Raw genomic sequence first — 42,062 nt, 5'->3', positions numbered from 1 at the left:
GACCTGGCTGCTGCTGAGTCCACTCCTGTGGCTCTGCAGGCTCCCGCCATCGGTTGATCTGGAATCAACAAACGATTCAGATCAACTGAATCGGAAAGCCCCCTCCTCGGAGGGGGCTTTTTGTTGGCTCTGGAGGATGGGCGGCGAATTAGGTCCCTTCGGGATACCAGCCGATCTCCTTCTCCAGCCGTTGCATCCATTGGTGGCAGCGGTACGTGAGGTGTGCCCCCTGGGGGAGGCGCTGTTGGTGGTGAGCGCAAGCTGGCTGAGTTACTCCTTCCTCAGCGAGGGTGTGCTGAAAGTGCTGGCAGGTCAGGCACACCACAGCGAACGGCTCGGTCGTAGCTGCCCTGAGCCCATCGGCGGCCAGGTGCTTGGCGGCGGAGCGTTGACGATGCTCATCTCTTGATTACTGGTAGTTATGTACTGCCTTGTTTCTTTTTGCGCTGTCAACGTGTCGTTGGTGAGAATGGGGAGATGAGTGAGCCTCGCCCCACCCTCCAGTTCGATCTGGACCTTGAAGCTGTTCGCCTGCTCCACCGCTCGGTGAACTTTCACCTTGAGAAATGGCCAGGGGGCCCTGATCCCAGGGAGCAGGAGGCATTGCAGTCGATGAAGACCTTGCTCACGGCGGCATTGCTCGAGTTCAGCCTTGGTCAGGATGGTGAGCGCTGAAAACCGTCGCCTTCACTCCTCTTTACGGAAGAAGCGACATCAATCGATTGGCGACCTACAACGCAGTTAGTCGGTTGAGAAGGCTATGGAGCAGCAAAAGGATGGAACCTGGGATTCGGTTGAGGCATGCCTGGAGTGCATCACCACTTGTTCTATCGATGATGGCGAGTGCGTCACCACCTGCGTTCAGACGCATCTTGGTAATGAGGAAGAGCTGTGGTCCAGCAGTCTTTGCCTCTGAATTGTTCTCTTGAGCCGTTGTCCTCGTGGGTTGGTTGATCGCCATTGCCATCGTCGTGGCGCTGTCCTGGCTGGGATGGCGTTGGAATCAGCTCGAGTGTGCTGAAGGTCGTTCCTTTAGCGGACGTTTGGTGAAGCGCATGCACCGTCATTCACGGCGACGTAAGCACCATCACTGAGCATCGTGGTCTCTGCAGATGTGTCCATCTTTCCAGCTCCATATCCACGGAATTGTTGCTTGTGCCTTTAGGAGATGCTCTAGTTCTTCAAGCCTTACGGGGATGAATTCCGTTCTGTAATCAAATCCCTGATCACGCATGGACTGGTTCAGAACCTGGCTTCCTTCTTCGCTGGACACGGAGCGGTGATAGGTGCCGATAGGGATTTGGAGAGCGCCCATCGCTCGGATTAAATGAATGATGTGATGTGGGTGATCCCAAGCCGGATTGAGCAACTTGAAGGTTCGAGAAACTTCAAGTACAAGGTTGTTGTCTACCTGATGACGGTGCACGTAGGTAGTACTGCTCTGAACCGTCTTGGTTCGTGGGTGACGTAGCGGCGCCATGGTGTGGGACCACGTCGGTGCCATTGCTTCCAAGAACTCCAGCATCAAAGAATGTCACCGAGGGGGTTTCTCGGAAGACACAAAATGGTATGAAGTGAAGTCTCATCGTGCTTCCTCTTATTGTTCTACTTCTTTCTGCTTTAAATCCGCCCTGCGAGAAAGGCTGATGATCAGCACCAGATCAAATCAATCGTCATGGATGACTCCAAATTGCGTTTCACCGGGCAGTCTTCGCAACACGCCTGAACAACTGAATTTGGTCCTCCGATAAGCCTTGGGGCAGGGTGATCCACACCCGAAGTGTTTCGATCTTGCGGGCCCCTGTTTGGGTCATGATCTTCTCGACAGATGCTTCTGCGCCGGTGACAGACCAGTTCCGGCGTTTGGCCGTGATTCCCATCACGGTCAAGATGCAAGTGCCCAGGGCGGTGGCCAACAAATCTGTTGGTGAAAAGGTTTCCCCCCGACCGTCATGATCGGGCGGAGCATCGGTGCTCAACGACACACCTGAGGGCCCATGTTCGGCTTAACAGTGCAGATCGCCGGTGTAGCGGCAGGACATGCGCGTCATCAGAGCCCTGCCATCAATCAGGCCACGGGCATGCGACAACCCAGCTGAATCGTGCCTTCATCGATCAAACGGCCGAGCCGTTGCGCAACAGCTTCCTCAGTTCGTGAAAATTGATCTTGCCGGGCGGTTACCCACGCCATCTCTCCGTTGGTGATCACGCCGGTGGACATGGCTTCGAGAAAGAGCTCGCCAAGCTTCATGACACGGATGCGGTTGGAATCACGTTGATGGGACTCCACAGGGGGTGCATGACCTGCTCACCTTTCTTCATGGCGACCGATGTAAGGATGGTTTGGATCGCACGGTGGATCTGTTCGTTGAGGCGTGAGCCGGCGGGATTGAGGCGGATCAAACTTGTGAATCCTTCGCTGAGTTCTGGCCTGTCAGGGGGGCTGCTCAGCCTGCAGTGCATTGCATGAATCATGGCCTCTGGAACGGAACGTTGGCGGGATCGGTTCCAGGCCAGGCACTGATCCAAAGGTGTCTGCAGCCACCAGCCGGTCCATTGAATGTGTCGCGCCCCCAGGGTTCGGCGCATCAACCGTTGGCGCCAGTTGAGTTGCGCATAGGTCGCATCCACAATCACGTTGATGCCATCAGCGACGGCGCTGTCGATGGCTCCATGGAGATGGGGCTCCAATTCAGACCAAGCCCCCTAGACCTTCGGGTCTCCCCATAGCTGTTCCCTCAGAGAATCATTGGCGATCACCCGTGCAGGGAGAAGTGGAGCGAGGTTCGCGGCAAGTGTGGACTTTCCGCTGCCCGGTGGGCCGATCAAGAGATGGCCCTGTGGCCGTGGTTCAGGCAACGAACCGTTTGTAGAGCCACCGCACCAGTCCACCAATCACGGGCACCGGAGCGAACGTGGGGCCGACAAAATCAAAATAATCACGGTGGTCCCCGATCTTTCCATCTGGATTGAAGCTGAGCCGGGTTGCGCCGGGGTAGATGAATTCAATTCCTTTGATTTTGAGGCCCATGCGCCATTCAACAAAGGCTGTCTCACCATTCACCACCACCGATTCTGTTTCCAGGAAAACGTCATCACAGCGCTGCATCAGACCATCCTGGGCAAGGATGTAAGCGTCAATTCCCTGCCGCTCCTGGGTTGGATCGGTGAAATGCACGTCGTTGGCGTAGACCGCCTTCCATTGAGCAGCTGTGGGGCCTGGCTTGCCGTAAGGCTTGGTGAACAGGGCACGGATCTGCTCTGCATCCAGCGGGGGGTGAAGCATGGGTGTTGTCATGAGAAGTCGGCGCCCACCTGAGCGGTGATGGTGTTGTTCAACTCGGGTGTGTTCATGCTTTGGTAAATCGATTGCACTCGCAATGTTGTGAACAACTTGCTGTTCTTTGCGGGGTGGTAGCGCACCTCAGCGGTGAGGGTGTTGGCCGGTTGAACCTCATTCGAGACCGTAGTGAACTGGTTTTAAAGCCCGAACTGGAGCTAATGCCATGGTTTCCAGCTGAGATCCGCCGTCAGCGTTGCGCCGCCATGGCTGTTGCTGCAAAACGTGTCGCTGGAATAGGTGATGCCTCCCCCGCTCCATAGCAACGACGGACCAATGGAGATGGTGAGTTCAGTTGTTTCTGACTTCAACAGCGGGAATGCCACACCGATGTTCCCCAGAATGGTATTCACCCCGGAATCATTGGTGCCGTCGTATTGGTAACTGCTCAGAGCAAACAGATCGGGGTTGGAGCCGATCGGCTTGTCGTAGCGGAGTTCCGCAGATCCTTTCTCCGTATCGATGGAGGGTGGTTCTTCTGAATCTTTCGACTTGCTTGAGTGAAAACTGTCGCTCAACGACAGCTTCTGTTGTTCGTCCTTGTAGCGCGTTTTTCCCGTGAAGCTGACCGACAGGGAGTTGTCGCCATCCTTTTCATTGCCGATCACACCGGCGGAGACCGAGCTGGCCCAAAGGGGCTTGGTCGTGGCTGGATTGAGTTGCTCTGCGGTGATTTCCACCCGTCCCAGCTGGGGATGGTCCAGAACTGTGGTCCCGTTGTTTGGATTTCGCTCAATCAATTCCCCGTGCAGGCTGTCGCCGTTGGGCAGGGTCAAGGTGATGATCTCGGCCCAGCTCACGCTGGGGACCGGGCAAGGGCTCAGAATTCCAGCCGTGGCTAGGGAACGGTGCATTGCGTCAGTTGAAAAAACCCATTGATTGAAAAGGGCTGAGTTGCGTTGCTGCAACAGGTTTGGCACCATTGCATGTGTCCCTAAATGTGTCCCTATCCGAGTCCCTATGGGCAGACGAGTAGTAGGACCAAGGCAGGTGCATGGGCCAGAGGGCCTGTGGTTTGCGGTGTACCGGTCCAACAATGGCAAGACCTACAGGGAATCGCTTCAGACCAGAGACCACGCCAAGGCGTTGAGGTTGTGGCCTGCTGCCTACCAACGGCTCAAAGACAAAGCCAATGGAATCAAGGGAGCATTCATCCCAACCACCCAGATCGGCTACGAACTCGACCCAGCCACCGGCAAGGAGCGGGAGGTCACAGGCGAGGACCTCTTCGGACCTGGTGAGCTTGAGGAGGTGATGACCTGGCAACAGGCAGCGGCCATCCACAACGAACGGATAGGTGACAAGAGGGGCAGGCCAATGACGGCGAAGACCAAGGCATCCAGCCAAGCCCTAGCCATCAAGCCCATCTCTCATGTAGCGCCGGCACTGGTCACCGTTGCAGACGTGCAGAGATATGTCCGCACGCTGAAGGATCAGGGCCTAGCCGCCAGCACGATCTCCCAAAGACACGGCATGTGCCGGGCTATTGCCCAGAGCCTGATGAAGCAGGGCTACCTGACCGCCAACGTGTGGGACAGGGTCGAGGTCTCAGCAGCACCAGGTGAACCACACCCGACACCAACACCTGAGGAGTGCAGGCTCATCTGGGACACCGGTAACTGGTGGCTCCGGGTGTTGCTCTACACGGGCTTGAGGGAGAACGAGCTCTGCCAACGAAAGCAAGCTCACCTCGATGGGAGGTGGCTGCGCATCGACCGATCACATGGGTGTCAGGTCAAGAACCCCGACAGCATCCGCGAGGTGTTGCTCCCTGAGTGGGCGGGAACAGACCTACCCAAACAACCAGGCAGGACAACCCTCTACAAGTTGGTGAAGAGGATCACGCCACGCATCACCCTCCACTCACTCCGAAGCGGGACCCGAACAGCATTAGCCCAGGCGGGTGTGACCACTGAGGTCAGTGAGCGGATCCTTGGACACCGGGTAGGTAAGGCAGTTGGTGCCTCTTACGTCCGGAACTACGCCGAGTACACACGAGAGATCATCGGCCCAGCGATGGAGAAAGGCTGGGAGGTGTTGGATACCTGGACTGGGAGAGAGAACTGACTGCACCAACGACAGCTGGTGTGTGCCGACAGATAGATCTATTGGAAATACAGGCGTTACGGCCTACTGAGCGCTGTCCACCCGATAGGGATCCTCGTGGTTGTTGATGACCTTGATGGAGCAGGTCAGACCACCATCTGAGTTCCCGTTCTCATCGACGCTTCCATCACAGTCGACCATCTCAAGACGTGTGCCAGGTCCTATCTCCACTGCACCCTTCTTCCTGAAGAACACCTCACCATCACGAGCCAGGGCAGGGGCAGCTACGGATGCAACGAGGACAAGGGCAGAGAGCAGAGCCTTCAAAGTCAATCGAGGGTGTCTGCACTGGTTCTAGTGAGGTGACCTAGTCACGTCATCGCCTCATAGGGATCCACCTGTGAGCAGTAGGCCCAGTGCTTACAGCTTTTCAAGGGAGGAGACCCAGGAGCTAAGAGCCCTTGCCTGAGGTGACACGACCCAAGGACTTGGCATTGGCCGAGGGTGACGTATCCGAAGTGATGGCAGGTCGAACAGCTCTTGTGTCCTCTGAAGGACTCCAGGTCTCTGTCATCTACGAAGCCCCACTCCTCCAAGGCCGACACCTCTCGTCAGTACAGCTGTACTAGCAGGGGTGAGGAGAGCTTTGCAAGGACGGGACGTTCAGGAATCCAGCAGCTCCATCAGCAGCTTGAGCTTCTGAAGCTTCTCCTTCTTCACACCACCCAAGGCGTCGATGTCATCGGCAGCCAGCTTGAGGAGCTTGTCTTCTGGGTTGGCCTTCAGTGCTGCCTGCACTGCCTCGCTCTCACTGGAGGTGACCCGGCCCTCATCAGAGGTAGGTGCCGGCTCAGGTAGTTCGACTCCCTCTTCACGCAGCTGCTTCTTCTGGTTCTTGATGGCGTCTTCAACAGCCACACGGAACCACTGGCTGATGGTTCGCCGGTCATGACTGGCAAGTGCAGCGGCCTCTTCGTAGAGGGCCATGGGGATGTTCACTGCCACCCGCTTGGTTCTCACTGGGTTGACGGGCACAGCGGGGGGCATCGCAAGACACCCTCAAGATACTGATCCGAGCAAGGGTGTTGACAGGGGTTGCACTCTGGGTACACAATGAAGACATCAAGGGAGCGAACCCACCCATGACCCGCACACCTTCCCAGTCCCGCTCACTCCTGCTGAACATCGCTGATCAGCTGGACTACGAGCTGACCTTCCAAGAGATGGTCCGCTTCATGAGCCAAGACCAAGTCGAAGACTTCATGACTCACCTCTGCGAAGTGGCCGACATCACAGACCTGATGCCCGCTTCTTGATTGCCCGTAAGGGTTGCACCTTACACCTCTCATCAACTCCACCGACTGCACTTACTAGCCATGCCTACCAGCCTCGATCGCGTCCAAGTCCTCCTCCAGCCCGACGTCTACGCCGACGTCATGACCCTGGCCAAGCACAACCGCCGGTCTGCCTCTGCCATGTGTGCCGAGCTTGTCGAAGCAGCACTCAAGCGAGACAAGTACCAGGACCAACTCGACGATGCACAGATCAAGGTGCCGGCACAGCCCGACCCTCGTCACGCCATCCGTCAGACACAGCTTCGGAGCTACGTCGAGGTGACAGATGGACCACCCACCAAGTGGTGGCAAGTCCAAAAGGTGGGGGCCTGATCAATGAACGAATCAGACGTCGCCTTCATTCACGAAGCCATCGGAGGTGCTGACCGCTTCCAAGAGCTGGCCGCCTTTGCTCAGGAGTTTGCACCCAGCGAAGTGATCGACGCCTTCAACCAGGCAGTCATCGATGGGGACAAGACGAAGGTCCTCGCCTACCTCACCGCATTCAGCGTCAACCAAATCAAGGTCAACCAGCTGTGAACATCCAGAACAAAGCCACCCCACAGATCCACCTCTTCGTTCAAGAAGGTTGCAGGCCCTGCCAATACGTGAAGGGTCAGCTCTCCAAGGTTGAAGGCTGGTCAGACGTCATCACCATCACCGACTCCAAGTGCTGTGGTGAGTGGACGGACTTCGCCAAAGACAGCGGCGTAGTTGCAACCCCAACACTCGTGGCCTTCGAAGACGGCGAGGTAGTTGCACGCCAAGCGGGCAGCCAGTCATTCACCTCTGACTTCTTCGAGGGACTGATCAAGAAGTTCTCAACCAACTGATGGTCAATGTCACCTCTCATCGCCCTCCTATCCACGGGAGCCATCACCTTGGCTCCACCTATCCATCCGAGATGCGCAGCTGTTGGTGATCGCCTCCTCTTTGCAGTTGCAAGCAAACAGATCACGAACCAACAAGCGGCCTCAACCTTTCACGCCTGTCAGGTCCACTACCCACCTCTCTCACCTATCTAGTTATGGCTGAACTCTTTCTCGTCACCCTCTCCGAAGCTCCCGGCAACGACATCAACGGGCAGAAGTGGATGCTCGGTCGCATGTGCAATCGAGTGGAGTACATGGGCAAAGCAACCCTGACCACGATGAACTCCACATGGAGTGACCTTTCAACTCTGGTCAATACGTTGTGTCGCCTCTATGCAGCCACCGGTCAGAACTTCTGGGTGGTCAACGACTTCCTGCAAGAGAAGCTCACAGAGGTGGAGAGCCAATACCCACCCGAGCAGATCAAGGGAGCTCAACTGCAATGGGAGTCAAGGCGTGACCAGTTCCGCAAGGAGTTCTGGCGGCTGCAGTGTGATCGTGAAGATGAGCTGATGCAGCGCAAGCTTCGATACTTCTGGATGCCAACAAGATGACGCCACTGAGGATCTGGCCAGGCATGTCCTTCGGAGACTTCCTATGCCAGGAGGTCACCGACGAAGAGTGGGATCTCATTGACCCACCACCAGTGGCAGAACCTCAGAACTTCATCGGTCCTCGGGTCTATCCGCCCAAGTACCTCCGATGTGAGGGATGTGGTGACTGGGTACGGATAGCGGACAAGTACCGACGAGCCAAGAAGGCGTGGTGTGGGTGCTGTAGCTCCTCTCGCTAGGAGCACTTCCAACGACGACGGGCTGCCTTTCCTCGCTCGCCAGTCCAGGCATCAAGGGAGCACAGCGTGACTTACCGCGCTAGGTATTCCTGCTCATCTTTGTGCAAAGGGGTTGCACTCTTACCCATAGGGGGTCATATTGGGTATATCCAAAGTCACACTACAGACGGGATACAAACAAGACCCAAAGGCCCGGGGGGAATAACCCCTGAGTAGAGCCGGAGGTAGAACCCGGGGGAACGGAAGAACTACCCGGGGGATGCTCGGCAGAGGCAGGACAAAGAGTCCGGGAGCGAGGGTTGGAAATAACCAGGGGTAGGGCCCAGGGAGCCCTCCGCGCAGCCTGCGCCTCGTCCAGGCCGTGATCGCGTGAGGGATAACCACTTCGACGGGAGTGGCCGATAAGGGCATTGGAGACCCGATCCCCCTGGTTATGTGAATAGGGGCGAGGACGCCGCTCATCAGGAGAAACCACCGACACAGATCGCGAAGGTCACTGACAGAAGGCATCAGCCCCGTCGAAGTCCCATCGATAAAGGGACAACCAAGACCCAGCCAGCTGGGCAGAGAGGTTCGAGACCTCTCCTTGGTATTCGCCTCAATGGTGCCGGCACTTCGCCGGATAAACACGAACACGCCGCCAGCGAGGTCAAATCAAACGACTATGGGGGTTGCACTTGGTAACTCTCATCAAACCCTAAGGAGGGCACCCACCACCTATGAGCAAGATCAAACTCAAATCAGGCGCAAAGCACGTACGAGCAACCGCCAATAGGCGGGGACATCCGTCCGTCAAGGGAGCAACCAAGAGGATCAGACATCGGGAGAAGCTGAAAGAAGAAAGACTGCACAGGCTGAGCACAGGACTGACAACACCCACCTCAAAGGTCGGCAACCTGTCTTCCCCTGGCGTCTACTTCTTCCGTTGGAACAACGACCCTGATCACATCAAGGTGGGCTTCTCGAAGAACATCCGCAAACGGCTGAACAGCTACCTGACAGGCTCACCCCATCCGCTCATCCTTGAGGCCGCTGCCTTCACCGACTCGGAGGAGGAAGCTGCAGCTTTTGAGGGCTACCTGCACAAGGTGCTTCGCAAGAACAGGGTGAAGGGTGAGTGGTTCAAAAAGAGCAACGAGCTGCTCAAGCTCATCTCTGAGTTCAGATACCAAGGAGGCCTCTTCAAGGCTCAGTGACCCCTAAAAGCTTGTCTATAGGGGTTGCACTCCGCAACAGGATGAATCCCCTTCAAGTCCACCTATCGCCCCACACAGGGCCACACAGACCCCAATGAAGACACCAGCCATCTGGTGGATGCTCCCTAAGTGGCTGACATCCGCCATCCAACCCAAGGGCAAAACGTCCTTCACCTTCACCGCCTTCAAGCACGACGGCCAGTGGTTCTTTCACGCTCCGCTCCTACTGACCTGGTGGGAAGGACTAGCCCCAGTTGCACAGCTCGAAGAGTTGGCCAAGGGCAAGGACAAGGTGAAGCTCACCGTCTGCACTTACCCGGTCAAGGGAGCACTGAAGCTCACCTACCAGGAAGACGACCCGCTGGATCAGTCGGCATCCATCTACTTCGACCCACAGCTACGCACCGTCTGGCTGTGCGGTTGGTTGCCCTGGTACTTCGGCACCAAGCCCGCATACCTCTACGTCACCACCACAAACAAATGAACATCACACATGAACGACACGATCAACCTCCTGATCAGACGACAGCGGCTCATCCGTGAAACGCCTGTATTCCCACTCGACATGAATCGGGTGAGTGCAGTCGAGACGGAACTGAGAGAGATCGAAGACCTCCTTCTCCTACGTGGGGTCCTCAACCGAGAGGACACCTACTTAGCCATCGACCTTTAAGACCTCAAACATCAACCATGAAACTCAACCTCAACACAGCCTTCCTAGGTGTCATTGCTGCGGCTCTGACACTCCCTCAGATCCCGGCGGCTTACAAAGCCATTCACAACAACGTCATCTACCGAGTGCAGCTCGCTCAATACGAACGAGCACAAGAGCAGTACAAGGAAGACGTGAACGCCTACTGCAAGGAGCACAGCTCCGTGTGGGTTTCACGCAACAAGACAGACAACCAACGAGCCAAGGACTTCTGGGCCAGAAACCCAGGACCACAGCGGGCTGACTATCCGATGACTCGGTTAGGCACCGTCCAATTCCAACGGGCTCTGGAGGACTGGAGGTGGCAGAAGCCATTAGGACCCAGCTCCATCAGACGTTCCGTGCAGGGATGCATCGGAGCATTGACTAAGTCATCCACCCCAGAGATCCGGAACGCCTACGCGCTGCACAAGCAGACGCCTGAGTTCAAAGGCAAACGGCCCTCCCAAATCTGATCACCTACCCACCATCAACACCATGACCAACATCAACACACTGAACAAAGACGAGGTGATCTCTCACACCGCAGAGATCCTCGACACGCAGAACGACCAGATCGCAGAGCTCCAGCTCCAGCGGATCTATCTGGCCTGCACTTGCTTAGTGCTCCTCTCTGCCCTCTTCCTTTGAGTGTAGGGGTTGCACCTAGTAACTCTTCGATGCCACACTGACACCAACGCACAACTAACCATCAACATGAAAAACAACGGACACGGCCGAGCAGCAGTCCTCTCTGACGCTGACTTCGCCCGGCTCCTGGCAGCCGCACCCAGCCAGACCTATCGGACCCTCTGGACCCTTCAGCGGGCCACAGCCGCACGTATCTCCGAAGCCCTGTCGCTTCGCTGGTGCGACGTGGGAGGTGGCTTCATCACCTTCCGCAAGGCAACAACCAAGACCAACCAGACCCGCCAGGTGCCCTGCTCTCCGGTTCTCCTGGAGGCACTCGAGGCACTCCGCCCGGAAGGTGCCGGCGATGAGGACTTCCTGTTCCACGCCAAGGACTCAGAGACCCAGCCCCTCAGCCGCAACGCTGCAGACGTGGCTCTTCGCAAGGCCTGCACAAAGGTCGGCCTGGAGGGTGTGAGCACCCACAGCTTCCGCAGGACCGCAGCCACGAACCTCGCTGGTCACTACCCCCTGCACCAGGTGATGGCCTTCACAGGTCACAGCACCTTGTCCGCCTTGCAGAGCTACCTGCAAGCCGACGAATCAAAGCTCACCGAAATGACTGCCTTCGTATGAACTGCATGAATCTCTCAACTACGTCCAACGCTCACGAAATCATGAGGATGCGGGTGGCGATCATCTGCCTCTTCGTCGTTGTGATGTCCCGGTACAAGGCCAACCGGGGAGGTGTGGCATGAGTAAGCGCCAACCCAAGGCCGTCTACGAAGAAGCCCGCCGGCTACACCGCCAGGGCATGTCGATCAATGCAATCGCCTTCCAGGTTCCGCTGACCATTCCTCAGATACGAAGGGCTGTGGATCCGGAGTGGGCCAAGCAACAGGCGGCCTACTACGCAAAGCGCCAGGCAATACGCCGGAACGCCTCTAAATGATGCAGTTCTGTCTGCACTAACGAGTGCAAACCCACTGCAATAACTAAAAAATCACATTAAACATGCAACACCTACCCAACAACTACCGACCACCATCAAGGGAGCAGATGCTCCGCCAGTTCGAACACGAACAGATCGCCAATCAGCGCGGCGTAGATGAGGCCCTGGCGGCCCTGCAGAAGCGTGCTGATCGTGGTGACTACAGCCGCAGCCCAGCCGGCCAGAAGATCCTCAAGGGTGTCCTTGCTGTCCTTGCAGACGCCATCGATGTCGAGATCAAGAGCAACCTCCGCCGACGTGGTGTGGGTGCCGACGATATGAGTCGGCTCTACAAGCTGCTGACCGCCTGCCCCGTGCAGGAGATGCCCCTCCTCGACGCCTCTGGTGCTGCCCGTGGGGGTTGCAAATCGGAACACTCTGTTGACGTCTGGGACACTGTGAAGCTCGGCTTCATCGCCCTGGTCACGGTCATGGACTTATGTCGACTGGAACTAAACCCAGAGCCCGATAACCACAGCCACATCTACAGCGGTAAGCGGTACCTCCCGACCAACTACGAGCTGGAGAAAGAGCTGGGCAATCGGCTTCAGGATCAGCTGCATCACGACTACGTCCGCAAGGCCACCCGAGGTACCGGGATCCACTGGCTCATGGACGCGATCGTCGAGAGCAGCCGCACTGGTGTGGCAACTGTGAAACAGCAACGCACCACCAGCCGTCGCGAGATCAATCAGAAGATCGAGGAGTTCGAGAAGGCGGGTCTGAGCCCAGTCGCTCGGGTCCTGGGTTGGAAGCCCTTCACCTACCAGCAGCGAACCACCTTCGCGGCCAAGCTCATCAGCCTGGTCAACAAGGCTCTGGAGGCTGCACTGAAGCTCGAGGGGCCTGCACTGGAGATAGTCGACCGCTTCAAGGCTCAGTACTACAGCCTCACTGACGAGGCCCGGGAGCGTCTGGATCAGATCGATCACCAAGCCCTCGAGGGCGTGTGCCTGCCACAGGTGATGCTCATCCAGCCCATGCCCCATACGCCTTCAACGGCTGGTGGCTACCTGGGTGCCGGCAAGGCATTGATCCCCTCCACAACCGGCAACGGTTGGAACGGTGAGTTCAGACCGTCGGTGGATCGACTCCGCTCCCTCAATGCTGCTCAGAACGTTGGCTATCGGGTCAACACCCAGATCCTCGAGGTGATGCAGGAGCTTGAGCGCCGTGGTCAAAGCCAAGAGCCCTTCCACTGCCGCCCGAGCCTCGACGACTACGTCACCGTGTCGATGCCACCCAAGGTGGACAACCCCACCGAGCAACAGCAGCAGGCCAGGGACACCGCCCGCGATCAACGCAAGGGGCAGTTCAGTGCCTTCCACAAACATCGCAAGGCCTACGACAGATCAGCAATCGCCAAGACCATCCGCCTCGCGGAAGAGTCAAGAGAGCTGAAGTCGTTCTGGATTCCCCTGGTGCTCGACTTTCGTGGTCGCTTCTACAGCACCAACTTCGCCCTCAACCCTCAGGGCATGTCACATCAGAAGGCACTGCTGAAGTTCGCTGATGCAGTCCCTGTAGATGACCGCACTGAGTACCACCTGCAAGTTGGCATCGCTGGCGCAGCGGGACTGGACAAGAAGACCTACGAGGAACGCACCCAGTGGTTCCGAGATCACCGCCAAGTGATCGTGGACATGACCAGCAGCCTCGACGCGATCTGCGACCGAGATGCCTTCTGGAGGGTTCCGAAGACAGACGGTCTGAAGTGGGATGACCAATGGGCCTTCCTGGCTCTTTGCCTCGAATGGCGGCGACTCTTCGTCGACCGGGACGAGGACCAGACCACCGGGATCATCGTCACCCGTGACGCGACCTGCTCAGGCGGTCAGCTGATCGGTGGGCTCCTGACCTCTGGAGCAACAGCCAAGGCCACCAACCTCATCAGGAATGGGGCTGAGGTGTTCGACATCTACCAGAACACCTACCGGGAGATGCAGAAGATGATCAAAGATGCCGACCTGTTTATTCCCCTTCGGAATCGACACGGCAATGAGATCACAGATGCAAACGGCACTACCAAGTGCATGAAGATCTCACGGGTGAAGCAGCTGCTCAAGAAGGACCCCGCTTCGATGGGTGCCGTCAGAAAGGCAATCAAGAAAGCCTTCCTTCCCAAGCTCTACGGAGCTGGCCACGGGAAGTGCATCGGGGAACTGAAGAAGGAGTACCGCTTCGGTCACATCCTTGATCAGAAGAGCAAAGCCGCTCGACTGTCCTGGGAAGAGGCCTACGGCGTTGGCTACTTCTTCGAGGCTGCAGTGGCCAAGGTCATCCCAGCCCTTGGTGAATACGTGGCCTGGGCCCATCGCTTCGGTCACCTGGCAACACACCAGGAGATCAAGGGAGCAGACGGCACCATCACAGATCAACTGCGGGTGGATGAGAACGGGGTGCCAGTGATGGCTCTACCAATCACCATCCCGGATGGCTCTCAGATGATCCTTCGCTACCCGAAGAAGCAGGAGCGGGGCCGGCAGTTCCGGGTGGACCACATCACCACCCACAGCTTGTTTGACCCCCGTGAGAAGCATCGACAGCACAAGGGCACAACCATCCTTCAGGAGATGGACCACAAGGACATGGTGAAGGCACTACCGCCGAACCTGATCCACGCACTCGATGCCTTTGTGATCGGCCACACGGTGAACAACCTGGACAGCCTGGAATCGAACGTCCCTGTGACGATCATTCATGACTGCATCGGGTTGCCACCAGGCAGGGCCCTAGAGGCAGGTCTGGAGTTCTTTAAGGCTGCTTTGTTAGCCGCAATGACGTCTGGCTACCTCGACAATGCAATGGCCTCCTGTGATGTCACTCAGCACCCAGTTCCACGACATGGATCATTCGATCCTCTCGATGTTGTGCACAGCAGCTACAGCATCTGCTGATCAGTTTTTGCAAGTTTGGGGCTCATTTTGAGCCTCATTTTTGCTGAGATTAGTTGCTACAACTGGGCTGAGAAGTGTATCCCAATAGAGAACACTAGATCTCTCCCCTCAGATCGGCCGAAAACGGAGTTATGCCGAATCTTGAGCAGTCACTCAGCCCCGGCTGATTGGGTCAGACTGGTCTTCGTTTGGCAACTATTTTAGGAACCAAACGGAGGTCAGTTACCCGTTCAGTCACACATACCCCTAATACCTATGTGGCCTATCGGAACGATTCCTCCACATCGTATGTAGCGGAGTTAGTGCAGTCTATCTATCCCATCTAAACGAGGATGAATAGACGGCACCTACCCACCTTCCACCAGACAAACACCATGCAAACCACACGATATGGTGATGGCTTTAGGACTAACAATGAGAACCCTAGAGCTCTAAACACCAACCTGCGTTCTAACGGACGCAACGCTAAGGCCCTAGGTCTTTCTCCAACACAGCTTGGCATCTCTCCTAATCAGCTTGATCACCTCAGTGTTGATCAGATCAAGGACCTGTCGAAACAGATTCAGATGCTGGTTATGACTTATCACCAGTTGGAATCTCCATGACATGACCCTAGACAGGGTGATGGATGGTGTGCAGTCCCAGAACACCACTGGGGCTGACATCATTTCAAACATTCATGACCTTCACAGGAACAAAGAGCTTCGGAAATATCCTGGAGCTAGATCAAGACTTCCGCTTCAATGCAGTGGTCTGTGATCACAGCCTTACCGAAAAGGAAGAGGGACGCTACTGGGTAGCAGTCCAACCTTCGTACAACGGATGGCAGACAAGCTATGCCATGTGGCTAGATAGTTTCCTTGGCGAGCACTGTGCAAATAGAGCACAGCTTGTGCAGGAAGCAATCATTGCTCGTGAGCTTGTCTTCGAAACCATCAATACACCTCTCACTTCTGGTGAGATCCAACAGGGAACTCAAGTAGACCTCAAGGTACGCATCGAGATCAATCACATCCGCACAGTGGAAAGTGGTGACATCAAAGGTGTACGCCTACAGCTCAACTGCTGTGACGAACTTGTTCAAGAGAGTCAGCCTGCACAGACCTTCGCTGAGGTAGTGCCGTCAGGTTCTGTCGACAAGATCTACTTCGATTTCTAGATCTATTCCACCCATCCACCCAACCACCCACAAATGAAGATCCTCTCAATCAGAAAGCACCGCTGCCCTGCTGTTCAGGTGGTGGTGACCAATAAGACCATGAAGCCTAACGACTATGTGATCAGGACTTATCGCAACAGTAAGTTCTCCCCACGCCCTGAGGGATACACCTCACTCTGGGTAGACCCTGCTGCATGTCCCAATCACCCGATCGTGGCAAAGCGCAAGCAAGTGGCGGCCACTGCCAACTGAAGTGTGGTGGTAAAACACTACTTTTGTAATGAGGAGACTCGGGGCCCGGCAACGGTTCTGGGGTTGTGTTTATCTAAGGTGAGCCTCCACCTTGATAGGAAGATTCCCCACGGGGATTGGCCCTTCATATCTGAACAGATCAAGGCCCCATGACGTTGTGACGACCATGGGTTTCCCGGGTGTATAGGTTGAGTCGATGTTCATAGCATCATTCTCTTAGGGTTCGATTCCCTAGCCACCCTTGTGCCAACAGCTGGGCACCAATGCAGCTGAGTTAATCACGGGACCAGTGGTGCGGTCCGTGTGTGGATAAAGACCCTTCTTTCGGGGTCAAATGCGGTGAGTTGAAGAGGGGGTAGTTCCAACGACCTATCCCCTTTTCATTTGCTCGTCATCATTGATAGTGTGAGTTATCAGCTCTTTTCTTAGAGCCTCTTTACTTGTTGTTCCAGTGCAGTCAAAGCTGCCTTTCAGGTGCAAGTCCTGATGCTGGCATTTCGCACAATATAGATCACGAAAAGGTGATCCGGTAACCACTCCGTGTGCGGCGTCTACACCAACGTCTGATTCCCGGCCCTGTGCCGGTGTACTTAAAACTATGCCCGAATACGTGCCCACAGCTGCTGACGTAGCTGAATGGTCCGGAGGCGGCTCCGAAGAACAAGCCGTTGATCTACAAGCTCAAGCTGAGCAACAATCACAACGGTCATTTGATCGTGCTCAAGAGAATCTGACTTACCGGCACTCCGGTGCGGGATTCCTTGATCCTCTCGATCACAGTGATCACCAGCTCCACAAGTTCCTGAAGGCTCGCAACGAAGCCGAGGACCGTGGTGATTATCACGAAGCACAGCGTCTCGAAGCAATGCTCGATGCGTTTGTGGCTGGCGATGTTCCCATCGTTCAAGACAAGAAAGCACCCGCTACACCTAAGGCCTCTACTCCCGCTCAGGAAGAACCCAAAGCACAAGAGGTTGTGGAGGAACAACCACAACAGAGGTTCACAGATCTCCCTGCTGCTGTTGATGTCAACAATGCAATGGGTGGTGCCGACAAGGCTGATGAGGTGATCTCCTACATCAATGAGAATTACTCAGATGATGAAGCCCGCACTGTGTTGAAGGCTCTTCAGTCAGACAACTCCGACGACGCAATCATCGCGATGACGGTTGCCAAGACACGGATGGAACAAGCCGCTAAGGGCAACGTCCAAACCAAGATGGGTTTCGATGATGCCTATGCCAAACAGCTGGGTGAGCGTTATGGCGCCAAGGCTGACGCTGTTGTTGATCTGAGCAACAAGGTTGCATCAGGTGAACTGACTCAAGCCGCTGCAATGGCCCAGGCCATGAAGGACCCGCAGCTCCTAGCAACTGCACAGCAGATGCTCTCTGACGGATCGATCACACTCGCCTGATAAACAATGTCTGACAACAACACCACAACATCGAAAGTATCAACCATCTCTGATGCTGCTCTGGCAGCTATGGAGAGAATCGAGCAAGAAGCAAAGGCTCGTTACCGGGAAGAGATCCAGGCCTCCAACACCCTCAAGAAGGCGGAGCCTGTCGACTATTCCCAGCCCGAGGACCGGGAAGAGGTTGAGCTGACCCCAGCCACCTCCTACAAGCCCACCTCACACATCCCTGCCTTGCGCGGTGACATCACGAAGGTGACCCGCCCCTATGCCGACAGAGCAGAGGTGACTGCACCTAGTGCCGGCATCTTTGATCGTCTCGACAAGAAGGAAGCAGACCGTCGTCTTCAGGAGCTTGAGGAAGCTGAAGCCCACCGCGAAGCGGTAGAGGCATCTCAACCCGTCAACCTCCAGGCAGATCTCCAAGCCAAGTCTCGGATCATCACCCGACTGGAGAAGAAGCTCTCCCAGGTGCTCAAGCGTCTGGACGCTCTGGAGGGCAGTGATCAGTCATGAGCAAGGACATCAAGATCCCCCGCCCCGGTGCCCCCAAGGTGGGGCGCCATCCCAAAGCATCCGACAAGGCTCCCGAAGGGAACTGGATGGATAGAGGTATCACCGTCACGGAGGGAACACGTAAGCCCTCTGGGGTGACCGACGTCAGCTCCACCGGTCTCGGACGAGTTCTGAAGACCTCAGAAGAGCCCATCAAATACGACACAGAGGCATACGACTTCCGCCGTTTCTCTGACCACCCAGACACCGACTCAAGCCCTACTAACTAATGACCAATGCCCCTAGTTGCTATTCACGGCCCCATTGCTGAAGGGGCTCCCTTACGTGTCGTTGCCTCTGCCTCCGCTACCGGCGGTCCTAGCCGGGGTGGCGACCTTCCTGAATTCGCCTACTGCATCCGCATCGATAGCAAGGCCGCTACGACCTACCAGTGCTATTCGACCGCTGCTGGTGCAGGGGAAAGATCCGGACCCATGCAGGAGTACTCGGAGTTGCCACCAGGCGCCGTGGAGTACCCGGCGTGACACAAGAGGAGTTCAACAACCAATTCGAGAAGGATCATCCTCTCCCTGAAGAGATGGACCCGACCAAGGTCAACTCCCTCGGCTGGTCTTATTCCGGCCGGGGTCCTTCTAAGGCACAAGCCAGAGAGGAAGCCCGTATCGAAGCTGAGGTCGCACAGGAACGTGCCGACAAGTCAAAGCTCGATGCCCAGGCTTCTCGCAATGCATACGCCTGGAAGCTCAGGCAGATGAAACAACGGGGCAAGCGTTACTAAACACTTTTAATCAAACAAGCAACAATGGCCCACCTCATCATTAGTGATGACGGCCATAGGATTGTGTATAAATGTCGGCACTGCCAATGCGTTACCGACTACAGATACAAGTCATTCTCAGATGCTGCACGGAGAGCCGAGCTCCCCTGCAACCACTGTGCTTTGGCTGATGTGGCTCAACATCGAGACACAGACAACTCCTAGGCCTATTTCATCTTTCCCACAACAACAACATGAAGATCATCCGTCTTAAACGGAGTGGCAGACCTACGGGTCAGATAAAGCTATCCAAGATGTTGAACACCGGCACCAACTCTGCTGATGTTCTGGGCGGCGTCACGATGCTGCTCGAACACTACAAGGTTAGTGCCCTTATCTCTAACTACTACGACACCCACCAACATGGACTTACCTAACCTTCAGGTGGCTTACCTCGAAGCTTGTTTAAGCCTTGATAGTGCCGGCAAGTCCTCTCTATCTAAACAACAGGAAGCCGCTTTGTCGTTGGCCAAGTATCTAATCAAGACCAAGAACAACGATGGCAAAACCAAGTAAGAAGAAAGTCTCAGAAGCTCAGGCCGCTGAGGTTCATGCACTGACCGTGCAGATCCTTGAACTCCAGGCCAAACAGATGCTGATGACCGGAGAGATTGATAACGCTGGTGTCCGCAACATGCTCACGTACCTGAAGCAGCAGGACGTGACTGTCGACCCAGAAGAAGATCCCGGCACGATCAGCCTTGTGAACGCTTTGAAGACCATCGACCTGAACTACCTCTGAAGCTCAGCACCCCCTCTCCTCCGCCTTTGGCGTCCTCGAGGGGGTACACCCTGACACCTCTCTGCAACCCTCTGCAACGGGCTTGACCCCCTTGCGTGGTAGATCGTACCTATCGGAGCCGAGACCGGCCTTGTAGGCGATCCTCGTGGGGCTCAGAGTGAAATCGGGAGAAATCTCCGTTCCCTATACCCATATGCGGGGCGGCGAACTTCCCCCGCATACCCCCTGGCTTCGAGAAATCAGAGGGGGTGGGGGTCATGGAAGGGAGTGGGGTAGGCCCAGGTCGATCGATGGGGGTGGGGCCAGGCCCAGACCCCTTGTCCTGACTGGCCGTGTGACGAAACCGGAGGATCGATCAATGGTCAGTGCAGGCCTAGCTATTCCTCGAGATCCATTGGTATGACTGGGTTCTCGTTAGGCCGGCCGCTGTTGAGAATGGCCGGGCTCGCGTATTCCTCATCTACTCCTACTCATCTGTTGAAGGCGGTCTTCTCAGAACAACCACCAGCCCAGCAACAGGCCAAGGACGATGCCCTTCACCCAGACCAAGGCAGCCATCTGGTACTCAGTGAGGCCGAGCTTGTTCTTGATCCAATAGAAGGCGTCCTTGTCTGCGAACAGCAGAGCCTTGATTGGTCTCCAGATCACGAGGCCATCACGCTTCCAGTTCATTGAGGCTCGGCAAAGCCAACTAGGTCTAGGGACAAGTGATCAAGCCGGCACTAAGGCCAGCCAAGGGAGAGCCCCTTCATGTGTCCCTATGTGTGTCCCTATTCTTCAGTTGAGAAGGGCACACCAGTCAGTTACTGCAATGTGTCTGGCTAGGTCAGGTCAGTTGAAAAAACCTTTGGACTGAAGCCACAGGCCGATGGCGAGTAGTGGTCCGAAGCCGGCGACCAACACGGTGATCTTCAGGCGCAGTGGCGACACCTGAGGTTTGGTCTCTCGAAGAGCCATGGCAAGGCACAAAGGCATGTGAACTTAAACGCTGTACTGCGCTGGTGCCTGTTCCAATGCCAACCAATGCGAGCCCCCCTAGAGCTCGTACTCCTCTTCAAATTGCTGGATCAGCCCCTTGTAAAGCGCAAGCAGGCCTTCTGTTTCTTCGCAGAATCCGTCGGTGGTGTACTTCGCGATGAGATTCACCACGGCGCTTCGGATCTGCGTGAAGGCGCCGAGGTACTCAGCCTGGATGTCTTCATTCCGGATGTCGTTGATCAACGCGCCCACTAGCTCAATCTTTCGCTTGGCAGCAGACATTTCCGCTTCCATGTCCTTGTTGAGCTTGCGACGTTTCTTCGGCATCCCCTCAATCGGATCAATCACCGACATTACGGGAGCCGCCGGCCTTCCTTGTTCGAGCGGCTTCCCCTAGCGTCGGGTTCGCTCGACCCATGGCCTTGTGAATCGGACCTTTCGCGGTGTTGCTTACGTGTCCGTCTGGGTGGTGATTTGGGGAACGGTGGCGTCCTTGATGGACTGGATGCTGCTGACGGGTGAGGTCTACGAAACGGCCAGCTCTGGTCAGGCGGTGACGTTCATCGCCTACGGGGCCGCAACAGTGGTTTTGGCCACACGGTTCTCGGGGCGTTTTCTTGCAGATGCCGATTCAGAAACTGCGGATCAGGAGTGATCCGCCCATGAGCAGCGCCAAGATCTCGAAGGATCGTTTGACCAGGCGGCTGCCTTTCACCAGGGAATAGTGGGCCCCCAGGAAGCCTCCGATCAGCGACCCGAGAACCAGGGCAGGAAGCCAGTCCCAACGGATTTCTCCGCTCAGACCCAGCACCAGCGCCCCGGTACCATTCCAGCCCAGGCCCACCAGCACCAGGGTGTGAGCGACGGCTCTGGAATAACTCAGCCCAAACCAGCGCACCAGCCAAAGGGTGACGAACAATCCCGTGCCTGAGGTGAGTGAGCCGTTGAGAATGCCGATGATGAATAGCCCGCAGCTGCCAATCCCGATGGTGCGGGCTGTCAGAGGGCGGGGCTGGTCTGTCGTTCCCAGATCTGGTTTCCGAGCCGAGTAAAGCCCAAGCCCCAGTGTCAGCAGCCCAAGGCTGGCGGTGGCCGCTTGATCGGGTAGCGCAAGAATCACGCTGGCTCCCACAAAAACCCCTGGAAGACCGGCAGCCAACACCAGCGCCGAGCGTTTCAGGTCAAGGCTGCTGGCACGCCAATGACGCCCTGTTGCCCCCACCCCCAGGGCAACGCTTGCCACTTTGTGGGTGGCCAGTGCCATGGCAAAGGGCAGGCCGAGAAGGATCAGTGCGGGCAGTTGAACCAGTCCTGCCCCACCTCCCGCGAGAGCTGAAAGGGCATTGGCGCCAATGGCGATGCCCAGCAGGGCGATTTGCATCAGCAGTTCGGACACGCTCAATCTTGTGTCAGGAAGGAGATGGGCACCGAAAACGTGAGGATGCGATGAGGTTTGCCCGGGAGAATGGCGACGCAGGCAACTTCGCGATCAGCGTGAGCTTCGCGGGACTGCATCACAAAGGCGGTGGCTTCTTCGATGCTCCACATCGGGGCATCACCGCTACGGCGTTCATCCCTGTAGGCCTGCCAGACCTCGCAGAACGCCTCTCCATCTTCACCACGTTTCATTTCCGTCAGCGCCTCTTCCAGGCCCACGTCTTCGAAACGTTCGAACAGGTGAACCATCAACGGGTGGGCAATGGTGGATGAGGCTTTCAATGTTGAGTTGATGGTGCCGATGGCGCTCACCATCAGCTTCGGCTTGGAGCGTCGTGCATCAATCACTCCCACTGGCAGGTTGAGGTCCCAGCTGGGGTGTCCACTGACGGCACAGGCCAAATCGAACAGTCCCAAACTGCATTGTTTGATCAGGCTCTGAATGGTTTCTCGATCCATGGCTCAGTTCCGCGCGGCCCGATTCACCGTTTGCACTCCAGTGTTGCCAGGATGGCTGCCGGATGGTGCCGGTTTGGATGTCCTTGGTTCAGATCTACCTTGATGCCGTCACCCACCAGGTGATCACGAATGAAGAGCTTGCCTACGTCGCCGGCAATCAGGATCGATTTGATCGAACCGAACTGAAACTCACTGCACGCCTCGAACACCTGATTGGCGCAGGCAGCATCAGCATTGGAACACGCTGATTATCCGAACAGAAAACGTTGAAGCCGATTGAGGAATTGCCGCATCGTTCTTTTATCGCGGCTGAAGATCACTCGCTCATTTGACGGCATCGCGCGACTCACCTGATATCTGCCCTGATAGACAGGTATTGAGGAGAGGTCAAGTTTTCAAGGCAGGGCAACAACTCCTGACCAGGTCTGGAGAACATCGGGTGCGCCCTGGGTCAGGGCGGCAACAGCACTGGCTGAGCCAATCCCGATCCCAACCACAACTCCTATGGCAAAGACGAGCAGTCCCGTCAGAACACTGCGTTCGGAAAATGGCATCCACTCAACGATCAGCCGACCTGACTTTCCTTCGGCCAACGTCAAATTGCCACTGCGCTGTCACAGGACGTGATGGGCGCCAGAGCGGATCTGTTGTGTGGTTTCGGCCACAAAGGTAGATCTACCGACTGATCGATCCGGCTTGTCTTCGCTAACAACCGAATGTCAGCCAGATGACAGTTTCAGTGATGAAAACGATTGACGAGCACATCCAGAAGGACCAGGAGGAGTTCCTCAAGGCCCTGTCTGAGCACAACGACGGCAAGGTGCGTCATCTCACAGAAGAGCTGCAGTGGCTGTTGGATCACAAGAAGCAATTTCCTGAAGATCCCCATGACCCTTCCCCACTTGAGCTGTTCTGCGAGCAGAACCCCGATGAGCCCGAGTGCCTGGTGTACGACGACTGAGTAGAAGTACTCATTCTTGGCTTCGGTAGGGCGCGAGCCCGCGCCTCAACACACAACTTATATAAGTTGTGTGTAGTCGACGTGTTCTGTAGTGATCCGCGCCATCCTCTCCCGTCCCATCGCCGGCGACCTCGGTCTCCTTGTGCTTCGGGTCTTCACCGGCGCTCTGCTCATTCACCACGGTTACGAGAAGCTCGCCAATATCGAGAATTTTGCTGATGCATTTGTTCGACCCTTGCATCTCCCCTTCCCGATCCTTCTCTCTTACGTCGCGGCGTTCTCTGAGGTGATTGGCAGCTGGTTGTTGATCACTGGATTGCTGACTCGGATGGGAGCGTTGGCAGTAGCCGGGACGATCTCCGTTGCCATCTACCACGCCATAGTCACCGCCGGCTTCAACATCTACCTTCTTGAGCTGCTTGGGCTTTATTTCGCGGCTGCTGTGGCCGTTCTGGCCTGTGGTCCTGGCGTCTTTTCTATTGATGAGCTGATTGCCCGACGACTCGAGCCCGACATGCAGTTCTCCGCAGCGGAAGACACGGATTTTGCTAACGGCAAGGCTGTTGTTCTCGAAGAAGCTGTTGCCAGCCGTTGAAGTTCACCACGATCAAGTGAAAAAGCCCCGCAATTGCGGGGCTTTTTTCGTGGTTGACGACGGTGCGGGGGGTAGACGCGTCAGAATCGTCAGAGTTGGATTAACGCGATGAAAGAGGTCAGCATGCTCGAGATGATTGGCCGTTCATTGGCGAAGGTTGCCGCAGGAGCTGGTATCGCAGCAGTGTTGATCTGGTTGACCTACGTGATGCTGGATGTAGGCCATATGCAGTCGGGCTTTACCCTGCCTCAATCCAGTTATTGACCTGAGATGCAGTGGAATGATGCTGAATCACCATTCCTGATCGTCGCTTCGCTGCTGATTGTTCTTCAGGTTTGTTGGATTGGAACTGCCCTCCGGCGTAACCATCGCAGGCGTCTGGGGGAACCTCTCAGCGCAATAGCGTTCCAGCGTGAACTCCAGCGGATTTTTTCAAGAGCGAATGGGTTGTCCTGAGCCATGAAGCAACTTCCAGGTCAACGGGGCAAAACCCTGCCGCGATGGCTGAAGACTGGCAGCGCGGGGCTAATCACCGTCATGGCCACCATTTGGCTGCTGTCGTTGCTTCCCTTTTTGCTCCTTTTAGCGTTGCTTCTTTCAATCGCACTCATACCTGTCACCCGTCGTCTCAGACGAGAGATAGAAGAGGCTGGATACAACGTTGACGAGACCAGGAGATCTGATCAACGCCGTGATCTCAACATCACTCCTTGGCACCGACAGCTTCGTAATATCTGGAGAGATTTCAGCTCTTGAATAGGTCGTTAGCCATCGAGCGATAACGACCAAGGGAACTACCTGCTCGGCGAGATTTTGTGGGCAAACTTTGGCCTGGCAAAAGGTTCAATGGAGCGAAATTCACCAATTGGGTTTCGGGGCGATCCTTCTGCTCGGCCGCCAACAGTTCAGCAATGGCTTCTGCCGTAGTTTGCGGAGAAGGCGCGATCTGCGAGACGATTTCGATTGATTCAATCGATTCTGTTTTCAATGGGCTGCTGGCTGTAGCAGGAGAAGCTTGTTGCTTGTCGGGCTTGGCTGCGCCGAGTGGCCATAGGAAAACGAAACTCAGGAGAAGAGCAACGGCGGCCGTGAGGGTGCCGGTGAGTCCTAATGCAAGACCCTGAAAATTCCACAGCAATCCCGAACCCGCCATTCCGAAGGTGCCCAGGGCAGCCAGCATCAGGCCGAGAATGGAAGCCTGTGGTGCTTTGACCTTGAGTGGCTGACTGACGTCAGAGACTTCGAAGGGTGCGAGTTGCGGTTCAGGCCGAAGCAGAACAAAGCTGATCCCCAGCAGAACCAATGCCGTGACAGTGCTGCCAAGACCCAGGGTGCGGCCCTGAAAATTCCAAAGCAAACCTCCGCCAGCAAGACCTGAAACCCCGAGGGTTGCCAGTGCAAGTCCACTCAGGAAAGGTAAACGGTTGCGCATGACTCAGTTGCTCCGGTTTTGCATTGCGGCGTAAGCAACTGCTCCGCCAGTGATCACGGTGAGTAGGCCTGTGGTTAATAGAAAGCCCACCAACATTGCGAATCCAAGAACAGAACCCAGGAGGGACATTTTGATCCGCAGCATTTTCGACTTCATCAACATCATCAACAGCAAAGCCACGGTGGCTTTCAAGCCAGCGATCTTTGCAGCGCTGATGGGACAAAAAGGATTGATCAACACTGTCGAATGCCCTTGGTCGTCTTAAGCGTTTCTGAAGTCTGGCGAAAACAAGGGCACACCGTGGGTGTGCAATTGATGAGGTTTAAGAAGCGACGGATTGGCAAAAAAAAAACGGGCCCTTGGGCCCGATTCTTGAATGAAGTGCTGGCTCAGCGACGACGGTTGCGGGAACGCTGCTTCAGCTTGCGCTTGTATTTCTCAACGGGAGTCTCGTGGTGACGGATCCGACGCAGATCAGAAAAGATGCCGGCTTTTGCGACGGAGCGTTTGAAGCGCCGCAATGCGGATTCAATACCTTCGTTTTCGCCGACTGTGACCTGACTCATCCGTTCCCCGAAAGAGAGCAATAAACAACTACCTTACCAGCCCTCCTCTCCCCGCTGCACCACAGCCCGCCCAGTGTGGGCTGAGCGTTTTGCATGACGCTTGTTGAAGAGATCGTGGCGCATCCCAGCTTCTGCTTTGGGATGGGTCCATCACTCCGGTAGGCACCCGTCTTGACCCTCACGCACTGCCCCCTGTGCATCGGTCTGGCTGTTCTTTCGGCCGTTCGTTTTATGGCCCACTGCGCTATAGCCATTCAGCTCGAACGCAGCACGGCTGGGGGGTCGACCCATCCCGCCATGCTGTTGGGAACTCTGTTTGAGCTCTGAGGGAGTTCGGCTTCAGGGATCCTTAGGATTAACCAGCTGCAGATAAGCCATGTCGGCGTTCTGCATGGCCTCCTCATCCTGATGAGCTTCAACGCTGTACAAGAGGTGAATCAGCCTGCCGCGATCCATGCCACGGTCGGCAACCTCTTCCCAGAGGCGTGAGCTGAGCTCGGCATCACGCCACTCGAGTTGGGCATGCACCAGCGCCCGCGTCATGGCAACGTAGCTCTGACGGTCGTTGCGGAGCCTGTCTTCCGACAGGTTGTTTAGAACTGCTGGCTTCAGCAGATTGCGAATCGTTTGTGAGGCTGCCCTCAATACCTTTGGCATCGTCGTTGTCCGACTCAGTTCAGTCTGATTCGGCCATCAGGGGTGACAACGGCGTGAAATGCCTATGCCTGGATCCGAAATGAGTATTTGAACTCACTCAGGTTGGACTGTATTGCTGATGACTTTTTGTAAAGTCAGTTCCGTTAGGTTTAATCTTTCTTTCTTAGGCCCGTGGAAATACTTGTGCTGGCGGCAGTATTTGTGCCCTTTTCTGCTCTCGTAATGAATGCATTTTCCGGTGATTCGGAAGACGATTTCGATTTTCTCTAAATGGAAGCCAAGCTTCTGGCGCTGTTGACCTTTGGTGCAGCCGTTATGACCCTATGGGCTTGGTTGGTGGCGAATCTGCCGCTGATGGAGTCTGACCGGAGCAAGCCAGACAGCCGCCATTGATTCGGTAAGGCGCCAGATGCCCGCGTAGACAAGTTGTGCCACGAAAAAAGAGTTTCTGTCCTAGCTCTCTCGCATGTGCATCGGTAAGTGGTAACGAAAGCCAGCGTTCAGGCACCTGCCCCTGCAGCTGTGACCTGGCTTCTAGTGCCTTCTGTCGCCGTTGTTTTTCCTCACGATCGTTTTTGCGATACACACCTTCAATTTGGAGTTCGCGAGCACAGGTTTCACAGGCATGCACTGTGGCCTTACGGCGGGCCGTGTTCAGCGACAACTTGTCGCTGGGAACTTCTCGCTCGGCCCCACAGCTGCAGCGGCACCACCAAAAGGCGTTTCCCGATTTGGTTCGCCGTTCGGATGAGCGAATAACCGTGAGTTTGCCGTAAACCTCGCCGATTCGGTTGCGTGGACTAGAGGGCATTGCTCAGGCAGATTTCTGATCAGCTGCGTTGTCCACATCGGCGAACTTGGCAGCCATCGTTGGATTGCGTCTGGTCAACTTTTTAACGGTCACATCCTGTGCCTTGTCATTGGCGAGCCGCAGGTTTCGATCAGCACCCAACAGGGCATCCTTGGTTTTTTGGAGGTGATCAATCGACTTATCGATTTCATCAATTGCCGTTTGAAAGCGTCTTGAGGCGAGGTCGTAGTTGCGTGAGAAGGATGTTTTAAAGGTTTCGAGATCATTCTCGAAGTTGGTTACATCGATGTTCTGGGCTTTCACCAGAGCGAGCTCCGCTTTGTATTCCAAGGATTTCAACGCAGCATTGCGGAGCAATGTGATGAATGGAATAAAGAATTGTGGGCGAATGATGTAGGTCTTAGGGAAGCGATGAGACATGTCGACAATACCTGAGTTGTAAAGCTCGTTTTCGGGCTCCAGTAGTGAGACGAGCACCGCGTACTCGCAACTTTTCTCGTTTCTGTCTTTGTTCAGTTCTTTGAGAAAATCTTCATTCTTCTTCTTAGTGGTCGTTGTGTCGGCCTCATTTTTCATCTCAAACATGATTGAGATGATTTCGTTGTTGAGGTCGTCTTGGTCGCGGAAGATGTAATCACCCTTGCTTCCACTGCGCGCGTCGTTGTCTTTTTCGAAATACGCTCTCGGAAAAGCAGCTGCACGAATTCTGTTGAATTCGGTTTCGCAGTGTTGTTCAAGGGTTTCTCCCACCATTTTGGTGGAGAGCCGCGCTTTCATGTCGCGCAAGCGTTCAATGGCCTGGTCCCGGTCACTGAGCTGTGCTTCGTAGCGGTCTTTCAGTGATTGTGATTCCAGTTGATGCTTTAGTTCCGCTTCCTTTAAGCCGCTCTGTAGTGCATCCCGTTGTTTCTCTACTGAGCTCACCGCTTCATTCACGGCCAGCTGGCGCTGCATGGCCCCAGCCTGGAGCTGCGCTTGCAAATCTCTCACGTCATTGTCTTTTTGCAGCGTCACCGCCTGCATTTCTTTTGCGAATTTGGTCTCTGCTAGGCGTAGCTCTGTTGCCTGCTGCTCACGCATTTGTTGGAGTTCAGTGGCAATACGATCCCGCTGCTTCTCCGCTTTGTAAACGGCATCTTTAATCGCCAGTTCTTGATGCATTGAACTTTGCTTGAGTTGTGCCTCAAGCATTTGCATCTCTCTGTCTTTTTTGGCGATGGCCAACTCGATGGCATTGCGTTTGTCCTGTTGCGCCAGGGCAAGTCGCTTGTTCAGTTGTTGCTCAAAATCTCGATCTCTCACCTGTTTGAGGATGTCGGCATAGCCGGCTTCATCCACCTTGAAGGCTGTGTTGCAGTGAGGGCAGATGATGTCGTGCATGTCTGACGATTTGTGTTGAACGTTCGCGCCACTTGCTGGAATTTTATCCGGCTCTGGCTAATACGAGATCAGCTCACGGTTCATGCCATGCCCGATTGGATCGATCCACGCTCAATGGTCGACACGGTCATCATCTTGAGCATCGTGGCCCTGGCCGCCATCGGTTTCGTGGTTGGTATCAAGGAAATGATCACCGATCTGAGCAAATTGCGTCGCGCCAAGGGTTAAGCAGCCTTCAGCTTTCCAGCCCGGATCGTAATGTCGCCAATCTTGCGGCGTTCACACCAAGATCCGAGTCGCCGAGGCGCGACTCGGACCGTGCCTGGATCTGGCTGTTGTTGCGATCAGCGAACAGCTCGAGGTCATCCACAAAGCCAAAAAAAGCGCTGCTGGCTTCGGCATGGAGGTAGGTCTCGGTTTGATCCACGACAACCGTCCGCGGCGATTCCCGCACAAGTTCACTCAGCCTGCTGAGCTCAGCCATCGGGTTGTTGCTTTCCCAGGTTTGGCTGGCGCAGTGAGCCGTGGTCGGGCAGTTGCGTAATGCCCCGTTGCTCAAGCCAAGATCAGCAGGCACGGGCCCAACAAGATGAAGCAGCATCAAGACGGGCGCCAGTAGGCCGGCAAGAAAGGTCACTGTTCTCTGCGGGAACGACCGCTCCAGTTGAGCATCCAAAGCCAGACGCCGAAAAGGGTCCCAACCGGTAGTGCGACCACCACCAACTGGCTAATCACAAACTGCCGCACTTCAGGATCCACGCTCGCACTGATGGCAGGTCATGCAGGGCCGATTCGCTGTTTGTTCGGCATCATGGAGTGCATTGCCGGGCAACGATGACGAATCCGAGCTGGATTTTGCTCGCATGGGTGGTAGTGGCACTCGCCTCTGCCTTCAAATTTTGGTCGATCACGCGCCCTTTTCGAGACAAAATTACTGTGAACAGTGCACAAACGGTTGATGAGGCCCGTCAGCGCTTGGAACGTCGATGGCGAAACGACAGCAAGGTGTGACGCTTATTTCTCGGCAATCACCCAGGCTGTTGCAGCTCTCTGGCGCACATAAAGATCAGCAAGTTCCCGTGCGAGATCTTTCAACGTATCAAGGTCATGCGTGTCGTCGATCGAACGCTTAATCGATTCAGCTTCGAATTGCTGAGGCAGGCTCAAATTCACAACTCATGAGCAGTTTAACCAACTGTAACGAAGAGTTATTTTGGGTGTGAGCTGGCTGCTGCGCGTGAACGAGCGATCTCTTCTTGCCAAGCCAAAAGCAGATCTTTGCTGATTTCCTGCAGCTGTTTGACATCGGTGATCGCACTGATATCGAGACTGCGCTGTTCGATGTCGAAAAGTTGGCCAAGTGTCAGAGAGATGGGCTCCATGGTGTCGTCGACAGGTTCGACTCAAAGTATTAACCTGATGTTCTGATGTCGTAACAACGGGTACATTTTGTCTCCGATGTGTGCTGCCGCATACTTCATTCTAACGAAAACACATTGCGTCAAGTTATTTATAGACTGATTGTAATCAAGCGCTGATCATTAAATGTTGACATCCCCAACGATATAAAGCTGATCTTCCTAGATTTAACGCAAGATGCTTGTTGAGCTTTGGACGGTTCCGGACAAAACCTCGAGCGCCGTTACCACTTGGAAGTTTGGAGGGAAACGGTTTGTTGGATGCATACGCGATGCAGCGATCTTGAAAATCTGGATCGTGAGCGCGATGCCGCCTCGATTTATACGGAGTTCCGTTTGAGGGGTGTGGCCTGATTTGAAATCAGTTCTACGATTCAGCAACGGGGAGGGAAACGGCCACCAAGAGAGCGATGCCGATTTCGGTGGCGGCAACCAGTAGTTCAGTAACGATTCCCATGCTCAGTTGAAGTTTTCATCGATGGGTGGCATGTCGCTGGGTCGCATCAAGGCAAACACCACAGCAGCCGTCAACACAATGCCAATGCCCACCATGGCGATGATTGCGGTTGTGTAATCGCCCATCTCGAAAGCCCGAACAACCTCAGGTTACACGAATGTAACGCTCTGTAAAGCGATTCTCAGGTTGTGTTCCCTAGCTGGAGGGAGTCGTGAAGTTCGTCTGACTCAGCAGCTCCTTGCCGCGACGGTGGATTTCCTTGGCGTAGTCGGTCCAGGCACCTTGCCCCCAGTACCGAAAACAACTGGTTTCCAGCAGCAGCACATGTAGCAAAGAATCCTGATAGGCCTTGGTGCTGGTTGTTCTGGGGTCTGCGGCGACCGATGGATCAAACAGCGCATGGAACTGAGCACTGAGCTGATTCATCGGGCCCAGCACATTGGCGTAGCCCTCGACCCAGCTCAGGTTGTTGGTCCAGGACGCACCCTCCATGCTGAAGCTGGAATCGTCAGCACTCAGTCTGCTGATGGCCTCCTCAACGCCTTCTGCAGAGGTGTTGAGGCCAATTTGATTCCAAAGGCAATGTTGCTGCACCGCCTGGATGGTGGGGAACTGATCTGCATTCACTCCGATGCGCTCTAGGGCTTCGATGTATTCACTGCCGTTGATGGCCACGGTGCCGTTGGGGTTGTCTCGGATGTGGAAGTTGGCCTGCCGGAAGGCTTCAGGGAATTCATTCATCATCACCCCACCGTTTTCCCCATCGGCAATCTGGCTCACCAGTGATGGAACCTCGACGTCACCAAGGCATTGCCGTTCGCAACCCAATGCCTCGTAATAAGGCTGCATCTGGCCTACAAGTTTGGTGTCTGATCCCTGGGTTTTGATCAGTGCAGTGATGCTGATCTCCTCGCCTTGGCTGTTCCTGGCGAGAAGCCGATTCGGCACAAAGCATTGGCTGCGCCGCAGTGGACTGCCGTTCATGCACTCAACGCTGTGCTCTTGAACCAGGAGCCACTGATACCCAGTTTCCTTGAGGGCTTTGACGAATTCGAACAGGGTGTCGGGATGGTTGGGTAGCGCCATCTCCGGTGGAGAGAAACCCTTGACCCGTTCCAGTGCAGCGTTGCCAAAACAGGCCACGAACTGATGTTGCCAGGCGCTGATTTGCAGTTTCAGGTCTGGGATGGGTGTGGATGGAGCTACGGCATGGCTCCAGAAAGTTCCAAGCCACTCCACGTGCCCCTGCATCAACGGATCACAGGCGAGATAGTGGAGTGCATCGCCAATGTCGTGACGCCCCATCTGCTCGATTCCCCAGAGCAGATTGCCCGAGTAGTCGAGCATGATTCTTGGGCTGCAGTCCTCGTTGATCAGTTCAGGTAGCAGTTCGGCAAGACGCCGGTAGCAGTGGGCGAATGGTTCGGCGTTGTGGTTATCACCCTCGTTGGGGTGATTCAGCATGTATTGAAGATGGGAGATCAAGCTGTTATTTGCTCCCGCCGGCACCGTCGGTTGGTGCATATGGAGAGCACAGGCAAAGCCGGAACGCACTTGTTCAAGCTCGATCGCGCTGTTCGTCCAGACCTGGCGTTGTTTGAGCATCACAGCGGTGACGTCCGCTTCTCGTCCGCTAATCGGTGGACAGCCTGTCATTGCACTCCGCTCGTTTTCACTTGCCGGCACGCGGTGTTTGACGCAGCAAGCCTTCCCAATGATCGCGCTAAGTGTGCTGATCGCCAATGCCGGTCATCGGTCAACCTCAGCAGGTGCCTGATTCGAGCAATGCCTCCAGCGGGTGATGTCTTCGGCTTGATCAAGCCAAGTGCTCATCACGTCCTGTCGAATTGCCTCGCCATCCCAGTGGTGTTGTTCGGCCATGTTTTGCGACCAATGCATCAATCCATCGAGGCTGAGTGGCCTGAATCCCGTGATTGAGAGGCCCGTGATCTGCTTGAGTTCGAAGCGACGCAGAACGTCTCCGAGGCCAAAAAGGTGAAGATAAATCATTGAGTTGATCACTTTTTCAGAAATTTATGAACCTTTTTTGCTCAAACTGTTCAGGTTGATGGCCTTTGCTTTTGGAAATATTTCAGTTTGATCAACATGTGGGGTTTGGCACTCATGGATGGAGAGTGCCAAAATTTTGCAAGTTTTCTTGAGCCGATGCCTCTGATCAATGTGCGCACATCGCTGCCAGCCCTGAAGGATGGATCGGCCTTGCTGCAGGAGCTTTCGTCCGAGTTGGCCAACCAGACGGGCAAGCCGGAGGCCTACGTAATGACGCTTCTAGAGACGGGGCTGTCGATGACCTTCGCCGGCAGCCACGAGCCCTGTGCCTATGTGGAGGTGAAATCGATCGGTGCCCTGCGTCCACCTGCGATGACAGCTGCGTTCTGTGAGCTGATTCAGGCACGCACGGGAATCCCTTCTAGCCGGGTGTACATCGGTTTTGAAGATGTGCAGGCGAGCTGCTGGGGGTGGAACGGCAACACCTTTGGGTAACAACATCTGCTAACAGCACGTAACAGGCCAATTCGCGTGTCAATCACGGTGCTTAGCGTTTGCTCAATACGAATGATTGCTGTGAGTGAATCCTTCGGCGGTCTGCCCAATAAAGAGTTGAGTTCTGGTGTGTCGCAGTGGTGGAGTGAACGTGTTCAACACTTGGTTGAATGCGGACGGGCTGAGGATGCCCGCTGCCTTTCCCTGGAGTTCCGGGAAGACAGTGCAGGAACTCTGGATCTCTGGAAACTCTACATAAAAAAGGAGGGTTCCCTAGGCCCTCCCGGAGTCGACGCATTACCCCTCACCGGGGTGCACCAAGTGTTACGTGCTGAACACTCAGATGCTGTAAGTGTTGATACCTATTACTGGTTTCAGCAATCAAGTTAGGGATTGTTCCTGACGCCGCAGAATTTCATAGGCCTGCCAAAGACCTTCAACGTCAGAGCAGACAGAATGTCGATTGCAGACGCGGTAGCGGCCCTGTCCGATGGCATCAATGGTTGTGCCCTTGGACGTGGCGCAGATGCGACTGATGCTCTCCATAGGAACCGCTCAGTGGATTAAGGATCTACAGCCGCGAGGGGGCGGCTTGCACATCTGATTTGCAGTTCTAAATCTCTTTCGCGGGAGAAAAGATCCATGGTTAGAAGCTCATCGCCATAAAAAAACCGGGGCTGGCCCGGTTTTTGTTCAGCTTTTGCTGGCGTTTCGAACGCTCAGGCTTTGGAAGGCTTGGTGGTGAGTGCAGCAGACATGGCGGAAGCCAGGAGCATGCATCCGGCGACGGCGAGGAAACCCATGGATAGGGGGAGGGAACTACGTATTCATCATTCCCACAGCTGACGTCAGCTTTTGTTGCTGTTGGCACGGAATTCGGAAGAACCTTGCTTTCGGTTGCTCTCGGCCGTGTTCAGAGGCATCTCCTGGCGGTCAAGACACGAGGAGCACAGCAATTTTCCATTGTTACGCCAGTACGCCGCCATCGAACGTTCGATGCGCATGGAGCAACCTTCACAGCGAAATAACGGCATCGACGGCTCCGCGGCGCAGCCCCTCCTAACGCAATGGCGCGGCTTAACAGGTGTTCTCTGTGACGATGGGTGCGTTTCGCTCGCCCCAGCCTTGTGATGCAGGCCCTGCGTTTGTTGCTGCTCACCCTGATGGCACCTGTCGCGTCTGCCTTAACGGCGTTTCAACCTTTGGATCGGGTGGAGGGTTGGTTGATCGAGCGACGTTTGGACGAAAACCAGGATCCGATCTGCCGAGCGTCTATGCCAGGACCTGGTACCTGGTTCTCGGCACGGGTTCATCTGGATGCGGACGACGTGATGGTGGTGCCTGCCGGGCTGCGCCGGCCGGACGAGACGAGGCTGGAGGCTGTGCGTGATGCGCTACGGCGCTGCCGCGCCAGTGTTCTTTATCTGTAGCGGATAAAGCTTTGTGGCTGGCGCCGCTGCTGATCCGAAATCGGGCTATGAAATCAGCGTCGGCAGTTGCAAAATCGTCGACTCCTCACACCACCCGAGCCTCCGCTATTCGCGGGGGCTTTTTTTTGATTGATCCCGAACAGCACCTTTTGTTTTTGTGCTCAGCAAATGGTTTGCGGTTGTGATGTTTTTAACTGATTTATCTCTGATGTATTGCATCGAGAGGCTTGATACAGGAGGGCAGTGGATCCAGGAGATCTGCTTCAAAACGGAGTTCAAAGCCTTTGTGAACGCCCGCACCAAATCACGCGCCACCTTGAAGACTTATCGCGTGGTGCATGCCACCTGGAATCAGGTTGTCACCGTTGTGCAGGGAGCAGCTGAATCCCATTGATCAGCCTTGCTTCGGCGTTTCCCGGGCTGTTGCGATCCCAAAGACTTCAAGTCACTTCCTGGGATGCTCAATCTCATGAGCCATGACCAGTGGCCCAGGCGCCTGTGGACATGATCCTCACGCGGTATCTCAGCAGTGAAGGTTGGGTAGAGGAGTGTTCCCATCTCAATGCTTTTGATGCCTAAATCGACGCACGGCGGCGCTGCGTTCTCCGAGGTTGTCCGTACCTGCTCGTGCATTCAGAAACCGGGAGCACGGTTTCGGTGCTCACGGTGAAGCAGTGTTTGCACCAGTACGGCGTCAATGGAGATTTTTTGGCGTGATTCATTCGGAGGTGCGACGCAAGAGCCGGCAGGATGGCGGTTGCTGAAACCTGCCAATGGCGACGTTTCTAGTTACCGGCGCAAACCGTGGGATCGGCTTGGAATACTGCCGCCAGCTCAAGGCCCGAGGCGATGACGTGGTGGCGGTTTGCCGTCAAGTCAGTGATGGACTGGAGGGCTTGGGGGTGCGGGTGGAAGCCGGCTTTGAGTTGAGCGATAGCCAAGCCATTGATGACCTAGTGCAGCGTCTGGATGGTGCGCCCCTCGATGGCGTCATCCTCAATGCCGGGATTTTGCAGTCGATGGGCCTGATGGATTTGGATCCCGCTGGAATTCGCCGACAGTTTGAGGTGAATGCCCTTGCTCCTTTGCTGCTGGCCAGGGCTTTGGTGGATCAGATGCCCAGCGGAGCCAAGTTGGTGCTGATGACGAGCCGCATGGGTTCTATCGAAGACAACAGCTCGGGAGGCTCCTATGGCTATCGGATGTCGAAGGTGGCCCTCAACATGGCTGGAAAATCACTAGCACTTGATCTGGAATCGCGGGGCATCGCTGTGGCGATTTTGCATCCCGGATTGGTGCGCACACGCATGATTGGCTTCAATCCAAGCGGGATTCCGCCCGAGCAGTCGGTGAAGGGGCTGCTGGCCAGGATTGATGGCTTGACGCTGGCCACCAGCGGCAGCTTCTGGCATGCCAATGGTGAGTTGTTGCCGTGGTGAGACGGGAGACACGCTTTGGGATTTGATCCGCGTCATTGGTCAGGCGGGCGCCCTGAACAACGGGTCACCAGCAATGTTGAGGCGTTGTTGGCGGAGAACGACGCCCTACGCCGTGAGCTGTCGCGGCTCAACCGTGAGTTGGAGCGACTGCAACGTCAACAACGCCAACGCATTCCTACGGAACCCAGATCCCATCGCCCTTGGAACGAGCCATCGGCTCAAGCTCCACCGCGCATCAGCAGCCAACAGGTGCGGGTATGGGGGCAGGCCCTCGCCCACCAGCCGGGATGGACGGCACTGCGTCAGAGCAGGTTGGAGGTGTTGATTGATCAGCTCAACCGCAGCAGTTTCCCTGCCCACTTAACCCTTGAACAGCGACTGGATCGGCTGGTTTTTGGTCTGGGAACAGATCTCATTGCAGCTGTAGGAGCCAAGCCAAACAAGCAAACAACGGCAGTTTTGGCGGCGTTTGCGTTGTTTGGAGTTCGCGCCAGTGAATGGCTGGATGAGGATCCACGGCGGGTGGTGGAGCAGTTGCGTCAGCGCCAGGAACGATCAGGCTCCAGAAGGCAGGGTCGCCGCACCCGAACTGATCAACGTCATACGGATCGTCAGGACGATGGCGATGCCCGTGATCCACGCCGTGCCGCTTTAAGGGTGTTGGGCTTGGACGCCAACGCGTCTCTGGCGGAGATCAAGCAAGCGCACCGAAAATTGGTGAAGCAGCATCATCCGGATCTCGGTGGTTTGGCGGAAGCGTTTCGGCGCGTCAATGAGGCGTATCAGTCGTTGGTTCAATAACGCGTTGTTTCGGTGGCGCAGCCCTGGCCGTGTTGATTGACGTTGTCCGATGATTTGAGGCAGCAATCAGGTGGTGTTGATGCCGGTGGAAGTTGGCGTGGTGCTGATTGGTGCTGGATTTGCTGTGGGTGTGTCCCTCGCCGTCGCGGTTTGGTTTGAACGTTGGAAGGCAAAGCAGCCAGACCCTGAAGGCGAATGAGCCATAAAAAAAAAGCCCCGCCGAGGCGGGACTTCAAGGAGGTTGTGCTGTTGTCAGCGGGCTACTTTCTGACCGCGATAAACAAGAGCAGGGCGCTGGGCGTTGGATGCAGCAGCGTTGTTCTGGTTGTACTTCTGGCCGCGATAGGTCAGGGTCATGATGAGTTCCTCGAAGCAAGCTCAGGTCCCCGTTCCATGGCCTGAATCGAACTGCGCCTCGCCAAAGACGAGGTGAACGTGATTGCGTAGCAGTTACTACAGATCCTTTATAGGAGTGCTGTCGATCTACGTGTCGTTCGTGCTGTTACAGAACAAGAATTTTGTTCGGCTCAGGCCTTCAAAAAGTCTTTAAGCACGTTTGGGAGGTGTATGCACCGGGCGCGGCTTGAGTTGTGGTGCTTTTTGAGTCATTACGTAGAAGGCGAATTGAGTTGATTCTGTCGCCGCTTGAATGGTGGGAATGATGGATTGGCTACCGATCTCGAGACTCAAGCTCTGAACCTTCTGGCCCGGACTCAAAGCTTCCATTAATTCGTTGTTCTGCTGAACAGTTCGTCTGCGATTGGGTGATCCTTGATGCTTACTCAGTGTGAAGCTAATGGCGCCCACAGACGCCATCCGTACGGTGTGGGCAGATCAGTTTCAGTGGTCATGAACAGCGCTCAGAGCAAGGATGATTGGGTGAAGGCTCAGCAACACAAGTTCCATAAACCTATTGATGTGGACACCTTGATGTGGGTGCGCAATCGCTTGATGCGTTTGGAAGTGGAGGCCCGTTGGGCCGACCGCATTTGTGTGTTTGAAGAGTTCTTTCCCAATGATGCGATCATTCCGCGCATTTAAATCTCAGCCATGTTTTTGACTGTCTTTGGCCAGAAGGGTGGTGTGGCAAAAACCTGCACCAGCATTCATTTGGCATGTGTTTGGGCCCAGCAGGGCTTCTCGGTGTGTGTTGTTGATGCGGATCGCAACCGTTCAGCAACCGCCTACGCAGCCCGAGGGATGCTTCCATTTGAGGTGGTGCCGGTGGAGGCGGCAGCGAAAGCCACCCGCCATGCCCAAGTGATCATCACCGACGGGCAAGCCAGCAGCCAAGAGGACGAACTTAAGAATCTTTCGGCAGGAGCAGACCTTGTTTTGCTGCCAACCACTCCGCAGGCGAGATCGGTAGAGCTCACCGTCGAACTCTCTTCAATCCTCAGGCAGATGGGCACCATGCATGCCGCGCTTTTGGTGAAAGTAGACAGCAGAAAACAACGGCTCGCCCAGGAAGCACGCCAAATTTTGGAGGGTTTTGATCTGGATGTGATGCAGGCGGAAATCCCCTTGTTGGCGGCGTTTGAAAAAGCAGAGGCGGAGGGTGTTTGCGTGTCGGATGCGGTGGATGATCGTGGTCGTGCCGATCTGCGGCGCATGGGGGGCTGGGCGGCCTATTGCCAGGCCGCTGTTCAGATTCGTGATCGCTTGTCGGTAGCAACGCCCGACGCCATCAGTGCTTGATCAAAAAACACCTCACTTCCGGCGTCGGTCGCCAATCAGACAGATCTTCTGAGCATCTGCCGCAATCATTGAGCCAGCTGATTAGAGCTTGATGGGTCGCAGTTCTTGGTTGAAAAATCCCACCCGCTGTTCAGCCGCATCCACCTGGCAGCCCCATGCTCAACCTGCTTCTTCTGGCCAGGTGAAGGTGAAGCCTTCTTCTGCACCGTCACTTCTCAAGAAGCCAAGCGTCTCCAACAAGACCGCATGATCGAAGCAGTTGTGATGCTTGCCATTGGTTTGTCGATGGCCGGCGTTGTTCTTGGCAGTCTGAACATTGACCAGTCCGTTTAAGTTCAAAAGCGGCTGCTGCTTTTGATGACGTCCTTGTTTGCTTTCATGCTCGGGCAGCTTGAGATCAGCAATCTCACAGCGGCCTTCCTCGTCCTGGTTGCGGTTGTCTTTGTGGGCAGCTTCGCTGTGGTGTCGTTGCAGACCGGTGAACTGATCAAACCACCCAAAAATGACTGACACGTTTGAGCTGAATGCCCGGCAGATCGTTCTGAAAGCATCCAGTGATCGCGTCGTCGCTGAACGGGTGATGCGTCACATTCAGCGGCGCATTGATGAAGACGACTGGCGGCCTTACCGCTCTCAAACTGATGCCTTGCAGGCATGGGCCCGTCTCGGTGGCATCCGGGTGCAAGTGCTTGAAGCTCTGAACTTGCTCTGATAGAGCGTTAGAGCTTCATGATGCATTGATCATTCGCGGAGCTCTCACCGGTTGATGCCTGAGCAACCCAACTCCATGAACGCTGATGCCTCCCATGTGGTGGTGGTCGGTGCTGGCTGGGCCGGCTGGGGTGCAGCCAAAGCTCTCTGTGAAGCAGGTGTTCGCGTCACTCTGATCGATGGGATGTCGGATCCCACGGGGAGGACGCCGATGCGCACCGCTACTGGCAAACCCTTTGAAGCCGGCACCAGGGGCTTTTGGAGGGATTACCCCAACATCAATGCGCTGACGAATGAGCTTGGACTCAGCGATGTGTTTACTGATTTCACCACCAGCGCCTTCTGGTCCCCCGCCGGTCTGGAGGCCACTGCGCCGGTGTTCGGTTATGGGCTGCGGCTCCCCAGCCCCCTGGGGCAGGTCATGGCGACGATCAAGAACTTCAAGCGCCTGCCTGTTTTCGATCGCTTAAGTATTGCCGGCCTGTTGGTGGCGATGCTTGATCTGAATCGAAACGAGGAGACATTCCGGCGTTACGACGCCATCGATGCGTTGACCCTGTTCCGCCAACTGGGAATCAGTGAGCGGATGATCGACGAGTTTTTGCGTCCGATTCTTCTGGTGGGGCTGTTCAAGCCACCGGAGGAATTATCGGCAGCCGTCACCATGGAGCTTCTCTACTACTACGCCCTGGCACATCAAGACTCCTTTGATGTGCGGTGGATTCGTTCCGCCAGTATCGCTGAGCAGTTGATCGCTCCCTTGGCTGAACGCTTGCTGGACTCTGGCCTCCTCAATGTCTTGGCAGGAACGTTGGCCACGCGCCTCAATCTTGATCACTCCAGTGAAGCGATCCAGTCGGTGGAGGTTCGTTCCCAAGCGACAGGACGCTTCAGCGTTGTTGATGACGTTGATGCGGTTGTGCTGGCGGTAGGTGCCAAGGGCATGAATGCCCTGATGGCGCAGTCGCCGCGCTGCAGGGATGTGCTGCCGGAGCTGGTGGCAGCTGGCAGCTTGGGCGCGATCGATGTGGTGTCGGTACGGTTGTGGCTGGATCGCTATGTAGCGGTCGCCGACCCCGCCAATGTCTTTTCGCGCTTTGGCGCATTGCAGGGTGCTGGCGCCACTTTTTTCATGCTCGACCAGCTGCAGAACGCGGATCAAGATGCCCTCTGGTTTGGTGGCGAGCCCCAGGGCTCTGTGGTGGCCAGCGACTTTTACAACGCCACGGCGATCGCAGCGCTGAGTGATCAAGAGATCGTTGAAACACTGCTGGATGAGCTGTTGCCCCAGGCGGTGCCGAGCTTTCGGCTCGCTCAGGTGCTGGAGTTTGAGGTGAGGCGATACCCGGGCTCTGTGTCGTTGTTCTCCCCCGGCAGTTTCAACCAACGGCCGCCGCTGAAAACAGCACTTCCGTCTGTGGTTTGCGCTGGCGATTGGGTGCGGATGGGCGAACGCGAGCATGGTGCCAAGGGGCTGTGCCAGGAACGGGCCTACGTCTGTGGTCTTGAGGCGGCCAATTCCCTGCTGCGCAGTGGGGTGGCAAGGGGGGCGAATGCATCGTCTTGTCATGAGCATCCGGTGCATCCGATCCGTCCCGAAGAGCCCCAAGTGCTTTTGGGTCGGGCCCTCAACAAGCTCGTGATGGATCCCTTGGAGGCTTTGGGACTCCGTTGGCCTTGGTTAGCCTGAGCTCAGAAATTCAGTTGGCCTGAGAGCCAGAGTTCCTGCCAAGACCCTTGGGCTGCAGCACTTAACGCCATGAAGATGGTCACGCTGATGCCGCCGAGGGTTAGCCCCACCCCCATCATGATCAGGGCGGTCAGTCCTTCCGCTTCGGTGAGCGGTGGCTTTTCGAGAAAGCGACGCTTGGCCATGTTGTTGATCCGATGCACCCGTTCTGCATCGGCACAAGGGCACTTGGCAACTGGCCTTATCACTCATTCTTGCAGAGCTGCGGGGGGATGCCTCAGCGCTGCGTAGGTTGCTGGGCTGCGCTTGACGCCGCTCCGATGGGTTTCATCATGCAGCCATGACTGGTTTGATCTGTGGCATGACCGCCCTGTGGCTCCACGCCTGGTGGTGTTGCAGGACAACCAATTCGCCTGCAGTCAAACGCAGCTGGCCCTACCCACGGTCCTGGAAAAACAGCGCCGATCTGTATGCAAGGCCCTGTCGCCGCCACCGTCATCTCAGGGCGCGCACGCAACTCAGTGCACGCAGCCGCCGAATTGCAGGCAGCTCTCCAGCCTTGGTAGCGCAAGCTACAGAAAACCCGTAAATTGGCGTATTTGGAATTTTTCGTAGAACGGCAGCCGATCATTCGAGGCCAGGAGTGAGAAACGCCGTCAGCAACTGAAGGGACTGTCGTTTGTGGTTGCGGCGCTTTGCGTTCTGGCGTTGTTGGCGATCCGTCTCGGCACCTGTTGCCTTGGTTCGGTTCGCACTGACCTTTTCGGTTTTTTCAGCTGGCGGGTAATGGTGTCAACTGCCCGGGCAAGGCTGTGGCGGCCACTAGATGTGGTGTCTAAAGCCCTTGATTGTGGATGCAGGGCAGTTATGTTCCGTTTGTTCCCCATCACCTGGCTTCAGTCCGCGCGGCTGGGGCTTTTTTTATTGCCTCATCGCAGGATGTT

At 55.7% G+C, this 42,062-nt stretch carries 67 protein-coding genes and 1 pseudogene; 40 read left to right on the top strand and 28 right to left on the bottom strand.

Features of this window, described 5'->3' with window-relative positions:
* The first annotated feature begins 136 nt into the window (after window positions 1-136).
* Window positions 137-409 carry a hypothetical protein gene (locus tag FZX09_RS04220; protein ID WP_226400281.1) on the top strand — a complete coding sequence of 91 codons (273 nt, stop codon included), beginning with the start codon at window positions 137-139 and terminating at the stop codon, window positions 407-409.
* A 68-nt stretch (window positions 410-477) separates the two neighbouring features.
* Window positions 478-675: a hypothetical protein gene (locus FZX09_RS04215; protein WP_226400279.1), complete on the top strand. Its 198-nt coding sequence runs from the start codon at window positions 478-480 to the stop codon at window positions 673-675.
* Between the two features lie 412 nt (window positions 676-1,087).
* Here the strand turns inward: FZX09_RS04215 and FZX09_RS04210 are convergent, their stop codons facing one another.
* From FZX09_RS04210 to FZX09_RS04180, 6 genes and pseudogenes are all read right to left on the bottom strand, one after another.
* On the bottom strand, window positions 1,088-1,525 hold the full coding sequence (locus tag FZX09_RS04210) for a hypothetical protein (RefSeq protein ID WP_370624171.1): 438 nt from the start codon (window positions 1,523-1,525) through the stop codon (window positions 1,088-1,090).
* A 172-nt stretch (window positions 1,526-1,697) separates the two neighbouring features.
* Window positions 1,698-1,916, bottom strand: a complete 219-nt coding sequence (locus tag FZX09_RS12025; protein WP_370624170.1) for an OsmC family protein — start codon at window positions 1,914-1,916, stop codon at window positions 1,698-1,700.
* A 152-nt stretch (window positions 1,917-2,068) separates the two neighbouring features.
* On the bottom strand, window positions 2,069-2,251 hold the full coding sequence (locus tag FZX09_RS04200; RefSeq protein WP_226400277.1) for a hypothetical protein: 183 nt from the start codon (window positions 2,249-2,251) through the stop codon (window positions 2,069-2,071).
* Window positions 2,248-2,892, bottom strand: a pseudogene (locus FZX09_RS04195) (AAA family ATPase). The gene FZX09_RS04200 and the pseudogene FZX09_RS04195 overlap by 4 nt, the downstream one beginning before the upstream one ends.
* Entirely contained in the window at window positions 2,852-3,286 is a 435-nt protein-coding gene (locus FZX09_RS04185; protein ID WP_226400274.1) for a nuclear transport factor 2 family protein, read from the bottom strand. Before FZX09_RS04185 ends, FZX09_RS04195 begins: the two are co-directional and overlap by 41 nt.
* Window positions 3,287-3,498: 212 nt before the next feature.
* Window positions 3,499-4,194 (bottom strand): DUF481 domain-containing protein, encoded by a 696-nt coding sequence (locus FZX09_RS04180; RefSeq protein ID WP_226400273.1) that lies wholly within the window; start codon window positions 4,192-4,194, stop codon window positions 3,499-3,501.
* Between the two features lie 166 nt (window positions 4,195-4,360).
* Here FZX09_RS04180 and FZX09_RS04175 point away from each other — a divergent pair, with 166 nt between their 5' ends.
* Window positions 4,361-5,407 (top strand): hypothetical protein, encoded by a 1,047-nt coding sequence (locus tag FZX09_RS04175; protein WP_226400271.1) that lies wholly within the window; start codon window positions 4,361-4,363, stop codon window positions 5,405-5,407.
* Between the two features lie 642 nt (window positions 5,408-6,049).
* Here the strand turns inward: FZX09_RS04175 and FZX09_RS04170 are convergent.
* The gene (locus FZX09_RS04170; protein ID WP_226400269.1) at window positions 6,050-6,433 is read right to left on the bottom strand and encodes a hypothetical protein; all 384 of its coding nucleotides are present in this window, start codon (window positions 6,431-6,433) and stop codon (window positions 6,050-6,052) included.
* A 95-nt stretch (window positions 6,434-6,528) separates the two neighbouring features.
* Here FZX09_RS04170 and FZX09_RS04165 point away from each other — a divergent pair, with 95 nt between their 5' ends.
* The 20 genes from FZX09_RS04165 to FZX09_RS04070 all read left to right on the top strand — a co-directional run bounded on the left by FZX09_RS04165 (window position 6,529) and on the right by FZX09_RS04070 (window position 19,693).
* Window positions 6,529-6,702, top strand: coding sequence for a hypothetical protein (locus FZX09_RS04165; RefSeq protein ID WP_226400267.1), 174 nt, complete (start codon window positions 6,529-6,531; stop codon window positions 6,700-6,702).
* A 60-nt stretch (window positions 6,703-6,762) separates the two neighbouring features.
* Window positions 6,763-7,053 (top strand): hypothetical protein, encoded by a 291-nt coding sequence (locus FZX09_RS04160; protein WP_226400265.1) that lies wholly within the window; start codon window positions 6,763-6,765, stop codon window positions 7,051-7,053.
* Window positions 7,054-7,056: 3 nt separating this feature from the next.
* Entirely contained in the window at window positions 7,057-7,260 is a 204-nt protein-coding gene (locus tag FZX09_RS04155; RefSeq protein WP_226400263.1) for a hypothetical protein, read from the top strand.
* A gap of 68 nt (window positions 7,261-7,328) precedes the next feature.
* A complete protein-coding gene (locus FZX09_RS04150) occupies window positions 7,329-7,553 on the top strand; it encodes a hypothetical protein (protein ID WP_226400261.1) in 225 nt (74 codons plus the stop codon).
* A 194-nt stretch (window positions 7,554-7,747) separates the two neighbouring features.
* Window positions 7,748-8,146, top strand: a complete 399-nt coding sequence (locus FZX09_RS04145; protein WP_226400259.1) for an MADF domain-containing protein — start codon at window positions 7,748-7,750, stop codon at window positions 8,144-8,146.
* 958 nt (window positions 8,147-9,104) lie between these two features.
* Window positions 9,105-9,581, top strand: a complete 477-nt coding sequence (locus FZX09_RS04140) for a GIY-YIG nuclease family protein (RefSeq protein ID WP_226400257.1) — start codon at window positions 9,105-9,107, stop codon at window positions 9,579-9,581.
* Window positions 9,582-9,699: 118 nt separating this feature from the next.
* Entirely contained in the window at window positions 9,700-10,065 is a 366-nt protein-coding gene (locus FZX09_RS04135; protein ID WP_226400255.1) for a hypothetical protein, read from the top strand.
* 9 nt (window positions 10,066-10,074) lie between these two features.
* Complete coding sequence (locus tag FZX09_RS04130) at window positions 10,075-10,254, top strand: hypothetical protein (RefSeq protein ID WP_226400253.1); 180 nt, start codon at window positions 10,075-10,077, stop codon at window positions 10,252-10,254.
* A gap of 17 nt (window positions 10,255-10,271) precedes the next feature.
* Window positions 10,272-10,748, top strand: a complete 477-nt coding sequence (locus tag FZX09_RS04125) for a hypothetical protein (RefSeq protein ID WP_226400251.1) — start codon at window positions 10,272-10,274, stop codon at window positions 10,746-10,748.
* A gap of 22 nt (window positions 10,749-10,770) precedes the next feature.
* Window positions 10,771-10,923 (top strand): hypothetical protein, encoded by a 153-nt coding sequence (locus tag FZX09_RS04120; RefSeq protein ID WP_226400249.1) that lies wholly within the window; start codon window positions 10,771-10,773, stop codon window positions 10,921-10,923.
* Window positions 10,924-10,989: 66 nt separating this feature from the next.
* Window positions 10,990-11,538, top strand: coding sequence for a site-specific integrase (locus tag FZX09_RS04115; protein WP_226400247.1), 549 nt, complete (start codon window positions 10,990-10,992; stop codon window positions 11,536-11,538).
* 118 nt (window positions 11,539-11,656) lie between these two features.
* Window positions 11,657-11,854, top strand: coding sequence for a hypothetical protein (locus FZX09_RS04110; protein WP_226400245.1), 198 nt, complete (start codon window positions 11,657-11,659; stop codon window positions 11,852-11,854).
* 107 nt (window positions 11,855-11,961) lie between these two features.
* A complete protein-coding gene (locus FZX09_RS04105) occupies window positions 11,962-14,790 on the top strand; it encodes a DNA-directed RNA polymerase (RefSeq protein WP_226400244.1) in 2,829 nt (942 codons plus the stop codon).
* 679 nt (window positions 14,791-15,469) lie between these two features.
* The gene (locus tag FZX09_RS04100; RefSeq protein WP_226400243.1) at window positions 15,470-15,949 is read left to right on the top strand and encodes a hypothetical protein; all 480 of its coding nucleotides are present in this window, start codon (window positions 15,470-15,472) and stop codon (window positions 15,947-15,949) included.
* Window positions 15,950-16,799: 850 nt separating this feature from the next.
* Window positions 16,800-17,618: a hypothetical protein gene (locus FZX09_RS04095; RefSeq protein WP_226400242.1), complete on the top strand. Its 819-nt coding sequence runs from the start codon at window positions 16,800-16,802 to the stop codon at window positions 17,616-17,618.
* A 69-nt stretch (window positions 17,619-17,687) separates the two neighbouring features.
* Window positions 17,688-18,134 carry a hypothetical protein gene (locus tag FZX09_RS04090; protein ID WP_226400240.1) on the top strand — a complete coding sequence of 149 codons (447 nt, stop codon included), beginning with the start codon at window positions 17,688-17,690 and terminating at the stop codon, window positions 18,132-18,134.
* Window positions 18,131-18,403, top strand: a complete 273-nt coding sequence (locus FZX09_RS04085) for a hypothetical protein (protein WP_226400238.1) — start codon at window positions 18,131-18,133, stop codon at window positions 18,401-18,403. The genes FZX09_RS04090 and FZX09_RS04085 overlap by 4 nt, the downstream gene beginning before the upstream one ends.
* Window positions 18,404-18,409: 6 nt before the next feature.
* The gene (locus tag FZX09_RS04080; protein ID WP_226400236.1) at window positions 18,410-18,658 is read left to right on the top strand and encodes a hypothetical protein; all 249 of its coding nucleotides are present in this window, start codon (window positions 18,410-18,412) and stop codon (window positions 18,656-18,658) included.
* A gap of 53 nt (window positions 18,659-18,711) precedes the next feature.
* Window positions 18,712-18,912 carry a hypothetical protein gene (locus FZX09_RS04075; protein WP_226400234.1) on the top strand — a complete coding sequence of 67 codons (201 nt, stop codon included), beginning with the start codon at window positions 18,712-18,714 and terminating at the stop codon, window positions 18,910-18,912.
* Between the two features lie 538 nt (window positions 18,913-19,450).
* A complete protein-coding gene (locus FZX09_RS04070; protein WP_226400232.1) occupies window positions 19,451-19,693 on the top strand; it encodes a hypothetical protein in 243 nt (80 codons plus the stop codon).
* Window positions 19,694-20,185: 492 nt separating this feature from the next.
* Here FZX09_RS04070 and FZX09_RS04065 read toward each other — a convergent pair whose 3' ends face one another.
* The 3 genes from FZX09_RS04065 to FZX09_RS04060 form a co-directional block, all read right to left on the bottom strand.
* The gene (locus FZX09_RS04065; RefSeq protein ID WP_226400230.1) at window positions 20,186-20,365 is read right to left on the bottom strand and encodes a hypothetical protein; all 180 of its coding nucleotides are present in this window, start codon (window positions 20,363-20,365) and stop codon (window positions 20,186-20,188) included.
* A 159-nt stretch (window positions 20,366-20,524) separates the two neighbouring features.
* A complete protein-coding gene (locus FZX09_RS11900) occupies window positions 20,525-20,650 on the bottom strand; it encodes a hypothetical protein (protein WP_255599590.1) in 126 nt (41 codons plus the stop codon).
* 78 nt (window positions 20,651-20,728) lie between these two features.
* A complete protein-coding gene (locus FZX09_RS04060) occupies window positions 20,729-20,998 on the bottom strand; it encodes a hypothetical protein (protein WP_226400375.1) in 270 nt (89 codons plus the stop codon).
* Between the two features lie 97 nt (window positions 20,999-21,095).
* On the opposite strand from FZX09_RS04060, the gene FZX09_RS04055 reads away from it, so the two are divergent.
* Window positions 21,096-21,326: a hypothetical protein gene (locus tag FZX09_RS04055; RefSeq protein WP_226400228.1), complete on the top strand. Its 231-nt coding sequence runs from the start codon at window positions 21,096-21,098 to the stop codon at window positions 21,324-21,326.
* Here the strand turns inward: FZX09_RS04055 and FZX09_RS04050 are convergent.
* Both FZX09_RS04050 and FZX09_RS04045 read right to left on the bottom strand, forming a co-directional pair.
* The gene (locus FZX09_RS04050; protein ID WP_226400374.1) at window positions 21,303-22,052 is read right to left on the bottom strand and encodes a sulfite exporter TauE/SafE family protein; all 750 of its coding nucleotides are present in this window, start codon (window positions 22,050-22,052) and stop codon (window positions 21,303-21,305) included. The genes FZX09_RS04055 and FZX09_RS04050 overlap by 24 nt on opposite strands.
* 17 nt (window positions 22,053-22,069) lie before the next feature.
* The gene (locus tag FZX09_RS04045; protein ID WP_226400226.1) at window positions 22,070-22,567 is read right to left on the bottom strand and encodes a hypothetical protein; all 498 of its coding nucleotides are present in this window, start codon (window positions 22,565-22,567) and stop codon (window positions 22,070-22,072) included.
* A gap of 77 nt (window positions 22,568-22,644) precedes the next feature.
* On the opposite strand from FZX09_RS04045, the gene FZX09_RS04040 reads away from it, so the two are divergent.
* A complete protein-coding gene (locus tag FZX09_RS04040) occupies window positions 22,645-22,815 on the top strand; it encodes a hypothetical protein (RefSeq protein WP_226400224.1) in 171 nt (56 codons plus the stop codon).
* Between the two features lie 147 nt (window positions 22,816-22,962).
* On the opposite strand, the gene FZX09_RS04035 is transcribed toward FZX09_RS04040, so the two are convergent.
* A complete protein-coding gene (locus FZX09_RS04035) occupies window positions 22,963-23,121 on the bottom strand; it encodes a hypothetical protein (RefSeq protein ID WP_226400222.1) in 159 nt (52 codons plus the stop codon).
* Window positions 23,122-23,309: 188 nt separating this feature from the next.
* Between FZX09_RS04035 and FZX09_RS04030 the strand changes: the two genes are divergently transcribed.
* The 3 genes from FZX09_RS04030 to FZX09_RS04020 all read left to right on the top strand — a co-directional run bounded on the left by FZX09_RS04030 (window position 23,310) and on the right by FZX09_RS04020 (window position 24,387).
* A complete protein-coding gene (locus tag FZX09_RS04030) occupies window positions 23,310-23,528 on the top strand; it encodes a CP12 domain-containing protein (protein WP_226400373.1) in 219 nt (72 codons plus the stop codon).
* Window positions 23,529-23,619: 91 nt separating this feature from the next.
* Window positions 23,620-24,123: a DoxX family protein gene (locus tag FZX09_RS04025; protein ID WP_226400220.1), complete on the top strand. Its 504-nt coding sequence runs from the start codon at window positions 23,620-23,622 to the stop codon at window positions 24,121-24,123.
* Between the two features lie 108 nt (window positions 24,124-24,231).
* Window positions 24,232-24,387: a hypothetical protein gene (locus FZX09_RS04020; RefSeq protein WP_226400218.1), complete on the top strand. Its 156-nt coding sequence runs from the start codon at window positions 24,232-24,234 to the stop codon at window positions 24,385-24,387.
* Window positions 24,388-24,868: 481 nt separating this feature from the next.
* Here FZX09_RS04020 and FZX09_RS04015 read toward each other — a convergent pair whose 3' ends face one another.
* The 3 genes from FZX09_RS04015 to rpsU all read right to left on the bottom strand — a co-directional run bounded on the left by FZX09_RS04015 (window position 24,869) and on the right by rpsU (window position 26,121).
* Entirely contained in the window at window positions 24,869-25,303 is a 435-nt protein-coding gene (locus FZX09_RS04015; RefSeq protein ID WP_226400216.1) for a hypothetical protein, read from the bottom strand.
* Window positions 25,304-25,558: 255 nt separating this feature from the next.
* Window positions 25,559-25,795 (bottom strand): hypothetical protein, encoded by a 237-nt coding sequence (locus tag FZX09_RS04010; protein ID WP_370624168.1) that lies wholly within the window; start codon window positions 25,793-25,795, stop codon window positions 25,559-25,561.
* 149 nt (window positions 25,796-25,944) lie between these two features.
* On the bottom strand, window positions 25,945-26,121 hold the full coding sequence (gene rpsU, locus FZX09_RS04005) for a 30S ribosomal protein S21 (RefSeq protein ID WP_009790002.1): 177 nt from the start codon (window positions 26,119-26,121) through the stop codon (window positions 25,945-25,947).
* 171 nt (window positions 26,122-26,292) lie between these two features.
* On the opposite strand from rpsU, the gene FZX09_RS04000 reads away from it, so the two are divergent.
* Window positions 26,293-26,448, top strand: coding sequence for a hypothetical protein (locus tag FZX09_RS04000; protein ID WP_226400214.1), 156 nt, complete (start codon window positions 26,293-26,295; stop codon window positions 26,446-26,448).
* Between the two features lie 12 nt (window positions 26,449-26,460).
* Here FZX09_RS04000 and FZX09_RS03995 read toward each other — a convergent pair whose 3' ends face one another.
* The 3 genes from FZX09_RS03995 to FZX09_RS03985 all read right to left on the bottom strand — a co-directional run bounded on the left by FZX09_RS03995 (window position 26,461) and on the right by FZX09_RS03985 (window position 28,969).
* Window positions 26,461-26,778, bottom strand: a complete 318-nt coding sequence (locus FZX09_RS03995) for a hypothetical protein (protein WP_226400212.1) — start codon at window positions 26,776-26,778, stop codon at window positions 26,461-26,463.
* A gap of 313 nt (window positions 26,779-27,091) precedes the next feature.
* Complete coding sequence (locus tag FZX09_RS03990; RefSeq protein ID WP_226400198.1) at window positions 27,092-27,589, bottom strand: early protein (E6); 498 nt, start codon at window positions 27,587-27,589, stop codon at window positions 27,092-27,094.
* Window positions 27,590-27,592: 3 nt separating this feature from the next.
* Complete coding sequence (locus FZX09_RS03985) at window positions 27,593-28,969, bottom strand: DUF2130 domain-containing protein (RefSeq protein WP_226400196.1); 1,377 nt, start codon at window positions 28,967-28,969, stop codon at window positions 27,593-27,595.
* A gap of 87 nt (window positions 28,970-29,056) precedes the next feature.
* On the opposite strand from FZX09_RS03985, the gene FZX09_RS03980 reads away from it, so the two are divergent.
* Entirely contained in the window at window positions 29,057-29,197 is a 141-nt protein-coding gene (locus tag FZX09_RS03980) for a hypothetical protein (RefSeq protein ID WP_226400194.1), read from the top strand.
* 7 nt (window positions 29,198-29,204) lie between these two features.
* On the opposite strand, the gene FZX09_RS03975 is transcribed toward FZX09_RS03980, so the two are convergent.
* The 5 genes from FZX09_RS03975 to FZX09_RS03960 all read right to left on the bottom strand — a co-directional run bounded on the left by FZX09_RS03975 (window position 29,205) and on the right by FZX09_RS03960 (window position 32,854).
* Entirely contained in the window at window positions 29,205-29,570 is a 366-nt protein-coding gene (locus FZX09_RS03975; RefSeq protein ID WP_226400192.1) for a DUF1499 domain-containing protein, read from the bottom strand.
* Window positions 29,571-29,983: 413 nt separating this feature from the next.
* Window positions 29,984-30,136 (bottom strand): hypothetical protein, encoded by a 153-nt coding sequence (locus tag FZX09_RS03970; RefSeq protein WP_226400382.1) that lies wholly within the window; start codon window positions 30,134-30,136, stop codon window positions 29,984-29,986.
* Between the two features lie 710 nt (window positions 30,137-30,846).
* Window positions 30,847-30,969, bottom strand: coding sequence for a hypothetical protein (locus FZX09_RS11895; RefSeq protein WP_255599589.1), 123 nt, complete (start codon window positions 30,967-30,969; stop codon window positions 30,847-30,849).
* Window positions 30,970-31,039: 70 nt separating this feature from the next.
* On the bottom strand, window positions 31,040-32,500 hold the full coding sequence (locus FZX09_RS03965; protein WP_226400190.1) for a glycosyl hydrolase family 57: 1,461 nt from the start codon (window positions 32,498-32,500) through the stop codon (window positions 31,040-31,042).
* Window positions 32,501-32,593: 93 nt separating this feature from the next.
* On the bottom strand, window positions 32,594-32,854 hold the full coding sequence (locus FZX09_RS03960) for a hypothetical protein (protein WP_226400188.1): 261 nt from the start codon (window positions 32,852-32,854) through the stop codon (window positions 32,594-32,596).
* 156 nt (window positions 32,855-33,010) lie between these two features.
* Here FZX09_RS03960 and FZX09_RS03955 point away from each other — a divergent pair, with 156 nt between their 5' ends.
* Window positions 33,011-33,349: a phenylpyruvate tautomerase MIF-related protein gene (locus tag FZX09_RS03955; RefSeq protein ID WP_226400186.1), complete on the top strand. Its 339-nt coding sequence runs from the start codon at window positions 33,011-33,013 to the stop codon at window positions 33,347-33,349.
* Window positions 33,350-33,730: 381 nt separating this feature from the next.
* On the opposite strand, the gene FZX09_RS03950 is transcribed toward FZX09_RS03955, so the two are convergent.
* Complete coding sequence (locus FZX09_RS03950) at window positions 33,731-33,895, bottom strand: hypothetical protein (protein ID WP_226400184.1); 165 nt, start codon at window positions 33,893-33,895, stop codon at window positions 33,731-33,733.
* Between the two features lie 557 nt (window positions 33,896-34,452).
* Between FZX09_RS03950 and FZX09_RS03945 the strand changes: the two genes are divergently transcribed.
* The 4 genes from FZX09_RS03945 (at window position 34,453) to FZX09_RS03930 (ending at window position 37,019) form a co-directional block, all read left to right on the top strand.
* On the top strand, window positions 34,453-34,779 hold the full coding sequence (locus FZX09_RS03945) for a hypothetical protein (protein WP_226400182.1): 327 nt from the start codon (window positions 34,453-34,455) through the stop codon (window positions 34,777-34,779).
* Window positions 34,780-34,987: 208 nt separating this feature from the next.
* Window positions 34,988-35,173 (top strand): hypothetical protein, encoded by a 186-nt coding sequence (locus FZX09_RS03940; protein WP_226400180.1) that lies wholly within the window; start codon window positions 34,988-34,990, stop codon window positions 35,171-35,173.
* A 379-nt stretch (window positions 35,174-35,552) separates the two neighbouring features.
* A complete protein-coding gene (locus FZX09_RS03935) occupies window positions 35,553-36,218 on the top strand; it encodes an SDR family oxidoreductase (RefSeq protein ID WP_226400178.1) in 666 nt (221 codons plus the stop codon).
* 15 nt (window positions 36,219-36,233) lie between these two features.
* Entirely contained in the window at window positions 36,234-37,019 is a 786-nt protein-coding gene (locus FZX09_RS03930) for a J domain-containing protein (protein ID WP_226400176.1), read from the top strand.
* A gap of 252 nt (window positions 37,020-37,271) precedes the next feature.
* Here the strand turns inward: FZX09_RS03930 and FZX09_RS03925 are convergent, their stop codons facing one another.
* Together FZX09_RS03925 and FZX09_RS03920 are read right to left on the bottom strand one after the other, a co-directional pair.
* The gene (locus FZX09_RS03925; protein ID WP_226400174.1) at window positions 37,272-37,376 is read right to left on the bottom strand and encodes a DUF4278 domain-containing protein; all 105 of its coding nucleotides are present in this window, start codon (window positions 37,374-37,376) and stop codon (window positions 37,272-37,274) included.
* A 189-nt stretch (window positions 37,377-37,565) separates the two neighbouring features.
* Window positions 37,566-37,835, bottom strand: coding sequence for a hypothetical protein (locus FZX09_RS03920; RefSeq protein ID WP_226400172.1), 270 nt, complete (start codon window positions 37,833-37,835; stop codon window positions 37,566-37,568).
* 33 nt (window positions 37,836-37,868) lie between these two features.
* Between FZX09_RS03920 and FZX09_RS03915 the strand changes: the two genes are divergently transcribed.
* From FZX09_RS03915 to FZX09_RS03895, 5 genes are all read left to right on the top strand, one after another.
* Window positions 37,869-38,060 carry a hypothetical protein gene (locus FZX09_RS03915; RefSeq protein ID WP_226400170.1) on the top strand — a complete coding sequence of 64 codons (192 nt, stop codon included), beginning with the start codon at window positions 37,869-37,871 and terminating at the stop codon, window positions 38,058-38,060.
* 9 nt (window positions 38,061-38,069) lie between these two features.
* A complete protein-coding gene (locus tag FZX09_RS03910; protein ID WP_226400167.1) occupies window positions 38,070-38,717 on the top strand; it encodes a ParA family protein in 648 nt (215 codons plus the stop codon).
* 357 nt (window positions 38,718-39,074) lie between these two features.
* Window positions 39,075-39,227 (top strand): hypothetical protein, encoded by a 153-nt coding sequence (locus FZX09_RS03905; protein WP_226400165.1) that lies wholly within the window; start codon window positions 39,075-39,077, stop codon window positions 39,225-39,227.
* Window positions 39,220-39,429, top strand: coding sequence for a hypothetical protein (locus tag FZX09_RS03900; protein ID WP_226400163.1), 210 nt, complete (start codon window positions 39,220-39,222; stop codon window positions 39,427-39,429). Before FZX09_RS03905 ends, FZX09_RS03900 begins: the two co-directional genes overlap by 8 nt.
* Window positions 39,430-39,483: 54 nt before the next feature.
* Entirely contained in the window at window positions 39,484-41,118 is a 1,635-nt protein-coding gene (locus FZX09_RS03895) for an FAD-dependent oxidoreductase (RefSeq protein ID WP_226400162.1), read from the top strand.
* A 2-nt stretch (window positions 41,119-41,120) separates the two neighbouring features.
* Here FZX09_RS03895 and FZX09_RS03890 read toward each other — a convergent pair whose 3' ends face one another.
* Window positions 41,121-41,366 (bottom strand): hypothetical protein, encoded by a 246-nt coding sequence (locus FZX09_RS03890; RefSeq protein WP_226400161.1) that lies wholly within the window; start codon window positions 41,364-41,366, stop codon window positions 41,121-41,123.
* Window positions 41,367-42,062 lie beyond the last annotated feature (696 nt).

Origin of the sequence: Synechococcus sp. MU1643 (assembly GCF_020514095.1) — a bacterium.
Lineage (GTDB): Bacteria > Cyanobacteriota > Cyanobacteriia > PCC-6307 > Cyanobiaceae > Parasynechococcus.
Note: the sequence above shows the minus strand (reverse complement) of the source record. Positions and strands in the feature narration are given on the sequence as shown.

Excerpts from the sequence above, each read along its gene's own strand:
- rpsU (WP_009790002.1), bottom strand. The coding sequence starts at position 26,121 with ATGAGTCAGGTCACAGTCGGCGAAAACGAAGGTATTGAATCCGCATTG.
- FZX09_RS04050 (WP_226400374.1), bottom strand. The coding sequence starts at position 22,052 with ATGCAAATCGCCCTGCTGGGCATCGCCATTGGCGCCAATGCCCTTTCA.
- FZX09_RS04045 (WP_226400226.1), bottom strand. The coding sequence starts at position 22,567 with ATGGATCGAGAAACCATTCAGAGCCTGATCAAACAATGCAGTTTGGGA.
- FZX09_RS03995 (WP_226400212.1), bottom strand. The coding sequence starts at position 26,778 with ATGCCAAAGGTATTGAGGGCAGCCTCACAAACGATTCGCAATCTGCTG.
- FZX09_RS04115 (WP_226400247.1), top strand. The coding sequence starts at position 10,990 with ATGAAAAACAACGGACACGGCCGAGCAGCAGTCCTCTCTGACGCTGAC.
- FZX09_RS04120 (WP_226400249.1), top strand. The coding sequence starts at position 10,771 with ATGACCAACATCAACACACTGAACAAAGACGAGGTGATCTCTCACACC.
- FZX09_RS03900 (WP_226400163.1), top strand. The coding sequence starts at position 39,220 with ATGACTGACACGTTTGAGCTGAATGCCCGGCAGATCGTTCTGAAAGCA.
- FZX09_RS03935 (WP_226400178.1), top strand. The coding sequence starts at position 35,553 with ATGGCGACGTTTCTAGTTACCGGCGCAAACCGTGGGATCGGCTTGGAA.
- FZX09_RS04135 (WP_226400255.1), top strand. The coding sequence starts at position 9,700 with ATGCTCCCTAAGTGGCTGACATCCGCCATCCAACCCAAGGGCAAAACG.
- FZX09_RS03940 (WP_226400180.1), top strand. The coding sequence starts at position 34,988 with ATGTATTGCATCGAGAGGCTTGATACAGGAGGGCAGTGGATCCAGGAG.
- FZX09_RS03910 (WP_226400167.1), top strand. The coding sequence starts at position 38,070 with ATGTTTTTGACTGTCTTTGGCCAGAAGGGTGGTGTGGCAAAAACCTGC.
- FZX09_RS03985 (WP_226400196.1), bottom strand. The coding sequence starts at position 28,969 with ATGCACGACATCATCTGCCCTCACTGCAACACAGCCTTCAAGGTGGAT.
- FZX09_RS03920 (WP_226400172.1), bottom strand. The coding sequence starts at position 37,835 with ATGGCGTCTGTGGGCGCCATTAGCTTCACACTGAGTAAGCATCAAGGA.
- FZX09_RS04065 (WP_226400230.1), bottom strand. The coding sequence starts at position 20,365 with ATGAACTGGAAGCGTGATGGCCTCGTGATCTGGAGACCAATCAAGGCT.
- FZX09_RS04020 (WP_226400218.1), top strand. The coding sequence starts at position 24,232 with ATGAAAGAGGTCAGCATGCTCGAGATGATTGGCCGTTCATTGGCGAAG.
- FZX09_RS11900 (WP_255599590.1), bottom strand. The coding sequence starts at position 20,650 with ATGGCTCTTCGAGAGACCAAACCTCAGGTGTCGCCACTGCGCCTGAAG.
- FZX09_RS03905 (WP_226400165.1), top strand. The coding sequence starts at position 39,075 with ATGACGTCCTTGTTTGCTTTCATGCTCGGGCAGCTTGAGATCAGCAAT.
- FZX09_RS04155 (WP_226400263.1), top strand. The coding sequence starts at position 7,057 with ATGAACGAATCAGACGTCGCCTTCATTCACGAAGCCATCGGAGGTGCT.
- FZX09_RS03915 (WP_226400170.1), top strand. The coding sequence starts at position 37,869 with ATGAACAGCGCTCAGAGCAAGGATGATTGGGTGAAGGCTCAGCAACAC.
- FZX09_RS04220 (WP_226400281.1), top strand. The coding sequence starts at position 137 with ATGGGCGGCGAATTAGGTCCCTTCGGGATACCAGCCGATCTCCTTCTC.
- FZX09_RS04185 (WP_226400274.1), bottom strand. The coding sequence starts at position 3,286 with ATGCTTCACCCCCCGCTGGATGCAGAGCAGATCCGTGCCCTGTTCACC.
- FZX09_RS04165 (WP_226400267.1), top strand. The coding sequence starts at position 6,529 with ATGACCCGCACACCTTCCCAGTCCCGCTCACTCCTGCTGAACATCGCT.
- FZX09_RS03965 (WP_226400190.1), bottom strand. The coding sequence starts at position 32,500 with ATGACAGGCTGTCCACCGATTAGCGGACGAGAAGCGGACGTCACCGCT.
- FZX09_RS04040 (WP_226400224.1), top strand. The coding sequence starts at position 22,645 with ATGTCCTTGGTTCAGATCTACCTTGATGCCGTCACCCACCAGGTGATC.
- FZX09_RS04180 (WP_226400273.1), bottom strand. The coding sequence starts at position 4,194 with ATGCACCGTTCCCTAGCCACGGCTGGAATTCTGAGCCCTTGCCCGGTC.
- FZX09_RS03975 (WP_226400192.1), bottom strand. The coding sequence starts at position 29,570 with ATGCTGCTTCATCTTGTTGGGCCCGTGCCTGCTGATCTTGGCTTGAGC.
- FZX09_RS04030 (WP_226400373.1), top strand. The coding sequence starts at position 23,310 with ATGAAAACGATTGACGAGCACATCCAGAAGGACCAGGAGGAGTTCCTC.
- FZX09_RS04035 (WP_226400222.1), bottom strand. The coding sequence starts at position 23,121 with ATGCCATTTTCCGAACGCAGTGTTCTGACGGGACTGCTCGTCTTTGCC.
- FZX09_RS04200 (WP_226400277.1), bottom strand. The coding sequence starts at position 2,251 with ATGAAGCTTGGCGAGCTCTTTCTCGAAGCCATGTCCACCGGCGTGATC.
- FZX09_RS03990 (WP_226400198.1), bottom strand. The coding sequence starts at position 27,589 with ATGCCCTCTAGTCCACGCAACCGAATCGGCGAGGTTTACGGCAAACTC.
- FZX09_RS04100 (WP_226400243.1), top strand. The coding sequence starts at position 15,470 with ATGACCTTCACAGGAACAAAGAGCTTCGGAAATATCCTGGAGCTAGAT.
- FZX09_RS03950 (WP_226400184.1), bottom strand. The coding sequence starts at position 33,895 with ATGGAGAGCATCAGTCGCATCTGCGCCACGTCCAAGGGCACAACCATT.
- FZX09_RS04215 (WP_226400279.1), top strand. The coding sequence starts at position 478 with ATGAGTGAGCCTCGCCCCACCCTCCAGTTCGATCTGGACCTTGAAGCT.
- FZX09_RS03925 (WP_226400174.1), bottom strand. The coding sequence starts at position 37,376 with ATGACCCTGACCTATCGCGGCCAGAAGTACAACCAGAACAACGCTGCT.
- FZX09_RS04160 (WP_226400265.1), top strand. The coding sequence starts at position 6,763 with ATGCCTACCAGCCTCGATCGCGTCCAAGTCCTCCTCCAGCCCGACGTC.
- FZX09_RS04090 (WP_226400240.1), top strand. The coding sequence starts at position 17,688 with ATGGAGAGAATCGAGCAAGAAGCAAAGGCTCGTTACCGGGAAGAGATC.
- FZX09_RS04130 (WP_226400253.1), top strand. The coding sequence starts at position 10,075 with ATGAACGACACGATCAACCTCCTGATCAGACGACAGCGGCTCATCCGT.
- FZX09_RS04110 (WP_226400245.1), top strand. The coding sequence starts at position 11,657 with ATGAGTAAGCGCCAACCCAAGGCCGTCTACGAAGAAGCCCGCCGGCTA.
- FZX09_RS04140 (WP_226400257.1), top strand. The coding sequence starts at position 9,105 with ATGAGCAAGATCAAACTCAAATCAGGCGCAAAGCACGTACGAGCAACC.
- FZX09_RS04210 (WP_370624171.1), bottom strand. The coding sequence starts at position 1,525 with ATGCTGGAGTTCTTGGAAGCAATGGCACCGACGTGGTCCCACACCATG.
- FZX09_RS04075 (WP_226400234.1), top strand. The coding sequence starts at position 18,712 with ATGGACCCGACCAAGGTCAACTCCCTCGGCTGGTCTTATTCCGGCCGG.
- FZX09_RS04080 (WP_226400236.1), top strand. The coding sequence starts at position 18,410 with ATGCCCCTAGTTGCTATTCACGGCCCCATTGCTGAAGGGGCTCCCTTA.
- FZX09_RS04015 (WP_226400216.1), bottom strand. The coding sequence starts at position 25,303 with ATGCTGGCTGCCCTGGGCACCTTCGGAATGGCGGGTTCGGGATTGCTG.
- FZX09_RS04085 (WP_226400238.1), top strand. The coding sequence starts at position 18,131 with ATGAGCAAGGACATCAAGATCCCCCGCCCCGGTGCCCCCAAGGTGGGG.
- FZX09_RS04095 (WP_226400242.1), top strand. The coding sequence starts at position 16,800 with ATGCCCGAATACGTGCCCACAGCTGCTGACGTAGCTGAATGGTCCGGA.
- FZX09_RS04170 (WP_226400269.1), bottom strand. The coding sequence starts at position 6,433 with ATGCCCCCCGCTGTGCCCGTCAACCCAGTGAGAACCAAGCGGGTGGCA.
- FZX09_RS04105 (WP_226400244.1), top strand. The coding sequence starts at position 11,962 with ATGCTCCGCCAGTTCGAACACGAACAGATCGCCAATCAGCGCGGCGTA.
- FZX09_RS04145 (WP_226400259.1), top strand. The coding sequence starts at position 7,748 with ATGGCTGAACTCTTTCTCGTCACCCTCTCCGAAGCTCCCGGCAACGAC.
- FZX09_RS03960 (WP_226400188.1), bottom strand. The coding sequence starts at position 32,854 with ATGATTTATCTTCACCTTTTTGGCCTCGGAGACGTTCTGCGTCGCTTC.
- FZX09_RS04060 (WP_226400375.1), bottom strand. The coding sequence starts at position 20,998 with ATGCCGAAGAAACGTCGCAAGCTCAACAAGGACATGGAAGCGGAAATG.
- FZX09_RS03980 (WP_226400194.1), top strand. The coding sequence starts at position 29,057 with ATGCCCGATTGGATCGATCCACGCTCAATGGTCGACACGGTCATCATC.
- FZX09_RS03955 (WP_226400186.1), top strand. The coding sequence starts at position 33,011 with ATGCCTCTGATCAATGTGCGCACATCGCTGCCAGCCCTGAAGGATGGA.
- FZX09_RS03895 (WP_226400162.1), top strand. The coding sequence starts at position 39,484 with ATGCCTGAGCAACCCAACTCCATGAACGCTGATGCCTCCCATGTGGTG.
- FZX09_RS04125 (WP_226400251.1), top strand. The coding sequence starts at position 10,272 with ATGAAACTCAACCTCAACACAGCCTTCCTAGGTGTCATTGCTGCGGCT.
- FZX09_RS04070 (WP_226400232.1), top strand. The coding sequence starts at position 19,451 with ATGGCAAAACCAAGTAAGAAGAAAGTCTCAGAAGCTCAGGCCGCTGAG.
- FZX09_RS11895 (WP_255599589.1), bottom strand. The coding sequence starts at position 30,969 with ATGGGCGATTACACAACCGCAATCATCGCCATGGTGGGCATTGGCATT.